This window comes from Streptomyces lucensis JCM 4490, from assembly GCF_014650035.1.
GTDB classification, from domain to species: domain Bacteria; phylum Actinomycetota; class Actinomycetes; order Streptomycetales; family Streptomycetaceae; genus Streptomyces; species Streptomyces lucensis.
The window spans coordinates 227,484-284,422 of record NZ_BMUE01000009.1 but is presented as its reverse complement, the minus strand read 5'-3'; the positions used below and the strand labels follow the sequence as shown (position 1 = coordinate 284,422).

The following is a 56,939-nucleotide window of genomic DNA, read 5'->3' as shown; positions in this document are numbered from 1 at the left end:
TTCCGGTGCCTGCGCAAGCCGCGCGGCGCGCCCCGGCCGGTGCGCTGTGCCATCCGGTACGGAATGATCTTCGTGAACCTGGACCAGCGGGACCACCGGCTGTCCGAGCCGGCGGACCCCGAACTCAGTACCGTCTCGGCCACCCCCCGCAGTGCCTGACGCGATTCCCCCGTCGTAAAAGATCGCTCAGGCGCTTCCCCCCGCAGCGGCGTCACCGTGACCTGAACACGGTGACGCCGCTGCAGTTTTGCGGGGACATCTCCAGGTATGGGCGTACAGCCACGCTGGCCGAAAACCATCGGTCCTCAGCCCCGCCCGAGCGCCCGCTCCAGCTCGATCTCGATGACCACGCGCGAGGGGTTCGGCGACGGGATCCGGCCGTAGCGCTCGGCGTAGCGCCGCTCGGCCTCCGCGACGCGCTCCCGCTCGGTGCGGACGTACGCGCGCCCCTCCAGGGTGGCCCAGCGCCTGCCGTCCACCTGGCACACGGCGACCCGCGCGCCCCCGGAGCCGGCCGCGCGCACATGGGAGACCTTCGCGCTCGCCCCGTTCGTGATGATCCGCGCCAGCCGGGCCCCGGGGTCGTACGTCACCCCCACGGGCACCACGTGCGGACTGCCGTCGGGCCGGATCGTCGTCAGCGTGCACAGATGCCGCTCCCGCCAGAAGGCGAGGTAGGCCTCGCCCGGGGAACCCGGATCCACGGAGTATGTCGCCATGCCCCGAAACCTAACCGGAGACACGTGCACGCCCAGCCTTGAGTGGAATAGACTCAACTTTGTGTACGCTGGTTAAGTCAGCACCGGGACGCCGAGGAGGAGAACGGACACGTGGACGCCGAGCTGACCAACAGGAGCCGGGACGCGATCAACGCCGCGAGCAGTCGCGCCGTGACCGACGGGCACCCGGACCTCACCCCCGCCCACCTGCTGCTGGCTCTGCTGCAGGGGCAGGAGAACGAGAACATCACCGACCTGCTCGCCGCCGTCGAGGCCGACCAGGCCGCCGTACGCGCCGGTGCGGAGAAGATCCTCGCCGGGCTGCCCAGTGTGACCGGCTCCACCGTCGCGCCCCCGCAGCCGAACCGCGAACTGCTGGCCGCCATCGCCGACGCGACCGAGCGGGCCAAGGCGCTCGGCGACGAGTACCTGTCCACCGAGCACCTGCTCGTCGGCATCGCCGCGAAGGGCGGCGCGGCGGGTGAGGTGCTCAAGGCGCAGGGCGCCGACGCCAGGAAGCTGCAGGAGGCCTTCCGGAAGGCCAGGGGAGGACGCCGCGTGACCACCGCCGACCCGGAGGGCCAGTACAAGGCCCTGGAGAAGTTCGGCACCGACTTCACCGCCGCCGCCCGCGAGGGCCGGCTGGACCCGGTCATCGGCCGGGACCAGGAGATCCGGCGGGTCGTGCAGGTGCTGAGCCGCCGCACCAAGAACAATCCCGTCCTCATCGGCGAGCCGGGCGTCGGCAAGACCGCCGTCGTCGAGGGGCTCGCCCAGCGGATCGTCAAGGGGGACGTGCCCGAGTCGCTGAAGGACAAGCGGCTCGTCGCGCTCGACCTCGGTGCGATGGTGGCCGGCGCCAAGTACCGCGGCGAGTTCGAGGAGCGGCTGAAGGCCGTGCTCGCCGAGATCAAGGACTCCGACGGGCAGATCATCACCTTCATCGACGAACTGCACACCGTCGTCGGCGCCGGCGCCGGCGGGGACTCCGCCATGGACGCGGGCAACATGCTCAAGCCCATGCTGGCCCGCGGCGAGCTGCGCATGGTCGGCGCCACGACCCTGGACGAGTACCGGGAGCGGATCGAGAAGGACCCCGCCCTGGAGCGCCGCTTCCAGCAGGTGCTGGTCGCCGAGCCGTCGGTGGAGGACACGATCGCGATCCTGCGCGGTCTGAAGGGCCGTTACGAGGCCCACCACAAGGTCCAGATCGCCGACAGCGCGCTGGTGGCCGCCGCCACCCTGTCCGACCGGTACATCACCTCCCGCTTCCTGCCCGACAAGGCCATCGACCTGGTGGACGAGGCCGCCTCCCGCCTCCGCATGGAGATCGACTCGTCCCCCGTGGAGATCGACGAACTCCAGCGTGCCGTGGACCGGCTGAAGATGGAGGAGCTGGCGATCGCCAAGGAGACCGACCCGGCCTCCCGCGAACGCCTGGAGAAGCTGCGCCGCGACCTCGCCGACAAGGAGGAGGAGCTGCGGGGCCTGACCGCCCGCTGGGAGAAGGAGAAGCAGTCCCTGAACCGGGTCGGTGAGCTGAAGGAGAGGCTGGACGACCTGCGCGGCCAGGCCGAACGCGCGCAGCGCGACGGCGACTTCGACACCGCCGCCAAGCTGCTCTACGGCGAGATCCCGCAGCTGGAGAAGGAGCTGGAGGCCGCCTCCGAGGCCGAGGAGGAGGTCGCCCGGGACACCATGGTCAAGGAGGAGGTCGGCTCCGACGACATCGCCGACGTCGTCGCCGCCTGGACCGGCATCCCCGCCGGGCGCCTGCTGGAGGGCGAGACGCAGAAGCTGCTGCGGATGGAGGACGAGCTGGGCAAGCGGCTCATCGGCCAGTCCGAGGCCGTGCGCGCGGTCAGCGACGCCGTGCGGCGCTCGCGGGCCGGGATCGCCGACCCCGACCGCCCCACCGGATCCTTCCTCTTCCTCGGCCCGACCGGTGTCGGCAAGACCGAACTGGCCAAGGCGCTCGCCGACTTCCTCTTCGACGACGAGCGGGCCATGGTCCGCATCGACATGTCGGAGTACAGCGAGAAGCACAGCGTGGCCCGGCTGGTCGGCGCGCCCCCCGGGTACGTCGGCTACGAGGAGGGCGGCCAGCTCACCGAGGCGGTGCGCCGCCGCCCGTACAGCGTGGTGCTGCTGGACGAGGTGGAGAAGGCCCACCCCGAGGTCTTCGACATCCTGCTCCAGGTCCTGGACGACGGCCGCCTGACGGACGGTCAGGGACGCACCGTCGACTTCCGCAACACCATCCTGGTGCTCACCTCCAACCTGGGCAGCCAGTACCTGGTCGACCCGGTGCTCGGGGAGCAGGAGAAGAAGGAACAGGTGCTGGAGATGGTCCGGGCCTCCTTCAAGCCGGAGTTCCTCAACCGCCTGGACGACCTGGTCGTCTTCTCCGCGCTGACCAAGCCCGAACTGGAGCGGATCGCCGGGCTGCAGATCGACCGGCTGGCCAAGCGGCTCGCCGAGCGCCGGCTCACGCTGGACATCACCCCCGGTGCGCTGGCCTGGCTCGCGGAGGAGGGCATGGACCCGGCCTACGGCGCCCGCCCGCTGCGCCGCCTCGTCCAGACCGCCATCGGCGACCGCCTCGCCAAGGAGATCCTCTCCGGCGAGATCAAGGACGGCGACACGATCCGCGTCGACCGCTTCGGCGAGGGGCTGATCGTGGGGCCGGCGACGGGCAAGACGCTGTGACCCTCACGAGGTGAACGCCGAGAACACCACGAGGGCCGTGTCCCGGCCCTCGCAGGTGATGTCGACGTCGACAGTGAACGCGCCGAAGCCGGGGTCCGTCCTGCCCGGCACGCGCCCCGCGTAGTTCCAGTCCTCCTCGCGCAGGCCCAGGTCGAGGCAGAGGTCGACGGAGTGCGGGTGACAGGACCGGGTCCCGGGGTCCGGCGCGTCCGGATAGGTGGCCCTCAGCCAGTCGCGCACGTCCTCGCGGGGCATACGGAAGCGGGCCACGTAGTCGGTGTCCATCCAGGACCGCACCGTGCAGCTCGTGTCGCGCGCCCCCTTCGGCAGCCTCGCCCCGCCGAAGGACAGCGCCTCGGCGCACGGCACCTCACCGGACTCCCCGCCGAGCGGGGCGTCCGGGCGGAGCCAGGCCACCACCATGACGACCAGGCCGGTGAGCAGCGCCACCGGCAGCGCCAGCACCGCCGCGACAGGCCCCCACCTGGTCCGTCCCCGCGCCGCCATGCCGGCTCCCGTCGCCCGCCCGCCTCACCCGACCAGCCGGATCATGTCAGCCCATGGCTGACAGGTCACGTCAGGGCTTGCCACCCCCCTCCCCGCATGGGGGAGGATGGCGGGATCCGCATGAAGGGAAAAACACGGTGAGCATCGACCCGTCCTCGATTCCGAACTTCGGGGGCCAGCCCGACCCGCAGCCCCAGGGACCGGCGGGCCCCGTCCTCCCGGATCAGGACCTCGTGAAGCAGCTCCTCGACCAGATGGAGCTGAAGTACGTCGTCGACGAGGAGGGCGACCTCGCGGCTCCGTGGGAGCAGTTCCGCACGTACTTCATGTTCCGCGGGGAGGCCGAGCAGGCGGTCTTCTCGGTGCGGACCTTCTACGACCGTCCGCACCAGATCGACGAGAAGCCCCAGCTTCTGGAGTCCGTCGACGACTGGAACCGCCGCACCCTGTGGCCCAAGGTGTACACGCACACCCACGACGACGGCACCGTCCGCCTGATCGGCGAGGCCCAGATGCTGATCGGCACGGGCGTCGACATCAACCACTTCGTCTCCTCCACGGTCAGCTGGGTGCGGGCCGCGATCGAGTTCGACAAGTGGCTCGTCGAGCAGCTCGGCCTGGAGCAGGAGGTCGACGAGGCCGAGAAGCCCGAGGAGCCCGGGGACGACGGGGAGTAACCCCGCCGCCCGTCACAGGGGCGCGTGCCCGAACACGACCAGGTACGCGCCGTAGACATAGCTGAGCCCGGCCAGGGCCGCGACCACCACGGTCGCGTGCCAGGGCCGGGCTCTCGCCGTCCGTACCAGCGCCCGGGCGAGCGGCAGCAGCAGCGGGAACGCCGGCAGCAGGAACCGCGGCCTGGAGGCGAAGAAGCCCGACCCGCCGAGGGCGATCAGCAGCAGCACCCCGCTGTACGCCAGCAGCGGCAGCGGGGCGCGCTCGACGAGCAGCAGCGCGAACAGCAGCACGGCGACGGCCGCGATGATCAGCGCCATCGCGAAGACGAACCGGTTGCCGTGCAGCAGCGAGCGGCGCACCACTTCCAGCGAACCCCGCCCGAAGTCGAACCGCGACCCCCAGCGCCGCTGCACCTCGAAGTAGCCGCCCAGCGGGTTACCCGTGCGCCGGCCGACCCACAGGACGTACGCCGTCCAGCCCAGCGGGGCGAGCGCCGCGCCCGTCCACAGCCTGTGGGAAACCCTGCCGCGCCGCCGCCACACCTCGCAGCCCGCGGCGGCCAGCACGGCGGCGGCCACCGCGAACCCGTTCGGCCGGGCGAGTCCCGCGCACGCGGCCAGCACGCCCGCCCACCGCCAGTGCCCGGTCAGCACCGCGTGCAGGGACCAGGCCGCGAACGCCGTCAGCAGCGGCTCGGTGTACGCCATCGACAGCACCACCGAGTGCGGCAGCAGACCCCACAGCAGCACCAGCGCGATACCGACCGCCCGCCCGTGCAGCCGGGTGCCGACCGCGTGGATGCCGGCGGCGGCCACGGCGGCGGCCGTCCACGACACCAGCAGCCCGGCGCCGACGCCGCCGAGCGGGGTCAGCGCGGTCACCGCACGCACCAGCCCCGGGTACAGCGGGAAGAACGCCAGGTCGCTGACGACCGTGGAGCGCAGGTGCAGGGAGTGGCCGTAGCCGTGCGCGGCGATGCCGAGGTACCACTTCGAGTCCCAGGACCGGCCGAGCAGCATCAGGGGGTGCCGGCCGGCGGCCGCGCCGACGAGGGCGAGCACGGCGGCGCCGGTGAGCCGCGCGCCCAGGAAGAGGCCCACGGCGACGGCGCCCGCGCTGCCGGGCGACGGCCCGGTGCGCTCCCCGGGGGCCGGTTGGGGTGTGACGACGGGCGGGGCGAGGACGGTGCTGGCGTGAGTCACCACCGCACCCTGCAGGGGCCCGGGCGCCGACGCGAGCAGCAGACGGCCGAGTACGCCACCGGTTCACCTGTGTCGAGTACAGGCACCGGGCCACTTGGTCGCATCCGGGACCGTGCCGCGCCGGCCCTACGCGGGGCTCACATGGCCCGGAGCCGTTGTGCCGCCTCCCGCAGCACCTCCTCGCGCTTGCAGAAGGCGAACCGCACGAACGGGGCCCCGGCCTCGCGGTCGTCGTAGAAGACGGCGTTGGGGACGGCGACCACGCCGGCGCGCTCCGGCAGGGCGCGGCAGAACGCGAAGCCGTCCTTCTCGCCGAGGGGGCGGATGTCGGTGGTGACGAAGTAGGTGCCGGCCGGCCGGAACACCTCGAAGCCCGCCTCCGCCAGTCCCGCCGCGAGGATGTCCCGGCGGGCCAGCATGGACCGGCGGAAGTCCTCGAAGTAGGAGTCGGGCAGGGCCAGCGCCTCGGCGACCGCGTACTGGAAGGGGCCCGAGGAGACGTACGTCAGGAACTGCTTCACCGAGCGGACGGCGCGCACGAGTTCGGGCGCGGCCGTCACCCAGCCGACCTTCCAGCCGGTGAAGGAGAAGGTCTTGCCGGCCGAACCGATGGTCACCGTGCGCTCGCGCATCCCGGGGAACGTGGCGAGCGGCACGTGCTCGGCGCCGTCGAACACCAGGTGCTCGTACACCTCGTCCGTCACCACCAGCAGGTCCCGCTCCACCGCCAGCTCGGCGATCGCGGCCAGTTCGGCGCGCGTGAGGACCGTGCCGGTCGGGTTGTGCGGGGTGTTGACGAGCAGCAGCCGGGTGCGGCCGGTGACCGCCGCGCGCAGTTCGTCCAGGTCCAGACGGAAGCCGCCGTCGTGCGGGCGGAGCGTGACCGGCACCCGCGTGCCGCCCGCCATGGCGATGCTCGCGGCGTAGGAGTCGTAGTACGGCTCCAGGGCGACGACCTCGTCCCCGGGCTCCAGCAGCGCCAGCAGCGAGGCCGCGATGGCCTCCGTCGCGCCCGCCGTGACCAGTACCTCGGTGTCGGGGTCGTACGACAGTCCGTAGTGGCGCAGCTGGTGCCCGGCGATCGCGGTGCGCAGCTCGGGGACGCCCGGACCGGGCGGGTACTGGTTGCCCCGCCCGTCCCGCAGCGCCCGTACGGCCGCCTCCCGGACCTCCTCGGGACCGTCGGTGTCCGGGAAGCCCTGGCCCAGGTTGATCGCCCCGGTGGCCACCGCGAGGGCGGACATCTCGGCGAAGATCGTCGTCCCGAACTCGGCGAGGCGGCGGTTGAGGAAGGGGCGCGCGGAGGAGGTCATGCCGGTCATCCTGCGCCCAAGCTCTGGAGTTCCTCAACTCTGCTTTGAGCCCGGAGGCGGCCGGGCATCCCCCGGTCACCGCGCGAGGCGCGGCAACAGGCGAGGCGCCCACGGGGGGCCGCTTCGGGGGAACGGAAGGAGGGGGGCGCCATGGAGATCGGCATCATCCTGGCGGTGGCCGCGGTCGTGGTCGTCGCGGCGGCGGCGGGCCGGGCCCGCCGCAACCGGCGCACCAAGGTGTCGCTCGGCAAGGGCGGCCGGGGCCGGTCGTACCGCTCGTCGTCTTCGTCTTCGTCATCGTCGTACGACGGCGGAAGCAGCTGGTGGGCCTGGGGCGGCGCGGCCGACTCCGGCTCGTCCTCGGGGGGACACGGGAGTCACGGCGGGCACGGGGGTCACCACTCCTGCGGCGGCGGCTCCTCGTGCGGGGGCAGCTCTTCCTGCGGCGGGGGATCGTCCTGCGGCGGCGGCTCCTCGTGCGGTGGAGGGGGCGGATGCGGGGGAGGCAGCTGACACGGGGCAGCTGAGCTTCCTCCCGCGAACCGTCCCGTGCCGGACGGGACTCGCGGGATCAGGGGGAACCGCATCCGGGCCGCACCGAGCGCCCGCCGGACGAAGCGACCGGCGGGCGCTCACCCGTTCCACTGCCGCTCCCCGGTGTACGCCAGGGTTGAACAGTTGAGCTGTGGAGCCCCCCGAGGGATGGAAACCGCATGAAGTTGGGTAAAAGCGCTGTGAAGGCGCCACAGTTCATGATTCCCTCTGAATCGCCAACGCAGCCCCCAGGACGTCCCGCAGACTCCCCCCGGCCGGGCCGGCTGGGCTGACATGGCCGATCTCCCCTCCTGTCGCGTGTTAGCGGAGCCGATCCATGCTCACGACCCTGAACACCTCCTACACCGATACGCGCGCGGCCGACCTCGCCTGGGCGCTGGGGCGTGAGCCGCTGCCCGCGCTGGCCACGCTCGACCTCGAACTCGCGGGATCCAAACTCCAGTTGCGACTGCTCGGCGCGTCCCACCAGGTGCTCCTGGAGGAGGAGCGCGGCCTCTGCTCGGAGACGGTCGCCTGCATCCCCGGTTCCAGCACGCCCCTCCCGCTCGGCGTCGCCAAGCGGGTCGACGACTGGGAGTACGAGTTCGCCGCCCGCGTCGAGGTGCTCACGCCCGGCTCGTTCGCGGGACGCGCCCAGGAGCTGCTGGCCCTCGTCTCCGACCATCCGCACGGCCTCGCCGGCGTGTTCCCCGGCAGCCCGCACGCGTTCACCGCCCTGCTCGCCCAGCGGCACGAGGGCCAGGTGCACTGGCGCACCTGGCACGCCTACCCGCAGGACGGGCAGTTGGTGGCGACGCGCACGCGGGTCGGGCCGCGGAGGAGAGCCGGGCGGCCGGACGACCGTACCGGGGAAGGCGGTTGGCCGCCGGACGAACCCGTGAGGGCGTGAACGGCCGCATAAACCCGTAATGCGTCAACTGCCCTCACTTCCACACGTGTGGGTGACGAAGCGTCCCGAGTGCGTGACGTAACGTCACAGAGTGATCGATTCGCACGCTCCCGCGCCCCCGGTCGCCCCGCCTTCCCGGACCGGCCCGCCCTCCTCGACCGGCCCGGTCCCGCTGCCCGTCCGGCCCGGCCCGGGACGGTTCCTGGTGCTGGTGTGCGGCTTCGTCTGCGCGGCCTGCGGACTGGTGTACGAGCTCGAACTCGTCACGTTCGCCTCGTACATGATCGGCGACTCGGTCACCCAGGCCTCCATCGTGCTGTCCGTGATGGTGTTCGCGATGGGCATCGGCTCCCTCGCCGCCAAACGGCTGCGCCGCCACGCGGCCGCCGCCTTCGGCGCGGTCGAGTCGGCCCTCGCCCTGGTCGGCGGGTGCAGCGCGATGGCGCTGTACGCCGTCTTCGCCTGGACCGGCGGCTGGGGCGGGTGGTGGGCCGAGGGCCCGCGCTGCCTGCTCGTGGCCTTCTCCCTCGCCATCGGCCTGCTCATCGGCGCCGAGGTCCCCCTGCTGATGGAGCTGATCCAGCGCATCCGCCGGCAGGACGCGGGCGGCGCGGTGGCCGACCTGTTCGCCGCGGACTACGTCGGCGCCCTGGTCGGCGGCCTGGCCTTCCCCTTCCTGCTGCTCCCCTTCTTCGGCCAGCTGACCGGCGCCCTGCTCACCGGCACGGTCAACGTCGTCGCGGGCGGCGCCCTCGTCCTCGGCCTCTTCCGCCGCGACCTGAGCCGCCGGGCCCGCTGGACCCTGCCGCTCGCCGCCCTCACCGTCCTCGGCGTCCTCGGCTCCGCCGCCGCCCTCGCCGGCGACTTCGAACGAGCCGCCCGGCACGCCGTCTACGGCGCGGACGTCCGGGTGGCCGTCCGGACCGGCGCCCAGGAGGTCGTCCTGACCGGCGGCACCGGCGGCCGGCCACTCCGGCTCTACCTCGACGGCCGCCCCCGCCCCGCCGGCCGCGACGCACGCCGCTACCACGAGGCCCTGGTCCACCCGGCCCTGTCCGGCCACCCCGGGACGCGCGTGCTGATCCTCGGCGGCGGCGACGGCCTGGCCCTGCGCGAGGTGCTGCGCCACCACGGGGTGCGCCGCGTCGACGTCGTCGAACCCGACCCCGGCCTGATCCGCCTGGCCCGCCACGACCCCGGCCTGGCCGCCGCGAACGGCCACGCCTACTCCGACCCGCGCGTCCACGTCACCTCAGCGGACGCCTTCGGACGGCTGCGCGACGCCCCCGCGGCCGCGTACGACGCCGTCGTCGCCGACCTGCCCGATCCGGGCATCACCGCCGGCACCAAGCTGTACTCGCAGGAGTTCTACGGTCTGGCCCGGCGCGCCCTGGCCCCGCACGGCCGCCTGGTGGTGCACGCGGGCCCGGTCACCACCCGCCCCCGCGCCTTCTGGACGGTCGCCGCGACCCTGCGCGCGGCCGGCCTCGCCCCCACCCCCTACCGGGTCCTCAGCCACGACTCCGGCTCCGGTGCGGGCCCCGACCGCTCGCCCGGCGCGTCCGGGGCCCCGCACGACTGGGGCTTCCTACTGGCGGCCCCCGGCCGCACCCCACCGCCCCTGCGCCTGGACGGCGACCGGCTGAGCACCCTGGACCAGACCGGGCTGACGGCGGACGGACGGGCGGCACGGCGCACCCGGTGGCCCGGTCTGCCCGCCTCGACGCTGGTGCGTCCGCGGTACTGAGCAGCGCCGGGCGGCGGTGGCCGGCCCGGCCGACTCACCGGTTCCGCGGAGGGTACGTTCCCGCCACTCCTGGGTAGGCTCAGCGGACATGGAGCACCAGGTCTTCGTCGCGGTTCCCGCCGAGCGGCTCAGGGCGGCACTGGCCGACCCCGCTCGTGTCGCCCGGGCGGTACCCGGCCTGCAGCAGGACGCCGGTGCCGAGCCCGTCGCCGGGCGGCTGAAGGTGCGCGTCGGCGGACACTCCGTCACCTACCGGGGAGCGGTACGGGTGGTGGCCCGCGAGGACGGCACGTACGCGATCGAGGGCGACGCCGCCGAGGCCCGCGGCACCGGCTCGGTCAAGCTCGCCCTGACCCTGCGCCTGTCCGACGCCGGCGGCGGTTCCACCGTCACGGTCGGGGGCACGGCGCACGCCGACGGCCGGATCACGGAACTCCCGGCGGAGGCGGTGACCTCGGCGGCGACGAGGCTGCTGGACCGCTTCGTGGAGGGCCTGGCGGAGCAGGAGCGGGAACCCGGGCAGGAGCAGGAGCCGGGGCAGGAGCAGGAGCCGGGGCAGGAGCAGGAACTCGGCCATGAACAGGAGCCTGGGCAGGGACAGGAGCAGCAGCGGGGGCCGGAGTCCGCGACCGGCCGGCCCTCCTCCGTCTTCGACACCGAGGTGCCCCCGCCCGCCCTGGACGCCGAGGCCGACGAGGACGGGATCGGCGCGGCCGACGGGCTCGTCGAGGACTTCGCCGGCACCGGCGAGCCCCCCGCCGAGGCCGCGCACGCCCGCCGCACGATGATCGGCCGCAGCGCCGAGGAGGTCGACCACGCCCCGCCACGCGGCCGCTACGCCCCCGTACCGGCCCCCCAGACCGTGGGCGGGAACCCGGCCCTGCGCTGGGCGGCCCCCGCGGCGGCCCTGGCACTGGCCTCGGCGGTCGTCGTGACCCGCGCCCTGCGCAGGCGCCGCTGACCGGCCGACGGCGCCCTCTTGATCGCCCCAGTAGGGTCATGGCGTGAGTAACGAAGAGATCACGCTGACCGCGGGCGACGCGGAGGTGAGCGTGCTGCCGGGCAACGGCGGCCGCATCGGTGGGCTGCGGATCGGCGGCGTCGAGCTGCTGCGGCAGGGCGAGCGCTACGGGTGCTTCCCGATGGTGCCCTGGTGCGGCCGGATCCGGGAGGGCCGCTTCCTGGACGGCGCCACCGTCCGCCAGATGCCGGTCAACTCCCCGCCGCACGCCATCCACGGCACCGCCCGCGACGGCGCCTGGCGCACCGCCCGGGTCTCCGGCGACGAGGCCGTGATCACCTACGACCTGGCCGACCCCTGGCCGCACCGGGGCCGGGTCACCCAGGTCGTCACGCTGGCCGAGGACAGCCTGACGCTGACGATGTCCGTCGAGGCGTACGACGACTCCTTCCCGGCGCAGATCGGCTGGCACCCCTGGTTCCACCGGAACCTCGGCGGCGAGGACGTCCGGCTGGACTTCAAGCCCGCCTGGCAGGAGGAGCGCGGCGCCGACCACCTGCCCACCGGCAACCGCGTCGACCCCGGGGCCGGCCCCTGGGACGACTGCTTCGGCATGCCCGGCGGCGTCGACGTCACCCTCACCTGGCCGGGACAGCTCCAGCTGAAGGTGGCCAGCCGGGAGGAGTGGGTGGTCGTCTACGACGAGCAGGCCGAGGCCGTGTGCGTGGAGCCGCAGACCGGCCCGCCCAACGGCCTGAACACCCTCCCGCGCCTGGTCACCCCGCTGGAGCCGCTGGAGGCGACGACCACCTGGAGCTGGCGGCGCATCTAAGCTGGGGGCATGACGGATGTACGCGGCGCGCTGCTGCAGCAGATCAAGGACAAGGCCGTGGTGCACGGCAAGGTGACCCTTTCCTCCGGTCTGGAGGCCGACTACTACGTCGACCTGCGCCGCATCACCCTCGACGGCGAGGCCGCCCCGCTGGTCGGCCAGGTGCTCCTGGACCTCACCGCCGACCTGGAGTTCGACGCGGTGGGCGGGCTCACCATGGGCGCCGACCCGGTCGCGGCCGCCATGCTGCACGCCGCCGCCGCGCGCGGGAGGAAGCTCGACGCGTTCGTCGTCCGCAAGGCCGCCAAGGCGCACGGACTGCAGCGCCGGGTGGAGGGGCCGGACATCGCGGGCCGCCGCGTGCTCGTCGTAGAGGACACCTCCACCACCGGCGGCTCCCCGCTGACCGCCGTGGAGGCCGTGCGCGAGGCCGGCGCCGAGGTGGTGGCCGTCGCGACCATCGTCGACCGGGCGACCGGGGCCGCGGAGAAGATCGAGGCCGGCGCGGGCGTTCCGTACCGGTTCGCCTTCTCGAAGGATGAACTGGGTCTGGACTGACACGCGGGATTGACCTGGACTTGACCGACGCATGGACCACGGGTCCATGTCTGGAAAGATGGGGACGACGATGACGTCACCCCCAAGGTCTAGGTCAGGGCCGTAGCAGAACCTCAACCGCACACTCAAGGAGCGGACCATGCCCATCGCAACCCCCGAGGTCTACAACGAGATGCTCGACCGGGCGAAGGCAGGCAAGTTCGCCTACCCGGCCATCAACGTCACCTCGAGCCAGACCCTGCACGCCGCCCTGCGCGGCTTCGCGGAGGCCGAGAGCGACGGCATCGTGCAGATCTCCACGGGTGGCGCCGAGTTCCTGGGCGGCCAGTACAGCAAGGACATGGTGACCGGCGCGGTCGCGCTCGCCGAGTACGCGCACATCGTCGCCGAGAAGTACCCGGTCAACATCGCGCTGCACACCGACCACTGCCCGAAGGACAAGCTCGACGGCTACGTACGTCCGCTGCTCGCGCTGTCCGAGGAGCGCGTGAAGGCCGGCCGGCACCCGCTGTTCCAGTCGCACATGTGGGACGGCTCCGCCGAGACCCTCGCCGACAACCTGGAGATCGCCCAGGAGCTGCTGGAGCAGGCCCGCCGGGCGAACATCATCCTGGAGGTCGAGATCACCCCGACCGGTGGCGAGGAGGACGGCGTCTCCCACGAGATCAACGACTCCCTCTACACCACCGTCGATGACGCGATCCGCACCGCCGAGGCCCTGGGCCTGGGCGAGAAGGGCCGCTACCTGCTGGCCGCCTCCTTCGGCAACGTGCACGGCGTCTACAAGCCGGGCAACGTCGTGCTCCGCCCCGAGCTGCTGAAGGAGCTGGCCGACGGCGTGTCCGCCAAGTTCGGCAAGAGCGCCCCGTTCGACTTCGTCTTCCACGGCGGCTCCGGCTCCACCGAGCAGGAGATCCTGACAGCGCTGGAGAACGGCGTCGTGAAGATGAACATCGACACGGACACCCAGTACGCCTTCACCCGTCCGGTCGCCGACCACATGTTCAAGAACTACGACGGCGTCCTGAAGGTCGACGGCGAGGTCGGCGACAAGAAGACCTACGACCCGCGCACCTGGGGCAAGCTGGCCGAGGCGGGCATGGCCCAGCGCGTCACGCTGGCCACGCAGCACCTGCGCTCGGCGGGCAACAAGATCAAGTAAGCGGTACCTCCCAGCGGGCCCGGCGGCTGTCCACGGCGCCGGGCCCGCTGTATACCTGGGGACGTGCCCGACGTCCGGCTGGCCTCGCCCCGGGGCAAGTGGATCCTGCTGACCACCGTCCTCGGCTCCAGCATGGCCATGCTGGACTCCACCGTCGTCAACGTGGCGCTCCCGCGCATCGGCAGCGACCTCGACGCGAGCCTCGCCGCGTTGCAGTGGACGGTCAACGCGTACCTGGTCACGCTGGCCGGGCTGATCCTGCTGGGCGGGTCGCTCGGCGACCGCTACGGCCGCCGCAGGATCTTCGTGCTGGGGGTGGTGTGGTTCGCGGCGGCCTCGCTGCTGTGCGGGCTGGCGCCCGGCCCGGGCGTGCTGATCGTCGCGCGCGCCCTGCAGGGCGTCGGAGGGGCGCTGCTGACCCCCGGCTCGCTGTCGCTCATCCAGGCCTCCTTCCACCCCGACGACCGCAGCCGGGCCGTCGGCCTGTGGTCCGGCTTCGGCGGGGTCGGGGCGGCCGTCGGCCCCTTCCTGGGCGGCTGGCTGGTGGCCGGCCCCGGCTGGCGCTGGGTGTTCCTGCTGAACCTCCCACTCGCCCTGCTGTGCGTCCCGGTGGCGCTGCGGCACGTCCCGGAGTCCGCCGACCCGGGCGCCCGCGGCCGCTTCGACGTGCTCGGCGCGGCGCTCGGCGCCCTCGCCCTCGCGCTGCTGACCTACGCGCTCATCGAGGCCCCGGGCGGCTCCCCGGCGGTGGTGGTGACCGCGGTGGCGGGGCTGGCCGCCGCGGTGGCCTTCGGGTACGTCGAGAAGCACCGGCCGGACCCGATGCTCCCGCCGGACATCTTCGCCTCGCGCCAGTTCACGGCGGTCAACCTGGTCACGCTGTGCGTGTACGCGGCCTTCGGCGGCTTCTTCTTCCTCACCGCGCTGCAGTTGCAGGTGGTGGCGGGCTACTCGCCGCCGGCCGCCGGCGCGGCCCTGCTGCCCACCACCGCCCTGATGCTGCTGTTCTCCGCCCGCTCGGGCGCGCTGGCCGACCGCACGGGCCCCCGGCTCCCGCTCACCGTCGGCCCGTTGCTGTGCGCGGTCGCGATGCTGCTGATGCTCCGGGTGGGCCCGGACGCGGACTACCTCACGGACGTCCTGCCCGCGCTGCTGGTGATGGGCACCGGCATGGTCACCCTGGTCGCCCCGCTGACGGCCACGGTGCTCGCCTCCGTCGACACCGCCCGGGCGGGCCTGGCCAGCGGCATCAACAACGCGGCGGCCCGGGCGGCGGGGCTGGTGGCCGTGGCCGCGCTGCCGCTGCTGACGGGGATGGGCCCGGAGGCGTACCGGTCGCCGACGGCGTTCGACGCGGCGTTCTCGCGGGCGATGCCGATCTGTGCGGGGGCGCTGCTGCTGGGCTCGGCGTTGGCGTTCGGGCTGGTCCGCCGGCTGCCTCCGGGGTGCCGGCGCCCGGAGTGCCGGACCCACGGCAACGTGACGGCACCGCCGCTGGAGGCCGACCGCCGTGCCTCGCCCCGGCCGCGTGGGGGCCGGTCACGCAGTTCCCCGCGCCCCTGAGGGGTTGCCGTGCTGTCGGTCCCGGAGGGAGCCGTCGCTGCGGGCAGTCGTGCCGCTGGGGCGGCACGGGTGGGCGCAGCGGCGCCCTGTCAGCGCCGGCGAGCGACCCCACCCCCGGCCCGCACCGGCGCGGCCACCTGTCAGCGCTTCAGCTCGTCGTACGCCTCGGCGCTGCTGTCCTTCAGGAACTGCCAGCAACGCTCCGTCTCATCCTTCTCGTCGATCTCGCCGGCTGCACGAGCGAGGGCGGCGAGGCAGCGCAGGAACCCGCGATTGGCCCGGTGGTCCCAGGGGACGGGCCCGTGGCCCTTCCAGCCGGCCCGACGCAGTGCGTCCAGACCGCGGTGATAGCCGGTGCGCGCGTACGCGTACGACTCGACCACTCGCCCCGCCTCGAAGGCGTCGTCGGCGAGCATGGCCCAGGCGAGGGAGAACGTCGGGTACTTCGCCGCCACCTCGGCCGGAGGCTGGGACTCCTCGCCCAGAAGGCGGTATGCCTCTTCGTTCTCCGGGAGGTACGTCGGCTCCGGGCCGCCGAGCAGGTTCTTGTGAGTCGTCATGGATGCAGTCTGCCACTCACGCAAGGGCCGGGCGGATCGACGGAGTCACCTGGGACACATGGATGTCGTCGGTGGCTGTCGGCCACAGCCGCGCCCGCGGAGAACAATATCTGTGCCCGTGAAATGAGATATAGGTGCGGGGTACGGCGAGTATTCCTCGACCGCCCGGCGGAGCGAAATCATCGACCGCGCAAAGCCGATCGCACCGTGCTACTGTCGATATCGGTTGCAGGTGAGGTTGCCAGAAGGTTTTTCCGACGGCTGATCATCACGGCGACACCGGAATGCGCGCAGGGCGTATTCCGGACACCGCCTCCGAAGGAGAAACAAAATGGCTACTGGCACCGTGAAGTGGTTCAACGCGGAAAAGGGCTTCGGCTTCATCGAGCAGGACGGCGGCGGCCCCGACGTCTTCGCGCACTACTCGAACATCCAGTCCCAGGGCTTCCGGGAGCTGCTGGAAGGCCAGAAGGTGTCGTTCGACATCGCGCAGGGCCAGAAGGGCCCGACGGCCGAGAACATCGTTCCCGCCTGACGCGCCGGCACTGACGCGTACTTCGCAGCTGGGGCCGCACCTTGGGGTGCGGCCCCAGCTCGCTTTATTCCCAGGGCGATACGGCCCTGTTTTTGGCGTTCTCGCGATTCTCTGCCCTGCTCGTTCTGCAGCGAAAATTCCTTGGTACGTGCCCGCGTCGAGTCGCATCGAGGAAGGTTCCGCATGAACCGCACGCGCACCCATCGCACATAAGGCCGCTCCGGGGCACCCCGGTCCGCTCGGGCGACGCGGAGCCGAGCCGCATCACAGGCGCCCGGACGCCTTCCGGGGCCCCTGTGGTCATCACCGCGCCCGTCCCGGAACGCATCCACCGCGCGCCTTCGCCGTCCCGGGGCCGTCGAGGCCGCGTCGGCCAGGGCGGACCCCACCGGCGCGAGGGTGCGACCCAGGGCACAGCGGCGGCCCTGGAACGACTCGGCTGCCTGGGCCGGTCAGTCCCCGGAGCCCCCTTGGCCCGCCCTCGCACGCTGATCCGTCTCACCGGTCGAAGTGGATGAGATCTCCCACGGTCCATGCGCTGACGTCCTTGATCGCGACTCGGTACATGCCGCCCGTCTCAGGGATCCCGAGGCTGCCCTGCAGGATCCGGGCGAGATGAAAGTGCAGATGCGTGGGCGCCTCGCCGCGGCCGGGCCGGTTCCCTCGCGGACCGCGGGAGAAGACGTCCGAGAACGGGCCGAGACGGTCCGAGTCCTTCAGGACCTCCGCCACCCGCTCCCTCCACACGGCCTCGGGAGCCAGCCGGCCGGTGATGACGGCACCGCCGACGACCACGGTCAGCGACATCTGATTGCTTCGCTCGGACTCCACCGCGGCGGAGATGGCGACGAGCAGCTCATCAGGGTTCGACATGACAGCAGAGCTTATGCGGTCCGCCCGTTCCAGGAACCGCCCCCGGGACTGAAGCGGCCGCGTGCTCGGCGGGAGGCGGCTTCGGTCAGCCCCGGGGGGTCGGCACGGCAGCCTCCCTCCTCCACCGGAAGGGTGAAATCTACTTTTGCACGAGTAGATTTTCGTTCCTTACGTGGGTATGCTTCTTCCCGTAGACATGGTCGATCGAGACCCGCCAGACACGAACTGGCGGGTGGCTGAATACGAAGTACGCAGGTCAGTGCGGCTCTCGAGCCTCGAAGCCAATGCGTTCCCGAGAACGGTGACGAAGCTGAGAGCCGCACTGGGCGGCTCGTACGTGGAGGAGCTGCCGGCAGCAGTACCGGTTCATCCAGTGGTCGGACGAGAGGAACGGAGGAGCAGACGCCATCAGGATCGCCCGGCCCGAGAAGCGCTCGGTCCGGGTACCGCAAGACCCCGGATTGGATGGTGGTCCACGGTCACGCAGCTGCGATCCCCCGCTCCGCCCTCCGGGCCGGGTAGCGGAAACAGAAGGTCGGCACAGCAGTAGAGCCGACGGATGGTGTTGAATTTCCTTCGGGGCCCTGGTGCCGTACGGCACCAGGGCCCCTCGACGCGTTGCACAGCGAGGTGACATGACATCGGACAACCCCCTCAATGATCGTCTGGACGACGACGACTACCCCGCGTACACCATGGGCCGGGCAGCCGAGATGCTCGGCACCACCCCGGCCTTCCTCCGGGCCATCGGTGAGGCTCGGCTGATCACTCCGCTCCGCTCGGAGGGGGGACACCGCCGGTACTCCCGCTACCAACTGCGGATCGCGGCCCGCGCCCGCGAACTCGTCGACAAGGGGACTCCGATCGAGGCTGCGTGCCGCATCGTCATCCTCGAGGACCAGCTCGAGGAAGCGCAGCGCATCAACGCCGAGCATCGCCGTGCCGCCAGCGGGTCGACGGGCGGCTCCGGCTCCGGCTGATGCAGGCGGGGCTTGCCGTGACCGGAGTGATTGCGGAGGATGCGGGGTGGGGACCGGGGCCCCCGTGCCGGCATCGGCAGGGGCGGACCGCTACCCGGAGTAACACAGGAGACAGCGATGTCCCACAAGGCTCACCCCCCTTCCGAGGCCGCTGAGCCCGAGACCCCGCATCTCGACCCGAACCTCGACTTCGCCGGTACGACGCCGTACGAGGACTACGTCAAGGCGGACGTGCTCACCCACCTCCAGCACACCCTCTCCGACGACCCCGGTGAGATGGTCTTCCTGGTGACCACCCAGGTGATGGAGCTGTGGTTCACCGTCATCGTGCACGAGTGGGAGACCGCGGCGGACGCCGTCCGCCGGGACGACGTCCCGACCGCCGTCGCCGCGCTGAAGCGATCCGTACGGGAACTGGAGGCGCTCAACGCCTCCTGGAAGCCGCTCGGCCAGCTCACCCCGGCGCAGTTCAACTCCTACCGCAGCGCCCTCGGCGAGGGCTCCGGCTTCCAGTCGGCCATGTACCGGCGCCTGGAGTTCCTGCTCGGCGAGAAGTCCGCGTCGATGCTCGTACCGCACCGCGGCGCCCCGCGCGCCCACGCGGAACTGGAGAAGGCGCTGCACGAGCCGAGCCTGTACGACGAGGTCGTACGGCTCCTCGCGCGCCGCGGCCACGCGATCCCCGAATCCGTCCTGAACCGCGACGTCTCCCAGCGCCACGACCACTCGGACGCCGTCGAGGCGGCCTGGACGGCCGTGTACTCCGGTGACCAGGACGACGAACTGGCCCGCCTCGGCGAGGCGCTGACCGACGTGGCGGAACTGGTGTGGCGCTGGCGCAACGACCACCTGGTCGCCACCCGCCGCGCGATGGGCGCCAAGACCGGCACCGGTGGCTCCGCGGGCGTGGCCTGGCTGGAGAAGCGTGCCCGCAAGAACGTGTTCCCGGAGCTGTGGACGGCGAGGTCCCATGTCTGAACTGGCGCTGCTGGCGGAGAAGCTGGACGCGGCGGACGAACTGGCCCCACTCCGTTCCCGTTTCGTCCTCGACGACGTGGTCTACCTGGACGGCAACTCCCTGGGCGCGCTGCCCGCGCAGGTGCCGGAGCGGGTGGCGGACGTCGTGCGCAGGCAGTGGGGCGAGCTGCGCATCCGGTCCTGGGAGGAGAGCGGCTGGTGGACCGCGCCCGAGCGGATCGGCGACCGGATCGCCCCGCTGGTGGGTGCCGCGCCCGGCCAGATCGTCGTGGGCGACTCCACGAGCGTGAACGTCTTCAAGGCGCTGGTGGCGGCGGTCCGCATGGCCGGCGACAGCCGTGACGAACTCCTCGTGGACGCAACGACGTTCCCCACGGACGGCTACATCGCCGAGTCCGCGGCCCGCCTGACGGGCCGCACCCTGCGCGCGGTGACCCCGTCGGAGATCCCGTCGGCGCTGTCCGGCCGCACGGCCGCGGTCCTGCTCAACCACGTCGACTACCGCACCGGCCGGCTGCACGACCTGCCGGCGCTCACGGCCGCGGTCCACGCCTGCGGCGCCCTCGCGGTCTGGGACCTGTGCCACAGCGCGGGCGCGCTGCCGGTGGGCCTGGACGAGCACGGGGTGGACCTGGCGGTCGGCTGCACCTACAAGTACCTGAACGGCGGGCCGGGTTCACCGGCGTACCTCTACGTCCGCGGCGAGCTGCAGCCCCGCTTCGACTCCCCGCTGCCCGGCTGGAACTCGCACGCCGACCCGTTCGGCATGAGCGCGTCCTACGCCCCGGCCCCGGGTGCGCTGCGCGGCCGGGTCGGCACGCCGGACATCCTCTCCATGCTGGCCCTGGAAGCGGCCCTGGAGGTCTGGGAGGGCGTCTCCGTCGCCGCCGTGCGGGCCAAGTCCCTCGCTCTGACGGACTTCTTCCTGCGTTGTGTGTCGGCGTACACCGAGCCCGGCCGGGTCGTGTCCGTGACCCCGGAACCGCACGGTGAGCGGGGCAGCCAGATCGCCCTGCGCTGCCCCGACGCGGGCGAGGTGATGAAGCGCCTGATCGACCGGGGCGTGGTCGGCGACTTCCGCCACCCCGACATCCTCCGCTTCGGCTTCACCCCGCTGTACGTGAGCTTCGCGGAGACGGAGCGGGCGGCACGGGTGCTGGGGGAGGTGCTGGCCTAGGAGTACCGAGCGGGGTGCCTCCCCCTCTGGGGGAGGCACCCCGCGAGCGCGGGCAGGTGGAACCACTTCCCCACCCGCCGCACCGCACGTCACCGGCCTGATAGCGTCCGCCGGAATCCGTTCCGTCGCTGAGAGGTTGGAGCATGCCGGACGACGCCGCAGCAGCCCGCGCCGCCGCCGAGGAGGAGTCGGCCTTCTCGCACCCGCCGGTCGACCCGGACGTCACCGCCGCCTACGGCGACCACCCCGACCAGGTGATCGACCTCTACGCGCCCCGCGCCGGCACCCCGTCCGCGCCCCTGGTCGTCGTCCTGCACGGGGGAGCCTGGCGCGCCCGCTACGACCGCCGCCACATCACCCCCTTCGCGGACTACCTGGCCCGCAGGGGTTTCGCCGTGGCCAACGTCGAGTACAGACGCGGCGGCACCCCCACCGAGCAGGCGCGGCCCACGCAGCCGACGGGGCCCGCGCAGCCGGCCGAACCGGCCCCGCCCGCCGGACGCTGGCCCGACACCTTCGACGACGTGGCCGCCGCCCTGGACGCCCTTCCCGCACTGGTCCGCGAAGCGCTTCCGCAGGCCGACCCCCGCCGTACGGTCCTCACCGGACACTCGGCGGGCGGCCACCTCGCGCTGTGGGCCGCAGCCCGCCACGTCCTGCCCGCCGGCGCCCCCTGGCGCGCCGACCGCCCCGCCGCCCTGCGCGGCGTCGTCGCCCTCGCCCCGATCGCGGACTTCGAGGCGGCGGAGAAGCTCGGCGTCTGTGGCAACGCGGCACTGCAACTGCTGGGCGGACCCGACCATTTCGCCGAGCGCCGGCCGTACGCCGATCCCGTCCTCCTCCTCCCGACCGGCATCGCGACCACCCTCGTCCAGGGCCGCGACGACCAGGTGGTGCCGCAGGCGGTGGCCGAGTCGTACGCGGACGCGGCGGCGCGGGCGGGCGAGACGGCGGGACTGACCCTGCTGGCGGACGTCGGCCACTTCCCGCTGATCGACCCGGCGGCCGACGCCTGCGCGGTGGTGGCGGAGGAGATCGCCCAGCTGGCGTGGTGACCCGGTCATACCCGTAGTACCTGAGAGCTACGGCGCAGGACAGCTCCCTGGCGGGACGCCGACGACGGCCCCGGGTTCCTAACTTCCTTGTCGGACGAGCCCGATGGCCGGGCGTCCTGAGAGGAAGCCAGCGATGGGGCACGCGCCGCCGCAGACCACGGACCCGCAGCCGCCGACGGCGCTCACCCCCCACCACCACGAGGACCACCCGCAGCCGACGGCGCGGCCCGGCCGGGCGGGGCGGGCGGGCACGCACCGGCTCCACGCCTGGCGCCGGGCCCTGCTCGCGACCCTCCTCACCGCCGCCATCGTCGCCCCGCTCTCCGGTGCCGCCCGCCCCGGGATCCCCGCACCGGCGCCCGCCGTCCTCGGCCCCCTCACCCCGGCGAAGCTGCCGACCGCGTACGCGGCGAACCGGGCCAACGCCGACGAGGCGGCCCGCATGGCCGCCGCCCACGGCGACACGCGCCGCGCCGCCGCGGACCGCGCCCTGGCCGCCCCCTCCCGGCACCTGCTCACCTTCGACGGCCGTGGCACCGGCCTGGCCACGGAGGTCCTCGGCGACCTGGCCCGGGCCGACCGCGTGGCGGTGCTCGTCCCCGGCTCCGACACCTCCCTGGACACCTACGCCCGCTTCCACCGGGCGTCCGCGGCCCTGTACGGGGATCTCACGCACCGCGCCCCCGCCGGCACCCGCGTCGCGGTGGTCGCCTGGCTCGGCTACCGGACCCCGGGCACGGTCAGCACCACGGTGGCGACCACCGGCCGCGCCGACCGGGCGGCCCCCCGGCTGCGCGCGCTCGTCGGGCGGTTGCGCGACCTCACGCCGGCCCGGGCGCGCATCGCCCTGCTCTGCCACTCCTACGGCTCGGTCGTCTGCGGCCGTTCCGCCCACGCCCTGGACGTCGACGACATCGCCCTCGTCGGCAGCCCCGGCACCGGCGCGCACACCGCCGCCGGCCTGCGCGCGAACGCCCGGATCTGGGCGGCTCGCGGCGGCGGCGACTGGGTGGCCCACGTCCCGCACGTCCGCGCCGACCTCCTGTTCACCACCGTCGGCTTCGGCACCGACCCGGTCTCCCGCGGCTTCGGCGCCCGCGTCTTCGACGCGGCCGGCGCCGGCCACAGCGGCTACTTCCTCCCGGGCTCGGTCTCCCTCGCCAACCTGGCCCGCATCACCCTCGGCGAGACATCCGAGGTGACCCGTGCCTGAGCAGACCCCGAGCGCCGGCCGCCGCGCGCTGCACGCGATACGCCGGGGCGCCCACCGCGTGGACGCCGCCACCCCCGCGTCCCGGGACCGCGCGGTCGACGCCCTGCGCGCCTTCGCGATCCTCGGTGTCGTCCTCGGCCACTGGCTGGTCACGGCCCTGGTCGCCGAGGACGGCGCGCTGCACACGGCGAGCCCGTTGCAGCACATGCCCTGGCTGGCCCCGGTCTCCTGGGTCTTCCAGACCCTGGCCGTGTTCTTCCTGGTCGGCGGCCGGGTGGCGGCCCGCGGCCTCGCCTCGGCCCGGGCGCGGGGGATGTCGTACGGCGCGTGGCTGCGCGTCCGCCTGGCCCGCCTGCTGCGTCCGGTCGTCGCCCTCCTCCTGCTGTGGACGGTGGCGGCGGCCGCCCTGCTGCTGACCGGCACCGCGTTCGGCACGCTCCACACGCTGGTCAAACTGGCCCTGTCCCCGCTGTGGTTCCTGCTGGTCTACGCGGCGCTGACGGCGGCCACCCCGCTGGTCGCCCGCCTCAACCCCTTGTGGCCGCTGGCCGTCGTCCTGCACGTGGACGTCCTCCGGTTCGGCCTGCACGCCGGCCCGGCCTGGCTGGGCTGGCTGAACCTGGCGGCGGGCTGGCTGGTGCCGTACACCCTGGGCGCCGCATGGAGCCGCGGCGAGCTGGAGACCCGCCGTGCGGCCTGGTCCCTGCTCCTCGGCGGTACGGCTGTCACGGCCGCCCTCGTGCTGTGGGCGGGCTACCCGGCCTCCATGGTCGGCGTCCCGGGCGCCGCGGTGTCCAACCTCAACCCGCCCACCCTGGCGGCCGTGACCTTCGGCCTGGCCCAGTGCGGTCTGGCCCTCCTGCTGCGCGACCGGCTGCGCGGGGCGATGCGCCGCCCGCTGCTCTGGGCGGCCGTGGTGCTGGTCAACCTCTCCGCGATGACGATCTTCCTGTGGCACCAGACGGCCCTGATGGCCACGACGGCCACCGCGCTCCTGGCCGGCCGCCTGCCCGGCCTGCACACGCTCCCCGACGGCCCTGCCTGGGCGGCGGCCCGCCTCGCCTGGCTCCCGGTGTTCACCCTGGTCCTGGCCCTGTGCTGGACCACGTTCCGCTCCTGGGAACAGGGCACGCGCCGCCGGCGCCGCGGTACCGGCCGGCGCCACTCGCGGGTGGTCCGGGTGCACCGCGCCGCGGACGGGGAGGGGACGCGGGCCGTCCCGTCCGTCCGGGGCCTGACGGACAGGACCTAGGGTGGAGCACGTGACGGAAACGGGGGGCCGCCGGACGCCCGCGCTGCTCGCGGGCCGGGCCCGGCGCTGGCTGCGGGTGCTGCGCGACGACCTGTGCACCGTCAGGGCGGACCCGCTGCCCGCCTCCGTGTGGCTGCGCTGGCTGCCGCACGGTCTGCTGTGGCTGGCCGCGTTCGGGGTGTCCCTCGGCGGCGTGGCGCAGCTGAAGGACGGCGGGCACCTGGCCTCCGGGGCGGCCTTCCCGATCGGACTGGCGCAGGGCGCCGCGATCGGCCTCGCGCTGTGGCGGCCCGTGCTGGGCTGGTGGCTGTCCATGGCGGGAACCGTGGTGGGCGCCGTCGCGGTCCACGGCCACCTGACCGACGTGCGGGGGGAGACGTTCCCCTGGCCCTGGACCGGGGCCGGAGTCGTCGCGCACCTGCTCGTCCTGCTGCTGCTCGCGCTGCGCGTGCGCACCCGGGTGTCGGTCGAGGCGCTGGCCCTGACCGCGCTGGCCACCTACCTCCTGGAGGGGGTGTGGGGCGGGGGGACCCACACCCCCACCGGGGTCGTCGCGGTGGTGCTGTCCGCGGTCGTCGTGGTGCTCGGAGCCGCCCTGCGCGGCCGCCGTGAGGCACGCGCCGAACTCGTCGAGCAGACCACCCTCACCTCCGAGGAGCGGGCCCGGCGCACCCTGCTGGAGGAGCGCAGCCGTATCGCGCGCGAGCTGCACGACGTGGTCGCGCACCACATGTCGGTCATCTCCATCCAGGCGCAGGTCGCCCCGCACCTCGTCGAGCACCCCCCTCCCGAGCTGGTCGAGAACCTGACGGGCATCCGGCACAACGCGCTGGAGGCGCTCACCGAGCTGCGCCGGGTGCTCGGCGTGCTGCGCTCGGAGAACCCCGAGGACCCCTACGGCCTCGGGGACCCCGGCACCGGAGCGGCCCCGGACGCTCCCCAGCCCACGCTCGACCGGCTCGACGCGCTGATCGAGAACACCCGGGCGGCGGGGCTGGACGTGACCATCGGGGTCAAGGGCAGGGCGCGGCCCTACGCTCCGGGAGCGGAGCTGTCGGCGTACCGGATCGTGCAGGAGGCGCTGAGCAACGCCCTGCGGCACGCGCCGGGCTCGCGGGTGCGGGTGGAGGTCGCGCACCTCCCGGGCGGCCTGCGCCTTGCGGTGACCAACTCCCGGCCCCTGCAACCCGTTCCGCCCTCTCCGGGCGCCGGGCACGGGCTGCTCGGCATGCGGGAGCGCGCGACGATGCTCGGCGGCACCGTCACCGCCGCCGGCACCCCGGACGGCGGCTTCACGGTCTCGGCCTTCCTCCCCGGGGACGGCGCCCGTCCCGCGCACATCCCCCTGCCCGAACCGCCCACGACAGGAGAACGAACCCGATGACGAGCGGTGTCCCGACCATCCGCGTACTCATAGCCGACGACCAGCAGATGGTGCGGCAGGGCTTCACGGTGCTGCTCGACACCAAGCCCGACATACACGTGGTCGGACAGGCGGTGGACGGCCGGGACGCCATCGCCAGGGTCGCCGAACTGGTCCCGGACGTGGTCCTGATGGACATCCGCATGCCCGAACTCGGCGGCATCGAGGCGACCCGCAGGATCACCGCCGAACACCCGGGCATCAGGGTCCTGGTGCTGACCACCTTCGACCTCGACGAGTACGTGTACGAGGCGCTGCGCGCCGGGGCCGCCGGGTTCCTGCTCAAGGACGCCTCCGCCGACCAGCTCGCGGAGGCGGTCCGGGTGGTGGCCGCCGGGGACGCGCTGCTCGCCCCGGGCGTCACCCGTCGCCTCATCGCCGAGTTCTCCCGTCTGGACGGCTCCCCCCGGGCCCCGCTCAAGCAGCGCGTCGGCGACCTCACGGAGCGGGAGACGGAGGTACTGGCGCTGATCGCGCGGGGCCTGTCGAACGCGGAGATCGCCGAACGGCTGGTGGTGGCCGAGCAGACCGTGAAGACACACGTGAGCCGCATGCTGGTGAAGCTGGGGCTGCGGGACCGCACCCAGGCGGCGGTCTTCGCCTACGAGTCGGGCCTGGTCCGCCCGGGCGGACGCTGAACCCCACCGGTGCGGGAGCGCGCAGAACGTCCGAGAGCACCGGTGCGGGACCGCGCACGACGTCCGAGACCATCGGTGCGGGACCGCGCAGGACACGCGTCCACCGCCGCGGGGCCGCGCTGGACGTCCGGGACCTCCGGCGTGGGACCGCACGGCACGCCGGGGCGACCGGCGCCGGACGCCGTAGTACCTGAGGCGGACCCCCGCAGACCCTTCTCGGAGGGGACGACCGCGGCCCCGCCGGGCCCTACCGTTTGGCACGTGACCGAGACGACGTACACGCAGACGACACCGCCGGGCGCGGCCGGCAGGCCGCGCAGCCCCGAGTTCCGGCTGGTCGCGGACGCCCTGCGCGGGCTGCGGCAGGACCTGTTCCGGGGCGCCTTCGCCTACCGCCCGCTGCCCCGCGCGGCCGTCGACGGGCCGGTCGGCCGCCATCTGCGCGGCCGGGCCGCACAGTACGCGGCCTGGGCCCCGCACATGACGGTGGCCGCCGTCGGCGGGGTGGCGGCGCTCGTCGCCCTGGGGCAGAACGCGGCGGGTCCGGCGGCCCTGCTGTGCGCGCTGCTGGCCCTGGTCCCGGTGCTGCTGACCCTGGTCCGTCCGGTCGGGGCGTTCTGGATGTCGCTCGTGGCGGCCACGGCCACGGCCGCGATCGGTACCGACTGGGGCAGCTGGCCCTGGGCGCCGAGCAGTTTCGTCGCGCACCTGCTGGTCCTCACGGTGGTGGCGATACGCACCCGGCCCCGCACCGCGGCCTGGATGTGGGTGCTGACCGGGCTGCACGGCCTCTGGGCGGAGGCCTTCTTCGGCTGGGGGGGTGACGGCACGGACGTGACCCCGATGCTGATCGTCTCCGCGCTCGTCCTGCTCGCCGTCACCGTCCGGCACACCCGCCGCGAGGCCCGGCAGGAGGTGACCGCCCAGCAGACGGTGACCGAGCACGAGCGCTCGCGGCGCACGCTGCTGGAGGAGCGCACCACCATCGCCCGCGAGCTGCACGACGTGGTCGCGCACCACATGTCGGTGGTCGCCATCCAGGCGGAGGCCGCGCCCTACCGGGTGCAGGACCCGCCGCCGGAGCTGGAGAAGGCCTTCGCCACCATCCGGGAGAACGCGGTCGCGGCCCTGACCGAGCTGCGCCGGGTCCTGGGCGTCGTCCGCGCGGAGGACTACGAGGCCCCGGACGCCCCGCAGCCCACCCTCGCGGACCTGGACGGGCTGCTCGCCAACGTGCGGGAGGCCGGCCTGGAGGTGGACAAGACGGTGACCGGCGCGGTGCGCGAACTGCCTCCGGGGGTGGAGCTGTCGGCGTACCGGATCGTGCAGGAGGCGCTGAGCAACGCCCTGCGGCACGCGCCGGGCGCGGCCGCCCGGGTGGAGATCGCGTACGTCCTCGGCGGCCTCGGCCTGCGCGTCGTCAACGGCGCCCCGCCCGCCCCGAACCTGACGAAGCCGTCGCCGGGAGCCGGGCACGGCATCACCGGCATGCGGGAGCGGGTCTCCATGCTGAACGGTGAGATGACGGCGGACCCCACGGACGAGGGCGGCTACGAGGTGACGGTGTTCCTGCCGGTCGCCGCCGTGAGCGAAGGTGGCGCATGACGATCCGGGTACTGATCGCCGACGACCAGATGATGGTGCGCGAGGGCTTCTCGGTCCTGCTGAACGCGATGCCCGACATCGAGGTCGTCGGCGAGGCCGTCAACGGCCGGGAGGCGGTGGACCGGGTCCGTGAACTGGCCCCGGACGTCGTCCTGATGGACATCCGCATGCCCGAGCTGAACGGCATCGAGGCGACCCGGGAGATCGTCGCGGCGGACGGTTCGGCGAAGGTGCTGGTCCTGACGACGTTCGACCTGGACGAGTACGTCTACCAGGCGCTGCGGGCGGGTGCCTCCGGCTTCCTGCTCAAGGACGCCTCGGCCCGCCAGCTCGCCGACGGGGTGCGGGTGGTGGCGTCCGGGGAGGCCCTGCTCGCCCCCTCGGTCACCAGGCGGCTGATCACGGAGTTCTCCCGCCTGTCGGACACCCCGCGGCTGGTCCCGGGCGCGCAGGCGGCGTACGGGGAGCTGACGGAGCGGGAGACGGAGGTGCTGGTCCTGATCGCGCAGGGCCTGTCGAACGCGGAGATCGCCGGGCGGCTGGTGGTGGCGGAGTCGACGATCAAGACCCATGTGAGCCGCGTCCTGGTCAAACTGGGCCTCAGGGACCGCACGCAGGCGGCGGTGTTCGCGTACGAGGCGAGGCTGGTGACCCCGGGCTGATGGATCTCGTACTCGACCCGCCCCGCGGGGTCGCGCCGCTGCGGCTGGGGATGACGCTCGACGAGGCGGTGGCGGCGGTGTCCGGCTGGGGGGAGCCCAGGGTGCTCAGGCGGCCGGGCCGGAACTCGGCGAAGGTCTCCGCGTCGCTGGACGGGGTGGGGGTGCAGGCCCTGCTGGAGGGCGGCCCGGCCGTCACGGCCGTCGAACTGTGGTGGCCCGGCGAGGGCCGGGAGTCCGCTACCCGGGTCCTGCTCCACGGGGACGACGTGTTCCGCACCCCGGCCGTGGAGCTGTTCCGCCGCGCCGCCCTGCGGGGCCGGCCGGTCGACACCTCCCGGCCCGAACACCCGGTGATCCCCGGTGTGTCGCTGGGATTCACCCGCCAGACGTCCCAGGAGGTGCCCCGCGACGCCGGGGGCCTGCCCGTGTACGTCACGTCCGTCCACGTCGGCGGCAGGGACTACTACGACCACCTCCGCGCGGACCGGGGCTGAAGGACGGCCGCCCCTGGCCGGACGCCGGGCCGACGCGCTAGCGTCCCCGCATGGCAGGCCCCACCGACCTCGCTTTCGACCCCTGGGACCCCGCGTTCCTCGCGGACCCCTACCCGGCCTACGCCGAGCTGCGGGCGCGCGGCCGGGTGATCCGGTACGAGCCGACCGACCAGTGGCTGGTCCCGCACCACGCGGACGTCTCCGCGCTGCTGCGCGACCGCCGGCTGGGCCGCACCTACCGGCACCGGTTCACGCACGAGGAGTTCGGCCGCGCGGCGCCCCCGCCGGAGCACGAGCCGTTCCACACCCTCAACGACCACGGCATGCTCGACCTGGAGCCGCCGGACCACACCCGCATCCGGCGCCTGGTGTCGAAGGCGTTCACCCCGCGCACGGTGGAGCGGCTGCGGCCGTACGTGCACGGCCTGGCGGGCGACCTGGTGGCGCGGCTGGTCGAGGCGGGCGGCGGCGACCTGCTCACGGACGTCGCGGAACCGCTGCCGGTCGCGGTGATCGCCGAGATGCTGGGCATCCCGGAGGCGGACCGGGGGCAACTGCGCCCGTGGTCGGCGGACATCTGCGGGATGTACGAGCTGAACCCCGGCGAGGAGACGGCGGCGAGGGCGGTGCGCGCCTCGGCCGACTTCTCCGGCTACCTGCGGGAGCTGATCGCCGCCCGCCGCGACGAGCCCGGCGACGACCTGATCTCCGGTCTGATCGCGGCCCACGACGAGGGGGACCACCTGACGGAACAGGAGATGATCTCCACGGCGGTGCTGCTCCTCAACGCCGGTCACGAGGCCACGGTCAACGCCACGGTGAACGGCTGGTGGGCCCTGTTCCGCAACCCCGGCCGGCTGGCGGACCTGCGCGCCGACCACTCCCTGGTGCCGTCCGCGACCGAGGAGCTGATGCGCTACGACACCCCGCTGCAGCTCTTCGAGCGCTGGGTGCTGGACGACATCGAGATCGACGGCACGACGATCCCCCGGGGCTCGGAGATCGCCATGCTGTTCGGCTCCGCCAACCACGACCCGGCGGTCTTCCCCGACCCGGACCGCCTCGACCTCACCCGGCGGGACAACCCGCACATCTCCTTCAGCGCGGGCATCCACTACTGCATCGGCGCCCCCCTGGCCCGCATGGAGCTGGCCGCCTCGATGACGGCCCTGCTGGAGCGGGCACCCACCCTCACCCTGGCGGAGGAGCCGCGCCGCAAGCCGAACTTCGTGATCCGGGGGCTGGAAGGGCTGAGCGTGGTGGTGGGGTGATCACCCGTTCGGATGATCATCGAGTGATTCCGGCCGGTGGCCACCCGCCGCCCGCCAAGCTGGTGCCGGCCTGCGAAGGGGGGCACCATGACGGTTATGGCAGAGCGCGCGTCATCTCAGTTGTCGGTCGGCATGTTCGAGCGGATCGCCGAGTTCGCCGAACGGGAGGACGACACCGTCAGGTTCGAGTTCATCGACGGACGGATCGGGCTCAGGAAAGTGACGAACGGCAACCACGGCGCCATCACGATGTGGCTGATCCGGCAATGCATGCGTGCTCGCCCCGAGCTCGACCTCAACCCGTTGCAGGGACTGAAGGTGGAGTCCTACCGAAAGGGCCGGGCCCGCCCGGATGGAGTGCTCGCTCCTGTCGATCACTTCGTCGGGCAGGGCGACTGGGCAGAACCCCGAGGTGTGCTGATGACGGTCGAGATCACCTCGTACGACTCGGACACGCACAGCCGTGACCGGGTGGAGAAACCTCGCGCCTACGCTGAAGTGGGCATTCCCGTCTACTTGCTCATCGACCGTGACCATCAGTCGATCGTCGTGCACAGCGACCCCGATCCGGAGGACGGCTACCGGGACATCCACGTCGTGAAGTTCGGCGGCGGGGTCACTCTGCCCGCACCCGTCGGCATCGAACTCGACACCGAGGAACTCAAGCAGTACGTCGACTGAGGCCTCAGCCCGCCAGGTCCCGTCGCCGCAGACCCGCCAGCCCCGCGGCGACCAGCGCCACGGCCAGCCCGGTGAGGGTCAGCACCGGCCCCCACTCCATCTTCCCGCCCGGCAGCTTCGGGAGGTGGCCGAAGGGGGAGAGGCCGAGGACGAAGCGCGGCGCGTCCAGCGCCGGGCCGACCCAGCCGATCAGCAGGACCGCCACCGCGACGCCCCAGGCGGCGGGGGCCAGCCGGGGCGCCACGGCGTACAGGAGCAGTGCCACGCCGCCGATCACCCACACCGCGGGGAGCTGCACCAGGCAGGCGCCCAGGACCGGTACGACCTCCTTGCCGTAGCCGACGGCGAAGCCCAGGCCCGCCAGGAGCATGATCAGCACCGAGCCGCCGAAGGCGATCGTCAGGTGGCTCGCGGCCCAGCGCAGGCGGCCCACCGCGCACGCCAGCACCGGTTCGGCGCGGCCCGACGTCTCCTCGCCGTGCAGCCGCAGCACCGAGGCCACGACGTACAGGGCCGCGATCAGTCCGAGCATGCCGGTCATCGACGCGAGGAACGCGTCCGTGAGGCCGTGGTGCCCGCCCATCCGCTCGAAGATCCGCCGTGCCCCCTCGTTGTCGCCGACCAGGTCGGCCGCGCCGTCCGTGAGGCCGCCGTATACGACCCCGGCGAGGAGGAAGCCGGCCGACCAGCCGAGCACGCCGCCCCGCTGGAGTCGCCAGGCCAGTGCGCCCGCCGTGCCGAGGCGGCCGGCGGGCGGTCCGGGCCGGCCGGGCAGGAGACCCATGCCGAGGTCCCGGCGCCCGGCGAGGGCGTAGGCCACCGCGCCCTGTACGGCCGCCGCCACCGCGAACAGCCCGAGCACCCACCAGCGTTCGTCCGCGAAGGGCCGCAGGTTCTCCAGCCAGCCCAGCGGGGACAGCCAGGTCAGCGCCGACGAGCCGTCGCCGGTCGCCGAGTCGCCCGCCGCGCGCAGCACGAACGCGGCCCCGAGGACGGCCGCCGTCAGACCCCGGGCGAGACGGGCGCTCCGGGTCAGCTGGGCGACGACCGCCGCCATCGTGGCGAAGACCATGCCGACGCCCGCGAGACCGATGCCGAAGGCCAGGGCGCCGCCGACGCCCTGCCCGGCCAGACCGGCCGCGACCAGCAGCGCCAGTGCCGCGTCGGCGACGGCCGCCGCCAGCAGCGCCGCCGTGAGCGGGGCCCGGCGGCCCACCGCCCCGGACGCCACCAGCTCCAGCCGGCCGCTCTCCTCCTCGTCCCGGGTGTGCCGCACGACGATCAGCAGGCTCGCCGCGGCCGCGAGCGCGGCGGCGTACACCCCGGCGCGCCAGGCGGTCAGCGCGCCGACCGAGGTGTCGAAGACCGGGCCGATCAGCGCCCGGAACGCGGCGTTGGTCGCCAACTGGTCGACCAGGGCCGTGCGTTCGGCGGTGGTGCCGTACAGGTTGCGCAGGGTGCCCGGCATCGAGAGGACCATGAGGGCGTTCACCGCGACCCAGACCGGGGTCGTCACCCGGTCGCGTCGCAGGGCGAGGCGCAACAGGGCCGCCGTGCCCGCCAGTCGGCGGGAGTACCGGGGCGTTCGTGCCGCGAGCGTGCTCATCGCGCCACCCCGTTCCGCTCCGCCCGCTCTTCCCGGTAGTGCCGCAGGAACAGTTCCTCCAGCGTGGGCGGGGTCGAGGTCAGGGACCGTACGCCCGGCTCGCTCAGTGAGCGCAGCACCCCGTCCAGCTTGTCGGTCTCCACCTGGAGGCGGACCCGGCGGCCCCGCACGTCGAGGTCGTGCACGCCGGGCAGCCGGGACAACCCGTCCGGTGGCCCGGCGAGTTCGGCGCTCACGCTGGTGAGGGTCAGATGGCGCAGGTCGGCCAGCGAGCCGCTCTCCACCGTGCGGCCCTTGCGGATGATGCTCACCCGGTCGCACAGCCGCTCCACCTCGCTGAGGATGTGGGAGGAGAGCAGCACGGTACGGCCCCGGTCACGTTCCTCCTCGACGCAGGTCCGGAAGACCTCCTCCATCAGCGGGTCGAGGCCGGAGGTCGGCTCGTCCAGGAGCAGCAGGTCCACGTCGGAGGCGAGGGCGGCGACGAGGGCCACCTTCTGCCGGTTGCCCTTGGAGTACGCGTGGCCCTTCTTGGTGGGATCCAGTTCGAAGCGGTCGATCAGCTCGGCGCGCCGCCGCCCGTCGAGCCCTCCGCGCAGGCGGCCGTAGAGGTCGATGACCTCGCCGCCGGAGAGGTTGCGCCACAGGGTCACGTCGCCGGGCACGTAGGCGATGCGCCGGTGCACCTCGACGGCGTCCCGCCACGGGTCGCGGCCCAGCACCCGCGCGGTGCCCGCGTCGGCGCGCAGCAGCCCGAGCAGGACGCGGACGGCGGTCGACTTGCCGGCGCCGTTGGGCCCCAGGAAGCCGTGCACCTCGCCGGTCTCGACGTCCAGGTCGAGGCCGGCGAGCGCCCGGGTGCGGCCGAAGGACTTGTGGAGGCCGGAGACGGTGATGGCTCGCGTCATGGTTCGCAACGTACGCTTCTTTCACAAAGTTGTGAAGTTAAGGAACCGTATAAACTACGCGTGGGTGCGATGGTGGTGGGCGGCGGTTTTCCGATCAGGGGAGATGATCCGGGGATGACGGAGCGGGCGGGTAGGGCCGATCGGTCCGAGGGGGCGGACCCGAAGGTCTCCGGAACCGTGGAACGGGACCCCGAGGCGGTGTCGCGGTTCGTGGAGCACTTCGCGGCCCAGCTCGTCGAGGCGGGCGTGCCCCGCATGCCGGCCCGGGTCTTCGCCGCGCTGCTCGCCTCCGACTCCGGCACCCTGACCTCGGCCGAACTGGGCGAGCGGCTGCGCATCAGCCCCGCGGCCGTCTCGGGCGCGGTGCGCTACCTGGCGCAGGTCCACATGGTCTCGCGGGAGCGTGAACCGGGCTCGCGCCGGGAGCGGTACCGGGTGCACGGCGACCAGTGGTACGAGGCGCTGACCAGCCGCGAGGCCGTCATCAAACGCTGGGAGCACGCCCTGCGCGAGGGGGTGGACAGCCTCGGCGCCGCCACCCCGGCGGGCCGCCGGCTGGCCGAGACACTGGCCTTCTTCGAGTTCGTCGACACCGAGATCGCCGCGCTCATGACCAGGTGGCGGGCACGGCGCGAGGACCTCTTCGGATCCGGGTGACCGGCGGGCGCGCGGCGCGGCCCGCCACCGCTCAGCCGGGCAGCGGCAGGGTCAGTCCCCAGGCGCCTTCCCGTACCGTCCACTCCCGTCTGCGCACCGGCCCCGACACCACCGCGTCCGCCCGGTAGCGGAAGTCCGCGCCCGTGACCGTCACCCGGCGCCCTTCGGCCAGCAGCGGGGTCGCCTCCGCGCCGGGGCCCGACAGCGGACGTACCTCGACCGTGGCCGCCCCGCGGCCACCCGGTGCCACCGTCACCGCCTCCACCGGCTGGTCCAGGTCCACGACCGTCTCCCCGTCGACCTCCACCCGCAGCCGGGAGGGACCGGGCGCCGGCACCGTGGTGAGCCGGGTGGGACGCGGGGCGAGCGTGCGGACCAGGGAGCGGTAGCGCGTCCGCAGCCAGGGGCGCCCCGTGGGGACGCCCACCGGTTCCACGGCAGCCGCCCGCGCCGGCGCCGGCGGAATGCCCAGCGCGCTCAGCACCACCCCGTCGCTGTCGTCGACCAGCAGGTCCAGCCGCCGCTCCGCCCCCTCCAGCACGGCCCGGGCCGCCGCCACCGGGCCGGCCGGCACGCCGAGGGACTCCGCCAGGGCCGTCACTCCGACCGGCACCACCGACAGCGCACAGCCGGCCAGCTCCCGCTGGCGGTGCAGCAGGGTGACCGCACGGACCAGGGCCCGGTCGTCGCCGACCACGACCGGGCGCCTGGACCCCCGTCGGCCGAGTGCCCGGGCGAATTCCTCCGGCCCCTGGGGCAGGCAGACCTTGGCCGTCGCACCCGCGCTGAGCACGTCTTTCGCGATCCGCACGGACTCTCCGTCCCTCTGCCGGGCCGCCGGATCGATGATCACCAGCAGCTGATCGGACGTCGCGAAGGTCGCCACCTCGGTCCTGCCTCGCTTCCTCGGGTAGCATCTTTGTGCAAGAGCCCCTTGCGCTATTGCGCCAGGGGCTTCGTCTATTCCGGGGCATCCGGTCCGACGGTTGTGCGACCAACGGCGGTCGCAGTGGTACGCGGCGGTGAACCTTACGCCCACGCCCCCGACCTTGGACATGCCCCGCCCGGAAGGGGTGTACGCGCGTGCCCGCACTTGTGCTGCTCGGTGCTCAGTGGGGTGACGAAGGCAAGGGGAAGGCGACCGACCTGCTCGGTGGCTCGGTGGACTATGTAGTGCGCTACCAGGGCGGCAACAACGCCGGCCACACGGTCGTCGTGGGCGACCAGAAGTATGCGCTCCACCTCCTCCCTTCCGGAATCCTCTCGCCCGGCTGTACGCCGGTCATCGGTAACGGTGTCGTCGTCGACCCGTCGGTCCTGCTCTCCGAGCTGAGCGGTCTGAACGAGCGTGGCGTCGACACGTCCAAGCTCCTGCTCAGCGGTAACGCGCACATCATCACGCCGTACAACGTGACCGTCGACAAGGTGACGGAACGCTTCCTCGGCAAGCGCAAGATCGGCACGACCGGCCGCGGCATCGGACCGACGTACTCCGACAAGATCAACCGCGTCGGCATCCGGGTCCAGGACCTGTACGACGAGTCGATCCTCACCCAGAAGGTCGAGGCGGCCCTCGACGCCAAGAACCAGATCCTCACCAAGCTCTACAACCGCCGCGCGATCGCCGCGGGCCAGGTGGTCGAGGAGCTGCTGGGCTACGCCGAGCAGCTGAAGCCGTACGTCACCGACACCGTCCTGGTCATCAACCAGGCGCTGGAGGACGACAAGGTGGTCCTCTTCGAGGGCGGCCAGGGCACGCTGCTCGACATCGACCACGGCACGTACCCCTTCGTCACCTCCTCCAACCCGACCGCGGGCGGCGCCTGCACGGGCGCCGGAGTCGGCCCGACGAAGATCAGCCGCGTGATCGGCATCCTCAAGGCCTACACCACCCGCGTCGGCGCCGGCCCGTTCCCGACGGAGCTGTTCGACGAGGACGGCGAGGCGCTGCGCCGCATCGGCGGCGAGCGCGGCGTGACGACCGGCCGCGACCGGCGCTGCGGCTGGTTCGACGCGGTCATCGCCCGCTACGCGACCCGCGTCAACGGCCTGACCGACTTCTTCCTCACCAAGCTGGACGTCCTCACCGGCTGGGAGCAGATCCCGGTCTGCGTGGCGTACGAGATCGACGGCAAGCGCGTCGAGGAGCTGCCGTACTCGCAGTCGGACTTCCACCACGCGAAGCCGGTCTACGAGACCCTGCCGGGCTGGTCGGAGGACATCACCAAGGCCAAGTCCTTCTCCGACCTCCCCAAGAACGCCCAGAACTACGTCAAGGCGCTGGAGGAGATGTCCGGCGCCCCGATCTCCGCGATCGGCGTGGGCCCGGGCCGGGACGAGACGATCGAGATCAACTCGTTCCTGTAGGAATCCCTCCCGCGAGGTCTGACCGGGCGGCCGGCACGGTGATCGTGACCGGCCGCCCGAGACGGCGCGGAAGCGGCGGCCTCAGAAGGCCTGCACATACACGCGGGACCGCCCCTCGCCCTCGGCGTGCACGTACATCTCGATCCACTGAACACGCCCACGCCCGTGCTTCACCACGCACGGGGGGCAGACGCCGACCCAGCGCGTTTTCCTGAGCCGATCAGGCGGGGTGAGACCCAGGTGTCTCCACAAAGCGTTTCCCGCACTGGTGGTGGGGGCGACGTGACTTGGCTCGAGGGGATCAGGGGAGTGCAGGTCCCCCGCCAGTCGCTCTGCGGCACGCTCACTGGTGACGAAGGACAGCAGGTAGTTGTCCTCCTGCGGATTGACCGCCACCGCCCCCTTCACCTCCGTCGCGTCGGCCGGGACGTCGATCCTCATGAACGCGGCCACCTCCGGCGCTCCCGCCTCCTCGTCCCAGTTCGATCCGAGAGTGGGCTCGGTACGGCTCACCGTGACATCCCCGCCCGGCACCGAGCACCCTGAGAGCAGCAGAGCCGAACAGAGCACACCCGACACCACGCCGATCCACCTGGTCACCGGTTCGGGGTTCCGGTGGTCAGCTGAAGACGATCATTGAGCCCTGGGCCAGGGAGCGGGTCGCCGCCGCGTGCAGGCCCAGCCAGACGTGCCGTTCGCGGGCGAAGGGGCTGGGATCGTACGGCGCCGGGACGGCCGGCTCCTCCAGCTCGGTCGGGGCCGCGGGCGGTTCGGGGGCCGCCGGGGGGTTGGCCGGGTCGATGCCGATGGTCGGGGCGACGTACTGCAGCTCCCGCAGGAGCGTCTGGGCGGAGCCCAGGGGGCCGCCGCCCGCCAGCAGGTCGTCGTTGGAGAGCGGGTGCGCGAAGTCCACGGGGACGTACGCGCCCGCGTGGTCGTAGTGCCAGACCAGGTGGGACTGCTGGGCCGTGGACTCGAACATCTCCAGCAACTGCTCGTAGTCGCCGCCCAGTTCGTCCACCGGGGTCACCGGCAGGCCGCAGACCTGGAGCAGGTAGGCCCGGCGCAGGAAGTGCAGCGCGTCGTAGTCGAAGCCGGCCACCGGGGCGACGTCGCCGGACAGGCCCGGCATGTACTGGTACACCGGCACCGGTGGGAGCCCGGCCTCGGCCAGCGCCTTGTTGTATTGCGCGAGTTCGTCGGCGAACGGGTTGTCCGGGGTGTGGCACAACACGTCGACGAGCGGTACCAGCCACAGGTCACAGGCCAAAGGACGACTCCTCGCATCGGCAGGCGCACGGTCACGCACGGCAGCAGGTGGTCAGGGAAGGGTAGTCGCTGCGGCCCCCGGTGGCTCCCCCGCGGGACCGTACCGGTCACTTACCCGCCGGTCAGGCGTTCCAGCAGCGCCAGCGAGTGGGAGTTGGCGGCGGCGACGATCCGGCGGGCGGTCTCGGTCTCGCGGCGGGCCAGCGCGTCGACCAGCTCCGTGTGCCCGGCCCACAGCCGGCCGCGCAGGTCGGGGAGGCGCAGCAGGTGCTGCACCGCGCAGACCCAGGACTGCACGCGCAGCCGGTCCAGGAACGCGGTCAGGTAGGGGTTGCCGAACAGGTTGCTCAGCTCCCGCCAGAACCGCAGGTCGTAGCCGATCAGGATGGTGAGGTCACCGGCCGCCGCGGCGCGCTGGGCCTCCTCGCCCCGGCGGCGCACCGTGGTCAGGGCCGCGGCCGTGCGCGGGTCCTCCGGCGGGGTGCCGAAGGCGGGGTGGCCGGAGGCGAGGACCTGGAACATGCCGTCGGTGACCAGACTGCGGGCCTCGATCATGTCCCGGTAGTCGGCGACGGAGTACTCCGGCACCCTGAAGCCCCGGTGCTGGTCGGCCTCCAGGATGCCCTGCGCGGACAGGTCGACCAGCGCCTCGCGCACCGGGGTGGCCGAGACGCCGTACTGGTCGGCGATCTCCTTGACGGTGAACGCCCTGCCCGGTCGCAGCCGCCCGGCCAGCACCTCGTCACGGAGCGCGTCCGCGATCTGCTGGCGCAGGGTGCTGCGCGTCACGCCGCCGGTGCCGGGCATGGTCGGACTCTCTCCTCACGCGTGGGTGACGTACTCGCTGTCCGGGAGTCCTGCGGCTGTCCGCGGCTCCCACGACTCCTACGGGCACGTCACCTTACGCGTTCGAACCTTTCCGGCGGCAGGCGCGATGCGGTTACACCGTGTACTCGTCGGCCACGGTCAGCGCGGCGTCCAGGGCCGCCAGGCCCTCCTTCAGCTCGGCCTCGGAGGCGTTGCACGGCGGCACGACGTGGGTGCGGTTCATGTTCGCGAAGGGCCACAGGCCGTGCCGCTTGGCGGCGGCGGCGAAGGCGGCCATGGGGGCGTTCGCCTCGCCGGCCGCGTTGTACGGCACCAGCGGCTCGCGGGTCTCGCGGTCGCGCACGAGTTCCAGCGCCCAGAACATGCCGACACCGCGCACCTCGCCGACGCTCGGGTGCCGCTCGGCCAGCGCGGCCAGGCCGGGCCCGACGACCGTCTCGCCGAGCCGCCTGGCGTTCTCGACCACGCCCTCCTCCGCCATCACGTTGATCGTGGCGACGGCGGCGGCACAGGCCAGCGGGTGCCCGGAGTAGGTGAGGCCGCCGGGGTAGGGCCGCTTGCCGAAGGTCTCGGCGATCTTGCCGGAGATCGCGACACCGCCCAGCGGGACGTAACCGGAGTTCACGCCCTTGGCGAAGGTCATCAGGTCGGGCACGACGCCGAACAGGTCGGCCGCGAACCACTCGCCGGTCCGGCCGAACCCGGCCATGACCTCGTCCAGGACGAAGACGATGCCGTACTTGTCGCACAGCTCGCGCACGCCGGCCAGGTAGCCCGGCGGCGGGACCATGATCCCGGCCGTGCCGGGGATGGTCTCCAGGATGATCGCGGCTATCGTGCCCGGGCCCTCGAAGGCGATCGTCGTCTCAAGGTGCTCCAGCGCCCGCGCGGTCTCCTGCTCCTCGGTCTCGGCGTAGAAGCGCGAGCGGTACGGGAACGGCGCCCAGAAGTGGACGACCCCGGCGCTGCCGCTGTCGGAGGCCCAGCGGCGCGGGTCGCCGGTGAGGTTCACGGCCTGCTGGGTGCCGCCGTGGTAGGAGCGGTAGGCGGAGAGCACCTTCGGGCGCCCCGTGTGCAGCCGGGCCATGCGCACGGCGTGCTCGACGGCGTCCGCGCCGCCGTTGGTGAAGAAGATCTTGTCCAGGTCGCCGGGGGTCCGCTCGGCGATCAGCCGGGCCGCCTCCGAGCGCGCCTCGACGGCGAAGGCCGGCGCGAACGTCGTCATCGTCGCGGCCTGCTCCTGGATCGCCGCGACGACCTTGGGGTGCTGGTAGCCGATGTTGGTGAAGACGAGCCCGCTGGTGAAGTCCAGGTACCGCGTGCCGTCGTAGTCCCAGAAGTACGACCCCTCGGCGCCGGCCACGGGGAGCGGGTCGATGAGGTCCTGTGCTGACCAGGAGTGGAAGACGTGCGCGCGGTCCGCTGCCTTCACGGCGGCGCCGGTGCCGGAGCTGGGCTGAGGGGTCATGCCCGCGAGCGTAGGTGCCCGCGGTGCGCGGGCGACATCGGCGTCCTGTTCCGTGCGCGGGGGGATTTAGCGACAGGTTGTCGACGGCCGCCCTGTTACGCAACCGTAGACGGCGACCGGCGCCCGTTGTCGTGTCCCCGCACTATTCTCGATCTGTTGCGTTTTATGGGGGGAAGGCGGCGCGGGGTGGAGAAGCTGGGGGCGGGGGATCCGCCGCGGATCGGGAGCTACCGACTGCTGGCGCGGCTGGGCGCCGGAGGCATGGGCCACGTGTACCTGGCCCGGTCGGAGCGGGGACGTACCGTCGCCGTGAAACTGGTCCGCGAGGAACTCGCCGAGCAGGAGGAGTTCCGGGCGCGGTTCCGGCAGGAGGTGCGGGCCGCACGGCGGGTCGGCGGGTACTGGACCGCGCCCGTGCTGGACGCGGACACCGAGGCGGCCGTGCCGTGGGTGGCGACCGGGTACGTCGCCGGGCCGAGCCTGCAGCAGGTGGTGGGCCACGACCACGGGGCCCTGCCCGAGCGGTCGGTGCGGATCCTGGCGGCGGGGCTCGCCCACGCGCTGAAGGACATCCACGCGGCGGGCATCGTGCACCGCGACCTCAAGCCGTCCAACGTGCTGGTCACCATCGACGGGCCCCGGGTCATCGACTTCGGCATCGCCCGTGCGCTGGAGGCCACCTCGGCGGGCGGCGAGGGGCTCACCCGGACCGGATCGCTGGTCGGCTCGCCCGGGTTCATGGCACCCGAGCAGGTGCGGGGCGACCGGATCACGCCGGCGTGCGACGTGTTCTGCCTCGGGTCCGTGCTCGCGTACGCGGCGACCGGCGTGCTGCCCTTCGGGACCAGCACCACCGGTGTGCACGCGCTGATGTTCCGCATCGCCCAGGAGGAGCCGGACCTGGAGGGGGTGCCGGAGGGGATCGCCGACCTGGTGCGGGACTGCCTGCGCAAGGACCCGGGGGCCCGGCCGTCGCTGGACGCGATCCTGGAGCGGACGGGGGCGGAGGACACGGTCGCCGGGGGGCGGTCCCGGGATCCGTGGCTGCCGGGGTCGCTGGTGGCGCAGCTGGGGCGGCACGCGGTGCGGTTGCTGGAGACGGAGGACCCCGACGCGTCCGGCTCCGCCGGTTCGGGGGCGTCTTCCGGTTCCGGTTCGTCTTCGGGCGCCGGTGCGTCTGCCGGTGCGGGTGCGTCGCGGGATGCCCGGCCTTCGGCCGGGTCCGGGTTCCCACCCGCACCACCCGTGCGGGAAGCGTCGTCGGGTGCGGGTGGCCCTGGTGGGGCGCAAGCGCCGTCGGCGGGTGCGGATGGTGCCGGTGCGGGGCCGGCGGCTTCCCCGGGTGCCGCCGGAGGGCCGGGTGCGGGTGCTTATGCCGGTGGCGGGGCTGGGTCGCCCGAGCACGCCGCCGTTTCCGACGGTCCGCCCGCGGGCGTGAACCATCTGCCGACCCTCGTGGCCGGACAGACCCCGCCGCCCGGCCCGCCGCCGGTCGCCCCCGGGTTCGGGGCCCCGCAGCAGCATCCCCAGCCCTCCCCCCGCCCCTACGGCTACCCGCAACAGCCGGTTGCCGGGGCCTGGGGCGCGCCGCAGCCGTCTTACAACCCCTACGCCGGCGGACTCGGCCCCACCCCGCCGTACGGGCCGCCGGTCGGCCTGGGACCGGAGCCGGAGCGGCGCAACGGACGGTCCACCGCGCTGCTCGTCACGATCGCGCTGATCGTGGCGCTGGGCGCGGGCGGCACGGTGTACGCGCTGATGAAGAACGGCGGCGGCACCGACGACAAGGGCGACGGCACCGTCAGCCCCGCGCCGACGGCCAGCACCGCACCGGCGACCGGGGGGAACACCGGCGCGCCCGGCCCGGCCACCACGACACCGTCCGCCTCCGCCTCCGAGGACGGGGCGGTCCCGGACGCCTACCTGGGCACCTGGCAGACCACGATCGACAACGCCAACGGCGCCAACAGCCGTGAACTGACCATCCGGCAGGGCGAGGTGGGCGACACGGTGCTGACGCTGGTCGCGGACGGCCCCACCGCGGGCGGTGGCACGTACCACTGCGTCTTCGAGGCCACGCTCGCCGCCCGGCCCGGCGGCGACGGGCCGCTGGAGATCGGCCCCTCCACCGTCACCAGCGGACAGCCCGCCTCCTCCTGCACCCCGGGCGAGGCCACCGAGGTCACCCTCCTGCCGGACGGAAGACTCAAGCGGGCCAAGCAGAGCGGCGGCGAGAGCCTGACGTACAGCAGGCAGTGAGCGCGGCCGCCCCGCCCAGGGCCTGTCCGGGGCGGGGCGACCACGCCGGAAGCGCGGGCCCGCACGCTCTGCTCCCACTGCCCTGGAGGTGCGCCGGCGCCCGCAGCGGCGTCCGTCGCCGGATGCCCGTTCCTCCGCGCCCGGGCGCATTCGCGCGGGGGATCGCCATCGCGTCGGCGCCCTCGTCCGTCGGCAGTCGGACACACCGTGACCCGCGTTCGCCCGTGCGGACAGGCATCGTCGGCTCATCCGCCGCCGGTTCGCCGGACGGGCATCGTCGCCCGGCCCCTCGCGGGTTCGCCGGACAGGCATCGCCCGCCCGCCCCTCACCGGCCCGCCCCTCGCCGGTTCGCCGGGCAGGCCTCAGCGGGGCTCCGGTGGTCGTTGGCGGGGCATGTTCGGGCGGGTGCCGTTCGCCGGCGGGAGGGGGAAACGGCCCCCCGGCGCGCCGGGTTCCTGGCGGGGCACCGACGTCACCGCCGTCTGGATGCCGAGCGGCGCCGACCCGGTACGGAACTCCACCATCCAGTCGGTCGTCTCGGTGCGCACCAGCTCCGTGACGTCCTCCGAGAAGCGCCGCAGTACGCCCAGGCACCGCTCGGCCGCCTCGCTCGCCGTGCCCTCCGCGGGACCCAGCACCTCCCGCACGCTCTCCGACGCCCAGTCGAACTGCAGCGCCTGCAGCCGCCGCTGCACCGCCTGCGCGGTGGCCACGTCGCGCATCCACCCGGACGTGATCCCGAAGAACCGGTCGACGCCGACGCAGGCGACCCCGAGGAGTAACGCCAGACAGCCCCAGGGCGCCAGCCCGCCGGTCACGCCGGCCAGGTCCAGCAGCGGCAGCGCGGCGCCGGCCACCGCGCCCGCCGCCGCGCCGGTCCGCAGCGCCCGGGCCCCGCGCCGCTTCCACATCCGGTCCCGCAGGTACCAGTCCGCCGTCTCCAGCGCCCTGCGCTCCACCCACCGGTACAGCTCGTCGAGCCGCTCGGCGGGCTCGCCCCAGTCCCCGAGCGGAAAGGCCCGCCCGGTCAGATCGCCCGGCCGCAGCCCTGCCGCGCCCTCGTCCCGCCCGTCCTGAGGCGGACCCTCGGGCTGCATCTCCGGCTGACCCACCCGGCACTCCCTACTGATCACGACCGGTCACGTTCCGTGACATTCCAGACGACGCGCGGCCCCCTTCCTACCGCCCAACGGGTGGCGGAGAGGGAGCTTTCCCCGCTTTTCCGCTCGGATGAGGGTCTTGATCAGGTATAGGACGGCCACCCCTGTCACCCGAAAGAGTGGCGGGGCGATGGCCCCGTGGACCACGTAGGCTCGTGCACAGCGGAGAAGCACCGCACGGAGCGAGCGTGCGGAAGACGACGGTGAAGACGGCGAGGAGCTGATCGTGATCCCCGGTGGTGGCCAGCCCAACATGCAGCAGCTGCTCCAGCAGGCCCAGAAGATGCAGCAGGACCTCCAGCGGGCGCAGGAGGAACTGGCGAACACGGAGGTCGACGGGCAGGCGGGCGGCGGTCTCGTCCGGGCCACCGTCACCGGCTCCGGCGAGCTGCGCGCCCTGAGGATCGACCCGAAGGCGGTCGACCCGGAGGCCGCATCCCCTGAAGAGACGGCCGAGACCCTCGCCGACCTGATCGTGGCGGCCGTGCAGGCGGCCAACGAGAACGCGCAGACGCTGCAGCAGCAGAAGCTGGGCCCGCTGGCCCAGGGCCTGGGCGGCGGCAGCGGCATCCCGGGTCTGCCGTTCTGACCCCCGGGGCTCCCGGAGCCGCCGCGGCACCCTGACGCGCGGGCCGTTCCGGTGTTCGACACCGGTGCGTCACCCCCACCGCCTTCCAAGGAGGGGCGGCAGCCAACTACCGTACGTACCGAAAGGTCTCCAGGAAAGGCAGTCCGTTGTACGAAGGCGTGGTCCAGGACCTCATCGACGAGCTGGGGCGGCTGCCCGGCGTCGGTCCCAAGAGCGCGCAGCGGATCGCCTTCCACATCCTGCAGGCGGAGCCCACGGACGTGAAGCGGCTCGCGCAGGCGCTCCTGGAAGTGAAGGCGAAGGTCCGCTTCTGCGCCACCTGCGGCAACGTGGCGCAGGAGGAGCTGTGCAACATCTGCCGCGACAGCCGCCGCGACCCGTCGGTGATCTGCGTGGTCGAGGAGCCCAAGGACGTCGTCGCCATCGAGCGCACCCGTGAGTTCCGCGGCCGCTACCACGTCCTCGGCGGGGCGATCAGCCCGATCGAGGGCGTCGGCCCCGACGACCTGCGGATACGGGAACTCCTGGCGAGACTCGCCGACGGGACGGTCACGGAGCTGATCCTGGCCACGGACCCCAATCTCGAGGGCGAGGCGACGGCGACGTACCTCGCCCGCATGATCAAGCCCATGGGCCTGAAGGTCACCCGCCTGGCCAGCGGCCTCCCGGTGGGTGGCGACCTGGAATACGCGGACGAGGTCACCCTCGGCCGCGCCTTCGAGGGGAGACGACTCCTAGATGTCTGACGCCACGCTGCACGACACGACGCAGAACCCGGACGACTTCGTGGTCCAGATCGCGGACCAGGTGGAGAGCTTCCTGGTGGCCGTCACCGAGGTGGCGAAGGGCGACGAGCCCGAGTCGGCGGTCCCCTTCCTCCTCCTGGAGGTCTCCCAGCTCCTGCTGGCGGGCGGCCGGCTGGGCGCCCATGAGGACATCGTCCCCGATGAGCGCTACGAGCCCGACCCGGGCCCGGAGCCGGACGTGGACGGGCTGCGCGAGAACTTCGCCCGCCTGCTGGACCCGGTGGACGTCTACTCGGAGGTCTTCGACCCGTACGAGCCCCGCAAGGCCCCCGTGCCGGCCCGCATCTCCGACGACCTCGCCGACATCATCACCGACCTCCGCCACGGCATGGCCCACTACCGCTCGGGCCGCACCACGGAGGCCCTGTGGTGGTGGCAGTTCTCCTACTTCTCCAACTGGGGCCCCACCGCCTCCGCGGTCCTGCGGGCCCTGCAGTCGGTCCTCATCCACGTCCGCCTCAACCAGCCCCTGGAAGAGCTCGACGGCCTCGACACCGACCAGGCCACCATGGGCGACGAGACCCTGGAGTTCGAGGCGGGCCGCGTGATGGCGCGGGAGATCGGCGGCCCCCTGGGCGTGCGGCCGGGGAAGTAGCGCCCACGCCGGCGGTGTGAGCCGGGGCACGTTCCGCGTGGCCCGGCCCTTGCTGGGCAGGTTCCCGAACCGAGCGGGTGAGATTCCCCGACGGGATCTCCGTACCGAAGGGCAGTGCGGCAGCCGGCCGCGATGTCTCACCATGCGGGAGCAGGGTGGTCGGATTCGGACGCTCGATAGACTGAGCCGACACAAACGAACCGAGCGAGGAGCGCACGTGGGCCTTGTCGTGCAGAAGTACGGAGGCTCCTCCGTAGCCGATGCCGAGGGCATCAAGCGCGTCGCCAAGCGGATCGTGGAAGCGAAGAAGAACGGCAACCAGGTTGTCGTCGTCGTTTCCGCGATGGGCGACACGACGGACGAGCTGATCGATCTCGCCGAGCGGGTTTCTCCGATGCCTGCCGGGCGCGAATTCGACATGCTGCTGACCGCCGGAGAGCGTATCTCCATGGCACTGCTGGCCATGGCGATCAAAAACCTGGGCCACGAGGCCCAGTCCTTCACCGGCAGCCAGGCCGGCGTCATCACCGACTCGGTCCACAACAAAGCCCGGATCATCGACGTCACGCCGGGCCGCATCCGGGAGTCCCTGGACAGGGGCAACATCGCCATCGTCGCCGGGTTCCAGGGCGTCAGCCAGGACAAGAAGGACATCACCACGCTCGGGCGCGGCGGTTCCGACACCACGGCCGTGGCGCTCGCCGCCGCCCTCGACGCCGAGGTCTGCGAGATCTACACCGACGTGGACGGCGTGTTCACCGCCGACCCGCGCGTGGTGAAGAAGGCGAAGAAGATCGACTGGATCTCCTTCGAGGACATGCTGGAGCTCGCGGCCTCCGGCTCCAAGGTGCTCCTCCACCGCTGTGTGGAGTACGCCCGCCGCTACAACATCCCGATCCACGTCCGGTCCAGCTTCAGCGGGCTGCAGGGCACGTGGGTCAGCAGTGAGCCGATTGGGGACCAGAAGGTGGAGCAGGCCATCATCTCCGGTGTCGCGCACGACACCTCCGAGGCCAAGATCACGGTCGTCGGCGTGCCGGACAAGCCGGGTGAGGCCGCCGCGATCTTCCGTGCCATCGCCGATGCCGAGATCAACATCGACATGGTCGTGCAGAACGTGTCCGCCGCCTCCACGGGCCTGACGGACATCTCCTTCACCCTGCCCAAGACCGAGGGCCGCAAGGCGATCGACGCGCTGGAGAAGAGCCGCTCCGGCATCGGCTTCGACTCGCTGCGCTACGACGACCAGATCGGCAAGATCTCCCTGGTCGGCGCCGGTATGAAGACCAACCCGGGGGTCACCGCCTCCTTCTTCGAGGCGCTGAGCGACGCGGGCGTGAACATCGAGCTGATCTCGACCTCCGAGATCCGCATCTCGGTCGTCACGCGCAAGGACGACGTGCCGGAGGCCGTGCGCGCCGTGCACACCGCCTTCGGACTCGACTCCGACACCGACGAGGCCGTCGTCTACGGAGGCACGGGCCGGTAATGGCACCGACCGGCAAGCCGACGCTCGCGGTCGTGGGCGCGACCGGGGCCGTCGGCGCGGTCATGCTCCAGATCCTGTCCCAGCGCGCGGACATCTGGGGCAAGATCCGCCTGATCGCCTCCCCCCGCTCGGCCGGCCGCAAGCTGGCCGTGCGCGGGGAGGACGTCGAGGTGGTGGCCCTGAGCGAGGACGCCTTCGCCGGGGTCGACGTCGCGATGTTCGACGTGCCGGACGAGGTGGCCGCCGAGTGGGCACCGATCGCCGCCGGGCGCGGCGCGGTCGTCGTCGACAACTCCGGCGCCTTCCGGATGGACCCGGACGTGCCGCTCGTGGTGCCCGAGGTCAACGCGCACGCGGTACGGACCCGCCCCCGCGGGATCGTCGCCAACCCCAACTGCACGACCCTGACGATGATCGTCGCCCTGGGCGCGCTGCACGCCGAGTTCGGGCTGCGCGAGCTGGTGGTCTCGTCGTACCAGGCGGTGAGCGGGGCCGGCCGGGCCGGGGTGGAGACGCTCAGGTCCCAGCTGTCCCTGGTGGCCGGCACGGAACTGGGCACCAAGCCGGGAGACGTACGGCGGGCCGTCGGCGACGACACCGGGCCGTTCCCCGAGCCGGTCGTCCTGAACGTCGTCCCGTGGGCCGGATCGCTCCGGGAGGACGGCTGGTCGTCGGAGGAGATGAAGGTGCGGGACGAGTCCCGCAAGATCCTCGGACTGCCCGCCCTGCCGGTCGCCGTCACCTGTGTCCGGGTGCCGGTGATCACCACGCACTCGCTCACCGTCCACGCCCGCTTCCAGGGCGAGGTGACGGTCGACGGCGCCCGCGAGATCCTCGCCACGGCGCCCGGAGTGGTGCTGTGCGACGACCCGGCCGCCGGGGAGTTCCCGACGCCCGCCGACGTCGTGGGCACCGACCCCACCTGGGTCGGCAGGGTACGGCGCGCGCTGGACGATCCGACCGCGCTGGAGCTCTTCGTGTGCGGGGACAACCTGCGCAAGGGAGCCGCGCTGAACACGGCGCAGATCGCGGAGCTGATCGCGGCGGAGCTGGCCTGAGGGCGGCGCAACCTTCCCCGGGGCGCGCCCGGCGCCGCAAAGACGCCGGGTGCAAGCGCGTACCTTCGTAGGATCTCCGTAAGAAATGTGGTCAGAAGCATGGTCCGGACCACTTGAACCGGGCCGTGCGGCGACAGAGGATTTTCCTTTCCGCCGGGTGCAACCGCGCACCCGGCGGCGAGCGTCTTTGCGGTCACCTTCGCGAGACCTGGGGACGTGACGATCCTGGCGTGGGGACGCCGTGATCGGGGCGTGGGGACGCCCGTTCAAATGGGACATAGCGGAAGAGCGGGGCGGATGACGGCTCTTGAGGCACCGTCGGTGGTCGCACATGTGACGCCCGGCACGTACAACCCTGACGGGGGGAAGCGTGTCCAACTGGCGTGGCAGAGGTACTCGAACTCAGTGCGGCCCGGAGCGGTACGGCGCTGCGACCGCCCCGCACGGCGCTCCGGCCCCGGACGCCCGGCGGCATGCCGGTGATCGCCCCCATGCCCGCAGCGCGGCCGACCCGCATACCCAGTCAGCGTGACGGTTCCGACGACACCGCGGCCGCCACGGCTCCCGCGGCCGTCGGCACGACAGTCGACCACCTCACCGAGACCTACCGGGCCCACTACCGCTCGCTGCTGGGTCTCGCGGCGCTCCTCCTCGACGACACCGCCTCCTGCGAGGACGTCGTCCAGGAGGCGTTCATCCGGGTCCACTCGGCCCGCCAGCGCGTCCGCGACCCCGATAAGACCCTCGCCTACCTCCGGCAGACGGTCGTCAACCTCTCCCGGTCCACGCTGCGCCGCCGCATACTCGGCCTGAAACTGCTCTCCAAGCCGATGCCGGACATGGCGAGCGCCGAGGAGGGCGCCTACGACCAGCTGGAGCGGCGCGACCTCATCAAGGCCATGAAGGGGCTGCAGCGCCGCCAGCGCGAGGTCCTCGTGCTGCGCTACTTCGCGGACATGACCGAGGCCCAGGTCGCCGAGACCCTCGGGATATCCCTGGGCTCGGTCAAGGCGTACGGCTCGCGGGGCATCGCCGCGCTGCGGGTGGCCATGGAGGAACCGGCATGAGCGGGCGCGCCGACGACGGCGCCCGGGGGGCCGGGTCCTCCCGCGAACGCCACGAGCCCCACGCCCGGCAGGAACCGACGAAGCACGAACAAGAGCACAACCATGCGCACGCTGGGAACGCAACTGTGAACCACGGCCCCGACGAAAAGGGCCCCGAGGGGCTCATCCCGGACATCTCCGGCTCCGGCTCCGACGAGCCGGACCTGCGCCGGCTGCTGCACTCCGCGGTCGACGACCTGCAGCCGCGCGCCGGCACGCTCGAACACCTGCGCAGGGCCGTCCCCGCCCGGCGGGCCCGCAAGCGGCAGGCCGTCGTCGGCATGGCCGCCGCGGCCCTGTTCATCGGCACCGCGATCCCCGCCCTCGTCCACGTCTCCAACGCGAGCGGCTCCGACCCCAACACCGCCATGGCCGGGCAGTCCTCCCAGGCCCAGGGCGGCACTGGCCAGGGCAAGGACAAGAACGGCACCCCGGGCGGCAAGCACGGGGGCGACAGCACCAGCGTCAAGCCCGGCAAGGAGACCGGCAAGCCCGAGGACAAGGGGGAGCACGGCTCGGCCTCCGGCGGTGCGAGCGCCGGCGCCGACCCGTCCGCCACCCTTTCCACGAACGCCCCGGTGTGCACGGCGGCCCAGCTGGGCTCCGCCACCGCGACGGCCGACGCGCCCGACTCCGCGGGCATCGTCTACGGCACCTTCCGCGTCACCAACATCTCCGGCGCCGCCTGCACCGTCGGCGGCGCGGGCTCCGTCTCCCCGACGGCCCAGGGCGCGGCCGACCAGTCCAAGGTCGGTGCCGCCCGGCACGCGGCCGGGGACGCGGCGACGAGCCTGCCCGACCCCTCCCAGGAGGTCGCCGCACTGGTCCTGAAGCCGGGCGCGGCCTACGAGGAGAGGTTCGCCTTCGTGCCCTCGGAGACCTGCCCCACCACCGGCGGCGGCAGCACCGGTTCGGACACCGGCGGCCCCTCCCCGGACCCGACGCCCACCGGCGAGACCGGGTCCGCCGGCGGCACGACCGACACCGGCAGCACCTCCTCCGGGCCGTCCGCCCAGCTGGTCGCCGAGGACGGCGGCACGGCCGACGGCAGCATCCTGATCACCCACACCGCCCAGGCCGGGTCCCCGTCGGCGTCGGCGGTCGTCCCCCACGCCTGCGCGGGCACGGTGTACTACACCGGAGTGCTGGCGGGGGCGTAGGGTCTGGCGCCCTGATCAGGACGGATCAGGCGCGGGCGGGCCTGACAGGCGCGGTCCCGGCGAAGGACCCGGGCGCGGCCGCGCACCCCGCCCCCGGAGGGCGTCGCTCAGCCGCTCGCCACCGGCGTCCGTCCCGGTTCCTGCGGGACCAGGCCCAGCGCGGCGTCCCGCTGGAACTCCACCTCCCGCCGCAGCAGCCGGAACCACATGAACACCACGAAGCCCGCGAACACGAACCACTCCCCGGTGTAGCCGAGGTTCTGGAACGCCTTCAGATCCAGCCCGGTCCCGTTCGGCGCGACCGCGGGCACGGCCGTCATCCCGGAATCGGCCCGGTCGAGGGTGACCCAGGCGTCGTAGAGCCGGTACGGCACCAGGTTGACCAGCGACGCCGCGCTGATCGCGCCCGTCTGCCCCGCGGGCAGCCCGCCGCCGGCGCCGACCCCGTTGTCCCCCGGCGTCTCGGACGCCTGCAGCGCGCCGGTGACGGTGACCTCACCGGCCGGCGGCGCGGGCGCCTTCGCCGCGTCCGCCGTGCCCGGCAGCCAGCCCCGCACCACGGGCAGGGCCTTGCCGGAACCGGTGCGCAGCAGGGTGAGGACGTAGAAACCGCGCTTGCCGTCCAGCTCCCGCCCGGGCACCAGGAGCTGCTCGCCGTACCGGCCGCTCGCGGTGACCCGCCGCCCCGAGGTGCTCTTGTCGACGGGCAGCATCCGCTCCAGCGGCCGCGCGGCGTCGTCCCGGCCGTAGGCGGCCTGCTCGGACGCGGCGCGGTGGTCCTGCACCCGCCCCTCGAACCGGCTCAGCTGCCAGGACCCCATGAAGACGCAGAACGGGACGGCGAGCAGCACGAAGACGTTGATGCCCCACCAGCGGGGAGTCAGCAGAAACCGGTACACGCCCTCCACGGTACGGCTCCCGCGCCGCGCCACCGCCCGCGGGTCCGGGTCGGGCGGAGCCGGTCCGGGGAGGGTCCGTGCGTCCACGGTCGCGAAGTTGTCCACAGGCTGCGCACACCCGCCACCCAATTGTCGGCGCGGCCAGGCAATATGGGCGCATGACTGGGGCGATGAGTGAGAGCAGGACGCCGGGCACACCGGACATGCCGGACTGGGAGAGGCGCTTCAGGGCGCCGCGGGTGTCGCTGCCCGACTGGGCGGAGGACGCGCCGGACCGCTCCCTGTTCGTGTCGAACGCGACGGGCACGTACGAGCTGTACGCCTGGGACCGCACGACGGGCGAGCAGCGGCAGGCGACGGACCGGCCCAACGGCACGACGGACGGTGTGCTCTCCCCGGACGGCGCCTGGATCTGGTGGTTCGACGACAAGGACGGCGACGAGTTCGGCATCTGGCGCCGCCAGCCCTTCGAGGGCGGGGAGAACGCGCCGGCCGTCCCGGGCCTCGCCCCGTCCTACCCGGCCGGTCTGGCCCTGTCCCGCGACGGCCGCACGGCGGTCGTCGGCCGCTCCACGGACGAGGACGGCACGACCGTCCACCTCGCGCGCGAGGGCGAGGAGCCGGTCGAGATCTACCGGCACCGCGAGTCCGCGGGCGTCGGCGACCTCTCCCACGACGGCTCGCTGATCGCCATCGAGCACACCGAGCACGGTGACGCCATGCACGCGGCACTGCGCGTGCTGCGCCCCGACGGCTCGGCGGTCGCCGAACTGGACGACACCGAGGGCGGCACCGAGGAGCTGGGCCTGGAGGTGCTGGGCTTCGCACCCGTCGACGGCGACACCCGGCTGCTCATCGGCCATCAGCGCCGGGGCCGCTGGGAACCGCTGGTGTGGGACGTGGCCACGGGCACGGAGACGGACCTGGTCCTCGACCTGCCCGGCGACGTGAGCGCCGAGTGGTGTCCGGACGGCTCGGCCCTCCTCATCGTGCACAGCTTCGAGGCCCGCAGCGAGCTGCTGCGCTACGACCTCGCGGCGCGCGAGGCGACCCGCATCCCCACCCCGCCCGGCACGGTCTCCGGGGCGACGGCCCGCCCCGACGGCAGCGTCGAGTACCTGTGGTCCTCGGCCGCCGAGCCGCCGGCGGTGCGCTCGACGTCCGGCCGCGTCGTCCTGGACCCGCCCGGCATGGCGTGCCCGCCGTCGGTGGCGGTCCAGGACGTGTGGGTGGAGGGCCCGGGCGGCCGCATCCACGCCCTGGTCCAGAAGCCGGCCGGTGCCACGGGCCCGCTGCCCACGGTCTTCGACCTGCACGGCGGCCCGACCTGGCACGACAGCGACTCCTTCGCGGCCGGCCCGGCCGCCTGGGTCGACCACGGGTACGCGGTGATCCGCGTCAACTACCGGGGCTCCACCGGCTACGGCCGCGCCTGGACGGACGCCCTCAAGCACCGGGTCGGGCTGATCGAGCTGGAGGACGTGGCCGCGGTGCGCGAGTGGGCGGTCTCCTCCGGCCTCGCCGACCCCGGGCGCCTGGTGCTCACCGGCGCCTCCTGGGGCGGCTACCTCACCCTGCTCGGCCTCGGCACCCAGCCCGGGGCCTGGTCGGTGGGCATCGCGGTGGTGCCGGTCGCGGACTACGTGACCGCGTACCACGACGAGATGGAGGCCCTCAAGGCCATGGACCGCACCCTGCTGGGCGGCACCCCCGAGGAGGTCCCCGAGCGCTTCGAGGCGTCCTCCCCGCTGACCTACGTCGACCGGGTCCAGGCCCCGGTCTACATCTCGGCGGGCGTCAACGACCCCCGCTGCCCGATCCGCCAGATCGACAACTACGTCAAGCGACTGGAGAGCCGGGGCGCGATCCATGAGGTCTACCGCTACGACGCCGGGCACGGCTCACTGGTGGTGGACGAGCGGATCAAGCAGCTGAGACTGGAGATGGAGTTCGCGGCGAAGCACCTGGCCGGCTAGGCATTCTCGGGGAGCGTCCGCCGTGCCTCCGGGGGGCTTCGCCTCCCGGAGGGCTCACCGCAGCTCCGCGAGCCCGCGCCGCGTGGCGGCGACGACGACCCGGTCCCCCTTCGACAGCACGTGTCCGGGGGACGTGTCCGTCCGTCCCGACAGCGCCAGCACCCGCCAGGACCCGGCCCGGAAGGCCTCCCCGACGGTCCGGCCCTCCAGCTGCGGGTGCCCGTCCACGTCGACGGCGGCGAACAGCAGCACCCTGCGCTCCACGGCGATCGCCCCCAGCACCTGCCGGCCGAGCATCGCCCCGGCGAACGCCGGCGCGGCCAGGTGCGTGACGCTGCGGCTGCGGGTCAGCGCCTGCGGGTACGCGGCCCGCAGCGTCCGGTACACGGCGGTGGCGAAGTCGTCGTCGTAGAGCCGCAGCACCACCCGCAGGTCGGGCCGCACGCTGCGGGCGGCGAGGACGGCCTCCAGGTTGGTGGTGTCGGCGCTGGTCACCGCGAGCAGGGCGTACGCCCGGTGGATCTTCGCCGATTCCAGCACGCCCTCCTGCGTGACGTCCCCGAGGACCACCGGCACCCGCAGCCGGCGCGCGGTCGCGAGGCCGCGCGCCTCCGGGTCGGACTCCACGCACACCACGGGGACACCCAGTTCCCGCAGCCGGGCCAGCACGCGCGTGCCGATCTTGCCGAGCCCGAGCAGTACCACGTGCCCGCCCAGACCGCGCGGCGGTTTGCGCAGCGCGGAGGCGGTCCGGAAGGTGCCCAGCGCCTCCAGGACGGCCGCCAGCAGAACCGGCAGCAGTAGCAACCCGACCAGACCGGAGAGGAGTTGCAGGATCTGCCGGCCGAGGGACTGCCCGATGGCCGGGTCGTCGATCGCGAACATGTCCAGCAGCGTGAGGTAGAAGGCCCGCAGCGGGTGGATGTCCGTCACCAGCGACAGGGCCACGGCGAGCGCCACCACACAGCCCACCATGCCCGCCAGGGACCACAGCAGCCGCCGCGAGAACAGCGAGGCGAGCGGCGGCACGGCCCGCACCGCGAGGCCGGGCACGGCCGACTCCGCCCCGCCGGCCGACGTCATCCGCTCCAGCACCATGGCCGCCCGCCCGCGGGCCCGCAGCACCTCCTGGTCGTCCGGCAGCAGCCGCGGTTCGTGCTCCCCGTTGCCGTCGGCGCCGCCCCCGGCGGGTTCGGCGCCGGACCCGGAGAGCAGCGCCAGGGTGCACAGCCCGGTACCGGCGACCGTCCCGTCCGCGGCCGGCAGCCGCTCCACGGCCCGCAGCAGCAGTCCCTCGGTCTGGACGACCTTGCCGGTCCCGGCGACGGCGGTGGCGGCCAGCACGGGGGCGGCGGTGTCCGCGTCGGACAGCACGGTCGTGGACGCGTCCTGGCCGCCGCCCTCGCCGCCTTCGCCGTCCCCGCCCGTCAGCACGGCCGCCTGGTCGAGGAGTTCCTCGATGTGCTGGCCCAGCCGCCGGTTGTACAGCCGCAGGACGAGCCGCAGCCGGGGGTTGATCCGACGGGCGGTCAGCGCGGCCCGGATGTTGGTCTCGTCGTCGTCGTACACGAGGGCCAGTGCGGCCGCCCGCTCCACCCCCGCCTCGGCGAGGACCGCCTCGGTGAGTTCGGCGGCCTCCAGCACCCGTCCGCCGTCGCCGCCCGGCACGGGCGTCGTGCCGGGAGCGGCCGGCCCGCCACCGCGGCCGACCGCCGCGCTGACCATCCGGTCCAGCAGCGCCGACGCGGCCCGGGGACGCCCGACCACGGGAGGCCTGGCCGTCCGCTCGTTGGGCGGCACCACCAGGGTGACCCGCTCGCCGTGGACCCCGCGCAACTCGGCGGCCAGCCGGTGCGCGAGCCCGTCGTCACCGCACACCACCATGTGCGCCGGCGGGGACCCCGGCCCCCCTTGATACGGAACGCTCGCCACGAGGAGGAAGACTGTTGCAGCGAGAAGGGCGGTTCCAGCGGCGGGCTGAACGCCCGGACAACACCGCCCGTACCGGTGGGGAGGGAAACAACACAGCCGAGAGGTGTCCGCCCGTGGCCATCACCGAAGACGCCCCGCCCGGCGCCGACGCCCGCGACCCGGCGCGTCCCTCCGGCCGGCAGCCCGGGGTGGAAGGACGGCGGCTCAGTTCCCCGCTGGTGCTGACCCTGATCCTGGTCCTGGCGGTGCTCGCCCAGTCCCCGATCCGCGGGGCCCTCGGCAGTCCGCTGATGCAGAGCTGGATGACGGTGTTCGTCGCCGTGACCGTCCAGGCGCTGCCCTTCCTGGTCCTCGGCGTGCTGCTGTCGGCGGCGATCGCGGTGTTCGTCCCGCCCTCCTTCTTCGCGCGCGCCCTCCCGCGCCACCCGGCCCTGGCCGTCCCCGTCGCCGGGGTCGCGGGCGCGGTGCTGCCGGGCTGCGAGTGCGCGTCGGTGCCGGTGGCGGGGGCTCTGGTCCGCAGGGGCGTGACCCCCGCCGCCGCCCTCGCCTTCCTGCTGTCCGCGCCCGCGATCAACCCGATCGTGCTGACCGCGACCGCCGTCGCCTTCCCCCGGAACCCGGAGATGGTCCTCGCCCGGTTCCTGGCGAGCCTGCTGGTGGCCTGCGCGATGGGCTGGCTGTGGCAGCGCCTGGGCCGTACCGACTGGCTGCGCCCATCCGCCCACGGCGCGCACGAGGGGGCCACCAAGGGGGAGACCTTCTGGAACTCGGTCCGGCACGACACCGTGCACGCGGGCGGCTTCCTGGTGCTCGGCGCGATGGCGGCGGCCACGCTGAAGGCGGCGACCCCGGCGACCTGGCTGCGCACGGCGGCCGGCAACCCCCTGTTCTCCGTCCTCGCCCTCGCCGCGCTGGCCGTACTGCTGTCGATCTGCTCGGAGGCGGACGCGTTCGTCGCGGCCTCCCTCACCCAGTTCTCCCCGACGGCCAAGCTGGTGTTCCTGGTGGTGGGCCCGATGATCGACCTCAAGCTCTTCGCCATGCAGGCCGGCACCTTCGGCCGTGCCTTCGCGTTCCGCTTCGCCCCCACCACCTTCGCGCTGGCCGTGACCGGCGCCGTACTGACCGGGACGGTGCTGCTGTGAACCGCCAGAGCCAGACGGCCGTCCTCTTCCTCCTCGGCGCCACCCTGCTGCACGCCGGCACCACCGGCCTCTACCTGCGGTACGTCAAGGCCGGCCTGCGCCCGCTGCTGCTGGCCGCCGGAGCGGCCCTGATCGCCACGGCCCTGGCGACGGCCTGGTACGAACGCAGACGGCACCGCAAGACGGCGGCCGGCAGGAGCCCCGCGGGCCACGGCACCGAAGTGGACCACGCCCACCCTTCCCACCCCGAACCCCGCGTCTCCTGGCTCCTGCTGCTCCCCCTCCTCGCCCTCATCCTGGTCGCCCCGCCGGCCCTCGGCTCCTACAGCGCCCTGCGCTCGGGCACGGCCCTGCAGAAGCCGTACGGCTACGGGAGGATGCCCGCCGCCGACCCGGCGCCGCTCTCCGTGGTCGACTACGCCTCCCGCGCCGCCTACGGCCACGGCCGTTCGCTGCACGGCCGTACCGTCCGCGTCACCGGCTTCCTCGCCCTGGACCGCTCGGGCACGCCCTACCTGGTGCGCATGGCCCTCAACTGCTGCGCGGCGGACGCCCAGCCGGTGAAGATCGCCCTGACCGGCGAGCTGCCCCCGGTGCTGCGCCCGGACGCCTGGCTGGAGGTCACCGGCACCTACACCCCCCGGCTGACCCGCGACCCGGTCAACAACGGCCCCGTCCCGTACCTGAAGGTCGCCTCCGCGAGGCCGGTACCGGTCCCGCACGACCCGTACGACGAGACCTGGAACAACTGAGGGCGCTCGGGCGACCGGCGTCAGCCCTGCGCCCGTCCGGGCTGCGCCCGTCCTGCCTGCGCACGTCCCGCCTCCGCGGCGTCCAGGTCGAACCGCTCCAGGTCGCGGAGCCAGGCG

At 73.3% G+C, this 56,939-nt stretch carries 55 protein-coding genes (2 of these 55 cut by a window edge); 38 read left to right on the top strand and 17 right to left on the bottom strand.

All coding sequences use genetic code 11. The annotated features are described in order from the left end of the window. Positions 1–159, top strand: the final stretch of a protein-coding gene (locus tag IE177_RS22110; protein ID WP_190017099.1) for a Rieske (2Fe-2S) protein. It extends 177 nt beyond the left edge of the window; only the last 159 of its 336 coding nucleotides appear in the window; the start codon falls outside the window, past its left edge; its stop codon occupies positions 157–159. A 146-nt stretch (positions 160–305) separates the two neighbouring features. On the opposite strand, the gene IE177_RS22105 is transcribed toward IE177_RS22110, so the two are convergent. Further along, positions 306–719: a pyridoxamine 5'-phosphate oxidase family protein gene (locus IE177_RS22105; protein ID WP_190017098.1), complete on the bottom strand. Its 414-nt coding sequence runs from the start codon at positions 717–719 to the stop codon at positions 306–308. A 111-nt stretch (positions 720–830) separates the two neighbouring features. Here IE177_RS22105 and clpB point away from each other — a divergent pair, with 111 nt between their 5' ends. Then, a complete protein-coding gene (gene clpB / locus IE177_RS22100) occupies positions 831–3,428 on the top strand; it encodes an ATP-dependent chaperone ClpB (protein ID WP_190017097.1) in 2,598 nt (865 codons plus the stop codon). 3 nt (positions 3,429–3,431) lie between these two features. Here clpB and IE177_RS22095 read toward each other — a convergent pair whose 3' ends face one another. Beyond that, complete coding sequence (locus IE177_RS22095) at positions 3,432–3,935, bottom strand: hypothetical protein (RefSeq protein WP_190017096.1); 504 nt, start codon at positions 3,933–3,935, stop codon at positions 3,432–3,434. 137 nt (positions 3,936–4,072) lie between these two features. Here IE177_RS22095 and IE177_RS22090 point away from each other — a divergent pair, with 137 nt between their 5' ends. Further along, positions 4,073–4,612 (top strand): type III secretion system chaperone family protein, encoded by a 540-nt coding sequence (locus tag IE177_RS22090; protein ID WP_190017095.1) that lies wholly within the window; start codon positions 4,073–4,075, stop codon positions 4,610–4,612. A 12-nt stretch (positions 4,613–4,624) separates the two neighbouring features. Here IE177_RS22090 and IE177_RS22085 read toward each other — a convergent pair whose 3' ends face one another. Then, positions 4,625–5,815 (bottom strand): putative hexosyltransferase, encoded by a 1,191-nt coding sequence (locus IE177_RS22085; RefSeq protein WP_190017094.1) that lies wholly within the window; start codon positions 5,813–5,815, stop codon positions 4,625–4,627. Positions 5,816–5,952: 137 nt separating this feature from the next. Beyond that, entirely contained in the window at positions 5,953–7,137 is a 1,185-nt protein-coding gene (locus IE177_RS22080) for a pyridoxal phosphate-dependent aminotransferase (protein WP_190017093.1), read from the bottom strand. Positions 7,138–7,278: 141 nt separating this feature from the next. Between IE177_RS22080 and IE177_RS22075 the strand changes: the two genes are divergently transcribed. From IE177_RS22075 to IE177_RS22040, 8 genes are all read left to right on the top strand, one after another. After that, complete coding sequence (locus tag IE177_RS22075; protein WP_190017092.1) at positions 7,279–7,641, top strand: hypothetical protein; 363 nt, start codon at positions 7,279–7,281, stop codon at positions 7,639–7,641. A 358-nt stretch (positions 7,642–7,999) separates the two neighbouring features. Then, on the top strand, positions 8,000–8,572 hold the full coding sequence (locus IE177_RS22070; RefSeq protein ID WP_190017091.1) for a DUF2617 family protein: 573 nt from the start codon (positions 8,000–8,002) through the stop codon (positions 8,570–8,572). A gap of 91 nt (positions 8,573–8,663) precedes the next feature. Next, a complete protein-coding gene (locus IE177_RS22065; protein WP_190017090.1) occupies positions 8,664–10,319 on the top strand; it encodes a polyamine aminopropyltransferase in 1,656 nt (551 codons plus the stop codon). An 88-nt stretch (positions 10,320–10,407) separates the two neighbouring features. Next, positions 10,408–11,280 carry an SRPBCC family protein gene (locus tag IE177_RS22060; protein WP_190017089.1) on the top strand — a complete coding sequence of 291 codons (873 nt, stop codon included), beginning with the start codon at positions 10,408–10,410 and terminating at the stop codon, positions 11,278–11,280. A 43-nt stretch (positions 11,281–11,323) separates the two neighbouring features. Then, complete coding sequence (locus IE177_RS22055) at positions 11,324–12,112, top strand: aldose epimerase family protein (RefSeq protein WP_190017088.1); 789 nt, start codon at positions 11,324–11,326, stop codon at positions 12,110–12,112. A 9-nt stretch (positions 12,113–12,121) separates the two neighbouring features. Further along, positions 12,122–12,670, top strand: coding sequence for an orotate phosphoribosyltransferase (gene pyrE, locus IE177_RS22050; RefSeq protein ID WP_190017087.1), 549 nt, complete (start codon positions 12,122–12,124; stop codon positions 12,668–12,670). A 139-nt stretch (positions 12,671–12,809) separates the two neighbouring features. Next, complete coding sequence (fbaA, locus tag IE177_RS22045; RefSeq protein ID WP_190017086.1) at positions 12,810–13,832, top strand: class II fructose-bisphosphate aldolase; 1,023 nt, start codon at positions 12,810–12,812, stop codon at positions 13,830–13,832. A 63-nt stretch (positions 13,833–13,895) separates the two neighbouring features. Beyond that, positions 13,896–15,395: an MFS transporter gene (locus IE177_RS22040; protein WP_190017085.1), complete on the top strand. Its 1,500-nt coding sequence runs from the start codon at positions 13,896–13,898 to the stop codon at positions 15,393–15,395. A gap of 140 nt (positions 15,396–15,535) precedes the next feature. On the opposite strand, the gene IE177_RS22035 is transcribed toward IE177_RS22040, so the two are convergent. After that, positions 15,536–15,955, bottom strand: a complete 420-nt coding sequence (locus tag IE177_RS22035) for a DUF3151 domain-containing protein (RefSeq protein WP_190017084.1) — start codon at positions 15,953–15,955, stop codon at positions 15,536–15,538. 331 nt (positions 15,956–16,286) lie between these two features. Here IE177_RS22035 and IE177_RS22030 point away from each other — a divergent pair, with 331 nt between their 5' ends. Further along, entirely contained in the window at positions 16,287–16,490 is a 204-nt protein-coding gene (locus IE177_RS22030; RefSeq protein ID WP_190017083.1) for a cold-shock protein, read from the top strand. Between the two features lie 498 nt (positions 16,491–16,988). On the opposite strand, the gene IE177_RS22025 is transcribed toward IE177_RS22030, so the two are convergent. After that, entirely contained in the window at positions 16,989–17,363 is a 375-nt protein-coding gene (locus IE177_RS22025) for a GvpU-like protein (RefSeq protein WP_190017082.1), read from the bottom strand. Positions 17,364–17,998: 635 nt separating this feature from the next. On the opposite strand from IE177_RS22025, the gene IE177_RS22020 reads away from it, so the two are divergent. The 13 genes from IE177_RS22020 (at position 17,999) to IE177_RS21960 (ending at position 30,792) form a co-directional block, all read left to right on the top strand. Beyond that, positions 17,999–18,343 carry a helix-turn-helix domain-containing protein gene (locus IE177_RS22020; RefSeq protein WP_190017081.1) on the top strand — a complete coding sequence of 115 codons (345 nt, stop codon included), beginning with the start codon at positions 17,999–18,001 and terminating at the stop codon, positions 18,341–18,343. Positions 18,344–18,460: 117 nt separating this feature from the next. Next, complete coding sequence (locus tag IE177_RS22015; protein WP_190017080.1) at positions 18,461–19,321, top strand: tryptophan 2,3-dioxygenase family protein; 861 nt, start codon at positions 18,461–18,463, stop codon at positions 19,319–19,321. Next, on the top strand, positions 19,314–20,498 hold the full coding sequence (kynU, locus tag IE177_RS22010; RefSeq protein WP_190017079.1) for a kynureninase: 1,185 nt from the start codon (positions 19,314–19,316) through the stop codon (positions 20,496–20,498). The genes IE177_RS22015 and kynU overlap by 8 nt, the downstream gene beginning before the upstream one ends. Positions 20,499–20,641: 143 nt before the next feature. Next, complete coding sequence (locus IE177_RS22005; protein ID WP_190017078.1) at positions 20,642–21,553, top strand: alpha/beta hydrolase; 912 nt, start codon at positions 20,642–20,644, stop codon at positions 21,551–21,553. Positions 21,554–21,686: 133 nt separating this feature from the next. Next, complete coding sequence (locus tag IE177_RS22000) at positions 21,687–22,766, top strand: alpha/beta hydrolase (RefSeq protein ID WP_190017077.1); 1,080 nt, start codon at positions 21,687–21,689, stop codon at positions 22,764–22,766. Beyond that, a complete protein-coding gene (locus IE177_RS21995) occupies positions 22,759–24,018 on the top strand; it encodes an acyltransferase family protein (RefSeq protein WP_373305147.1) in 1,260 nt (419 codons plus the stop codon). Before IE177_RS22000 ends, IE177_RS21995 begins: the two co-directional genes overlap by 8 nt. 10 nt (positions 24,019–24,028) lie before the next feature. After that, complete coding sequence (locus tag IE177_RS21990) at positions 24,029–25,402, top strand: sensor histidine kinase (protein WP_229816208.1); 1,374 nt, start codon at positions 24,029–24,031, stop codon at positions 25,400–25,402. Further along, on the top strand, positions 25,399–26,079 hold the full coding sequence (locus tag IE177_RS21985; RefSeq protein WP_190017076.1) for a response regulator: 681 nt from the start codon (positions 25,399–25,401) through the stop codon (positions 26,077–26,079). The genes IE177_RS21990 and IE177_RS21985 overlap by 4 nt, the downstream gene beginning before the upstream one ends. A gap of 261 nt (positions 26,080–26,340) precedes the next feature. Next, positions 26,341–27,684, top strand: coding sequence for a sensor histidine kinase (locus IE177_RS21980; RefSeq protein WP_190017075.1), 1,344 nt, complete (start codon positions 26,341–26,343; stop codon positions 27,682–27,684). After that, the gene (locus tag IE177_RS21975; protein WP_190017074.1) at positions 27,681–28,346 is read left to right on the top strand and encodes a response regulator; all 666 of its coding nucleotides are present in this window, start codon (positions 27,681–27,683) and stop codon (positions 28,344–28,346) included. Before IE177_RS21980 ends, IE177_RS21975 begins: the two co-directional genes overlap by 4 nt. Continuing rightward, the gene (locus IE177_RS21970) at positions 28,346–28,840 is read left to right on the top strand and encodes a hypothetical protein (protein WP_190017073.1); all 495 of its coding nucleotides are present in this window, start codon (positions 28,346–28,348) and stop codon (positions 28,838–28,840) included. Before IE177_RS21975 ends, IE177_RS21970 begins: the two co-directional genes overlap by 1 nt. Positions 28,841–28,890: 50 nt before the next feature. Beyond that, positions 28,891–30,111: a cytochrome P450 gene (locus IE177_RS21965; RefSeq protein ID WP_190017072.1), complete on the top strand. Its 1,221-nt coding sequence runs from the start codon at positions 28,891–28,893 to the stop codon at positions 30,109–30,111. Positions 30,112–30,198: 87 nt separating this feature from the next. After that, positions 30,199–30,792 carry a Uma2 family endonuclease gene (locus IE177_RS21960; RefSeq protein ID WP_190017124.1) on the top strand — a complete coding sequence of 198 codons (594 nt, stop codon included), beginning with the start codon at positions 30,199–30,201 and terminating at the stop codon, positions 30,790–30,792. A 4-nt stretch (positions 30,793–30,796) separates the two neighbouring features. Here IE177_RS21960 and IE177_RS21955 read toward each other — a convergent pair whose 3' ends face one another. Both IE177_RS21955 and IE177_RS21950 read right to left on the bottom strand, forming a co-directional pair. Next, positions 30,797–32,398, bottom strand: coding sequence for an ABC transporter permease (locus IE177_RS21955; protein WP_190017071.1), 1,602 nt, complete (start codon positions 32,396–32,398; stop codon positions 30,797–30,799). Next, complete coding sequence (locus IE177_RS21950; protein WP_190017070.1) at positions 32,395–33,306, bottom strand: ABC transporter ATP-binding protein; 912 nt, start codon at positions 33,304–33,306, stop codon at positions 32,395–32,397. Before IE177_RS21950 ends, IE177_RS21955 begins: the two co-directional genes overlap by 4 nt. 114 nt (positions 33,307–33,420) lie before the next feature. Between IE177_RS21950 and IE177_RS21945 the strand changes: the two genes are divergently transcribed. Then, positions 33,421–33,963 (top strand): GbsR/MarR family transcriptional regulator, encoded by a 543-nt coding sequence (locus IE177_RS21945; protein ID WP_190017069.1) that lies wholly within the window; start codon positions 33,421–33,423, stop codon positions 33,961–33,963. A 31-nt stretch (positions 33,964–33,994) separates the two neighbouring features. Here the strand turns inward: IE177_RS21945 and IE177_RS21940 are convergent, their stop codons facing one another. Further along, positions 33,995–34,849, bottom strand: a complete 855-nt coding sequence (locus IE177_RS21940) for a diacylglycerol kinase (RefSeq protein ID WP_190017068.1) — start codon at positions 34,847–34,849, stop codon at positions 33,995–33,997. Positions 34,850–35,046: 197 nt separating this feature from the next. Between IE177_RS21940 and IE177_RS21935 the strand changes: the two genes are divergently transcribed. Next, on the top strand, positions 35,047–36,330 hold the full coding sequence (locus tag IE177_RS21935; protein WP_190017067.1) for an adenylosuccinate synthase: 1,284 nt from the start codon (positions 35,047–35,049) through the stop codon (positions 36,328–36,330). An 81-nt stretch (positions 36,331–36,411) separates the two neighbouring features. On the opposite strand, the gene IE177_RS21930 is transcribed toward IE177_RS21935, so the two are convergent. The 4 genes from IE177_RS21930 to IE177_RS21915 all read right to left on the bottom strand — a co-directional run bounded on the left by IE177_RS21930 (position 36,412) and on the right by IE177_RS21915 (position 39,895). Next, positions 36,412–36,843 (bottom strand): hypothetical protein, encoded by a 432-nt coding sequence (locus tag IE177_RS21930; RefSeq protein ID WP_190017066.1) that lies wholly within the window; start codon positions 36,841–36,843, stop codon positions 36,412–36,414. 106 nt (positions 36,844–36,949) lie between these two features. Then, positions 36,950–37,600: a putative DNA-mimic protein gene (locus IE177_RS21925; RefSeq protein WP_190017065.1), complete on the bottom strand. Its 651-nt coding sequence runs from the start codon at positions 37,598–37,600 to the stop codon at positions 36,950–36,952. 110 nt (positions 37,601–37,710) lie between these two features. After that, positions 37,711–38,406, bottom strand: a complete 696-nt coding sequence (locus IE177_RS21920) for a GntR family transcriptional regulator (protein WP_190017064.1) — start codon at positions 38,404–38,406, stop codon at positions 37,711–37,713. Between the two features lie 133 nt (positions 38,407–38,539). Further along, positions 38,540–39,895: an aspartate aminotransferase family protein gene (locus IE177_RS21915; protein ID WP_190017063.1), complete on the bottom strand. Its 1,356-nt coding sequence runs from the start codon at positions 39,893–39,895 to the stop codon at positions 38,540–38,542. A gap of 186 nt (positions 39,896–40,081) precedes the next feature. On the opposite strand from IE177_RS21915, the gene IE177_RS21910 reads away from it, so the two are divergent. After that, positions 40,082–42,154, top strand: coding sequence for a serine/threonine-protein kinase (locus tag IE177_RS21910; protein WP_190017062.1), 2,073 nt, complete (start codon positions 40,082–40,084; stop codon positions 42,152–42,154). A 363-nt stretch (positions 42,155–42,517) separates the two neighbouring features. Here IE177_RS21910 and IE177_RS21905 read toward each other — a convergent pair whose 3' ends face one another. Further along, the gene (locus tag IE177_RS21905; RefSeq protein ID WP_190017061.1) at positions 42,518–43,267 is read right to left on the bottom strand and encodes an SLATT domain-containing protein; all 750 of its coding nucleotides are present in this window, start codon (positions 43,265–43,267) and stop codon (positions 42,518–42,520) included. Between the two features lie 274 nt (positions 43,268–43,541). Between IE177_RS21905 and IE177_RS21900 the strand changes: the two genes are divergently transcribed. From IE177_RS21900 to IE177_RS21870, 7 genes are all read left to right on the top strand, one after another. Further along, positions 43,542–43,904, top strand: coding sequence for a YbaB/EbfC family nucleoid-associated protein (locus tag IE177_RS21900; protein ID WP_190017060.1), 363 nt, complete (start codon positions 43,542–43,544; stop codon positions 43,902–43,904). Positions 43,905–44,050: 146 nt separating this feature from the next. Next, on the top strand, positions 44,051–44,650 hold the full coding sequence (gene recR, locus IE177_RS21895) for a recombination mediator RecR (protein WP_190017059.1): 600 nt from the start codon (positions 44,051–44,053) through the stop codon (positions 44,648–44,650). Further along, positions 44,643–45,305: a DUF5063 domain-containing protein gene (locus tag IE177_RS21890; protein ID WP_190017058.1), complete on the top strand. Its 663-nt coding sequence runs from the start codon at positions 44,643–44,645 to the stop codon at positions 45,303–45,305. The genes recR and IE177_RS21890 overlap by 8 nt, the downstream gene beginning before the upstream one ends. A gap of 217 nt (positions 45,306–45,522) precedes the next feature. Beyond that, positions 45,523–46,794, top strand: a complete 1,272-nt coding sequence (locus IE177_RS21885; protein ID WP_190017057.1) for an aspartate kinase — start codon at positions 45,523–45,525, stop codon at positions 46,792–46,794. Continuing rightward, a complete protein-coding gene (locus IE177_RS21880) occupies positions 46,794–47,852 on the top strand; it encodes an aspartate-semialdehyde dehydrogenase (RefSeq protein ID WP_190017056.1) in 1,059 nt (352 codons plus the stop codon). Before IE177_RS21885 ends, IE177_RS21880 begins: the two co-directional genes overlap by 1 nt. A 383-nt stretch (positions 47,853–48,235) precedes the next feature. Next, positions 48,236–48,919, top strand: coding sequence for a SigE family RNA polymerase sigma factor (locus IE177_RS21875; protein WP_190017055.1), 684 nt, complete (start codon positions 48,236–48,238; stop codon positions 48,917–48,919). Next, positions 48,916–50,118, top strand: a complete 1,203-nt coding sequence (locus IE177_RS21870; RefSeq protein WP_229816207.1) for a hypothetical protein — start codon at positions 48,916–48,918, stop codon at positions 50,116–50,118. The genes IE177_RS21875 and IE177_RS21870 overlap by 4 nt, the downstream gene beginning before the upstream one ends. 107 nt (positions 50,119–50,225) lie before the next feature. Here IE177_RS21870 and IE177_RS21865 read toward each other — a convergent pair whose 3' ends face one another. Continuing rightward, the gene (locus IE177_RS21865; protein ID WP_190017054.1) at positions 50,226–51,017 is read right to left on the bottom strand and encodes an SURF1 family protein; all 792 of its coding nucleotides are present in this window, start codon (positions 51,015–51,017) and stop codon (positions 50,226–50,228) included. A gap of 170 nt (positions 51,018–51,187) precedes the next feature. Between IE177_RS21865 and IE177_RS21860 the strand changes: the two genes are divergently transcribed. Further along, on the top strand, positions 51,188–52,993 hold the full coding sequence (locus IE177_RS21860; protein WP_190017053.1) for a S9 family peptidase: 1,806 nt from the start codon (positions 51,188–51,190) through the stop codon (positions 52,991–52,993). 54 nt (positions 52,994–53,047) lie between these two features. On the opposite strand, the gene IE177_RS21855 is transcribed toward IE177_RS21860, so the two are convergent. Next, positions 53,048–54,877 (bottom strand): NAD-binding protein, encoded by a 1,830-nt coding sequence (locus tag IE177_RS21855; RefSeq protein WP_190017052.1) that lies wholly within the window; start codon positions 54,875–54,877, stop codon positions 53,048–53,050. Positions 54,878–55,038: 161 nt separating this feature from the next. On the opposite strand from IE177_RS21855, the gene IE177_RS21850 reads away from it, so the two are divergent. Both IE177_RS21850 and IE177_RS21845 read left to right on the top strand, forming a co-directional pair. Next, complete coding sequence (locus tag IE177_RS21850; protein ID WP_190017051.1) at positions 55,039–56,070, top strand: permease; 1,032 nt, start codon at positions 55,039–55,041, stop codon at positions 56,068–56,070. Beyond that, positions 56,067–56,822, top strand: coding sequence for a TIGR03943 family putative permease subunit (locus IE177_RS21845; protein WP_190017050.1), 756 nt, complete (start codon positions 56,067–56,069; stop codon positions 56,820–56,822). Before IE177_RS21850 ends, IE177_RS21845 begins: the two co-directional genes overlap by 4 nt. A 20-nt stretch (positions 56,823–56,842) precedes the next feature. Here IE177_RS21845 and IE177_RS21840 read toward each other — a convergent pair whose 3' ends face one another. After that, on the bottom strand, positions 56,843–56,939 hold the final stretch of the coding sequence (locus IE177_RS21840; RefSeq protein ID WP_190017049.1) for an NAD(+) synthase. It continues 2,009 nt past the right edge of the window; the window shows 97 of its 2,106 coding nt (coding positions 2,010–2,106); its start codon lies beyond the right edge, outside the window — the gene reads right to left on this strand; the stop codon is at positions 56,843–56,845.

Bases quoted from the DNA above. Each gene is read 5' to 3' on its own strand.
- pyrE (WP_190017087.1), top strand. From the start codon at position 12,122: ATGACGGATGTACGCGGCGCGCTGCTGCAGCAGATCAAGGACAAGGCC.
- kynU (WP_190017079.1), top strand. From the start codon at position 19,314: ATGTCTGAACTGGCGCTGCTGGCGGAGAAGCTGGACGCGGCGGACGAA.
- IE177_RS21860 (WP_190017053.1), top strand. From the start codon at position 51,188: ATGAGTGAGAGCAGGACGCCGGGCACACCGGACATGCCGGACTGGGAG.
- IE177_RS22015 (WP_190017080.1), top strand. From the start codon at position 18,461: ATGTCCCACAAGGCTCACCCCCCTTCCGAGGCCGCTGAGCCCGAGACC.
- IE177_RS22030 (WP_190017083.1), top strand. From the start codon at position 16,287: ATGGCTACTGGCACCGTGAAGTGGTTCAACGCGGAAAAGGGCTTCGGC.
- IE177_RS21950 (WP_190017070.1), bottom strand. From the start codon at position 33,306: ATGACGCGAGCCATCACCGTCTCCGGCCTCCACAAGTCCTTCGGCCGC.
- IE177_RS21945 (WP_190017069.1), top strand. From the start codon at position 33,421: ATGACGGAGCGGGCGGGTAGGGCCGATCGGTCCGAGGGGGCGGACCCG.
- IE177_RS21870 (WP_229816207.1), top strand. From the start codon at position 48,916: ATGAGCGGGCGCGCCGACGACGGCGCCCGGGGGGCCGGGTCCTCCCGC.
- IE177_RS22035 (WP_190017084.1), bottom strand. From the start codon at position 15,955: ATGACGACTCACAAGAACCTGCTCGGCGGCCCGGAGCCGACGTACCTC.
- IE177_RS21855 (WP_190017052.1), bottom strand. From the start codon at position 54,877: ATGGTGGTGTGCGGTGACGACGGGCTCGCGCACCGGCTGGCCGCCGAG.
- IE177_RS21960 (WP_190017124.1), top strand. From the start codon at position 30,199: ATGACGGTTATGGCAGAGCGCGCGTCATCTCAGTTGTCGGTCGGCATG.
- IE177_RS22025 (WP_190017082.1), bottom strand. From the start codon at position 17,363: ATGTCGAACCCTGATGAGCTGCTCGTCGCCATCTCCGCCGCGGTGGAG.
- IE177_RS21915 (WP_190017063.1), bottom strand. From the start codon at position 39,895: ATGACCCCTCAGCCCAGCTCCGGCACCGGCGCCGCCGTGAAGGCAGCG.
- IE177_RS21890 (WP_190017058.1), top strand. From the start codon at position 44,643: ATGTCTGACGCCACGCTGCACGACACGACGCAGAACCCGGACGACTTC.
- IE177_RS22005 (WP_190017078.1), top strand. From the start codon at position 20,642: ATGCCGGACGACGCCGCAGCAGCCCGCGCCGCCGCCGAGGAGGAGTCG.
- IE177_RS22070 (WP_190017091.1), top strand. From the start codon at position 8,000: ATGCTCACGACCCTGAACACCTCCTACACCGATACGCGCGCGGCCGAC.
- fbaA (WP_190017086.1), top strand. From the start codon at position 12,810: ATGCCCATCGCAACCCCCGAGGTCTACAACGAGATGCTCGACCGGGCG.
- IE177_RS22020 (WP_190017081.1), top strand. From the start codon at position 17,999: ATGACATCGGACAACCCCCTCAATGATCGTCTGGACGACGACGACTAC.
- IE177_RS22000 (WP_190017077.1), top strand. From the start codon at position 21,687: ATGGGGCACGCGCCGCCGCAGACCACGGACCCGCAGCCGCCGACGGCG.
- IE177_RS22095 (WP_190017096.1), bottom strand. From the start codon at position 3,935: ATGGCGGCGCGGGGACGGACCAGGTGGGGGCCTGTCGCGGCGGTGCTG.
- IE177_RS21965 (WP_190017072.1), top strand. From the start codon at position 28,891: ATGGCAGGCCCCACCGACCTCGCTTTCGACCCCTGGGACCCCGCGTTC.
- IE177_RS22075 (WP_190017092.1), top strand. From the start codon at position 7,279: ATGGAGATCGGCATCATCCTGGCGGTGGCCGCGGTCGTGGTCGTCGCG.
- IE177_RS22080 (WP_190017093.1), bottom strand. From the start codon at position 7,137: ATGACCGGCATGACCTCCTCCGCGCGCCCCTTCCTCAACCGCCGCCTC.
- IE177_RS21955 (WP_190017071.1), bottom strand. From the start codon at position 32,398: ATGAGCACGCTCGCGGCACGAACGCCCCGGTACTCCCGCCGACTGGCG.
- IE177_RS21985 (WP_190017076.1), top strand. From the start codon at position 25,399: ATGACGAGCGGTGTCCCGACCATCCGCGTACTCATAGCCGACGACCAG.
- IE177_RS22060 (WP_190017089.1), top strand. From the start codon at position 10,408: ATGGAGCACCAGGTCTTCGTCGCGGTTCCCGCCGAGCGGCTCAGGGCG.
- IE177_RS21880 (WP_190017056.1), top strand. From the start codon at position 46,794: ATGGCACCGACCGGCAAGCCGACGCTCGCGGTCGTGGGCGCGACCGGG.
- IE177_RS22105 (WP_190017098.1), bottom strand. From the start codon at position 719: ATGGCGACATACTCCGTGGATCCGGGTTCCCCGGGCGAGGCCTACCTC.
- IE177_RS21920 (WP_190017064.1), bottom strand. From the start codon at position 38,406: ATGCCCGGCACCGGCGGCGTGACGCGCAGCACCCTGCGCCAGCAGATC.
- IE177_RS21970 (WP_190017073.1), top strand. From the start codon at position 28,346: ATGGATCTCGTACTCGACCCGCCCCGCGGGGTCGCGCCGCTGCGGCTG.
- IE177_RS21975 (WP_190017074.1), top strand. From the start codon at position 27,681: ATGACGATCCGGGTACTGATCGCCGACGACCAGATGATGGTGCGCGAG.